Annotated in this window: 51 protein-coding genes and 2 tRNA genes (1 of these 53 only partly in view); 30 read left to right on the top strand and 23 right to left on the bottom strand. The window is 69.7% G+C overall.

The features are described from left to right. The 4 genes from ADL12_RS17045 to ADL12_RS17030 form a co-directional block, all read right to left on the bottom strand. Positions 1-1,295, bottom strand: partial view of a DEAD/DEAH box helicase gene (locus ADL12_RS17045; RefSeq protein WP_079052083.1) — the 5' end (the start) only. Its footprint begins 3,427 nt before the window's first position; 1,295 of the gene's 4,722 nt are visible here — the first part of the coding sequence; the start codon lies at positions 1,293-1,295; the stop codon falls past the left edge of the window. A gap of 905 nt (positions 1,296-2,200) precedes the next feature. After that, positions 2,201-3,361, bottom strand: a complete 1,161-nt coding sequence (locus tag ADL12_RS17040) for a DNA cytosine methyltransferase (protein WP_244187917.1) — start codon at positions 3,359-3,361, stop codon at positions 2,201-2,203. Positions 3,362-3,396: 35 nt separating this feature from the next. Further along, on the bottom strand, positions 3,397-4,368 hold the full coding sequence (locus ADL12_RS17035) for a DNA cytosine methyltransferase (RefSeq protein WP_062703284.1): 972 nt from the start codon (positions 4,366-4,368) through the stop codon (positions 3,397-3,399). 103 nt (positions 4,369-4,471) lie between these two features. Continuing rightward, positions 4,472-4,855, bottom strand: a complete 384-nt coding sequence (locus ADL12_RS17030; protein ID WP_062703282.1) for a very short patch repair endonuclease — start codon at positions 4,853-4,855, stop codon at positions 4,472-4,474. Between the two features lie 729 nt (positions 4,856-5,584). Here ADL12_RS17030 and ADL12_RS17025 point away from each other — a divergent pair. Further along, entirely contained in the window at positions 5,585-7,018 is a 1,434-nt protein-coding gene (locus ADL12_RS17025; protein ID WP_244187916.1) for an HNH endonuclease signature motif containing protein, read from the top strand. A 158-nt stretch (positions 7,019-7,176) separates the two neighbouring features. Here the strand turns inward: ADL12_RS17025 and ADL12_RS17020 are convergent, their stop codons facing one another. Together ADL12_RS17020 and ADL12_RS17015 are read right to left on the bottom strand one after the other, a co-directional pair. Then, complete coding sequence (locus ADL12_RS17020) at positions 7,177-8,199, bottom strand: SEC-C domain-containing protein (RefSeq protein ID WP_062703280.1); 1,023 nt, start codon at positions 8,197-8,199, stop codon at positions 7,177-7,179. Positions 8,200-8,308: 109 nt separating this feature from the next. Beyond that, positions 8,309-8,737, bottom strand: a complete 429-nt coding sequence (locus ADL12_RS17015; RefSeq protein ID WP_159053181.1) for a hypothetical protein — start codon at positions 8,735-8,737, stop codon at positions 8,309-8,311. Between the two features lie 282 nt (positions 8,738-9,019). Between ADL12_RS17015 and ADL12_RS17010 the strand changes: the two genes are divergently transcribed. Both ADL12_RS17010 and ADL12_RS17005 read left to right on the top strand, forming a co-directional pair. Further along, positions 9,020-10,090 (top strand): bestrophin-like domain, encoded by a 1,071-nt coding sequence (locus tag ADL12_RS17010; RefSeq protein ID WP_079052082.1) that lies wholly within the window; start codon positions 9,020-9,022, stop codon positions 10,088-10,090. Positions 10,091-10,109: 19 nt separating this feature from the next. Continuing rightward, positions 10,110-11,498 (top strand): ABC transporter substrate-binding protein, encoded by a 1,389-nt coding sequence (locus ADL12_RS17005; protein WP_062703274.1) that lies wholly within the window; start codon positions 10,110-10,112, stop codon positions 11,496-11,498. A 58-nt stretch (positions 11,499-11,556) separates the two neighbouring features. Here the strand turns inward: ADL12_RS17005 and ADL12_RS17000 are convergent, their stop codons facing one another. Continuing rightward, positions 11,557-13,029, bottom strand: coding sequence for a glycoside hydrolase (locus ADL12_RS17000; protein ID WP_062703272.1), 1,473 nt, complete (start codon positions 13,027-13,029; stop codon positions 11,557-11,559). Positions 13,030-13,372: 343 nt separating this feature from the next. Here ADL12_RS17000 and ADL12_RS16995 point away from each other — a divergent pair, with 343 nt between their 5' ends. From ADL12_RS16995 to ADL12_RS16980, 4 genes are all read left to right on the top strand, one after another. Continuing rightward, positions 13,373-14,155, top strand: a complete 783-nt coding sequence (locus ADL12_RS16995; RefSeq protein WP_062703270.1) for a class E sortase — start codon at positions 13,373-13,375, stop codon at positions 14,153-14,155. Between the two features lie 66 nt (positions 14,156-14,221). Beyond that, positions 14,222-14,533 carry a DUF6412 domain-containing protein gene (locus tag ADL12_RS16990; RefSeq protein ID WP_062703269.1) on the top strand — a complete coding sequence of 104 codons (312 nt, stop codon included), beginning with the start codon at positions 14,222-14,224 and terminating at the stop codon, positions 14,531-14,533. A 107-nt stretch (positions 14,534-14,640) separates the two neighbouring features. Beyond that, on the top strand, positions 14,641-15,354 hold the full coding sequence (locus ADL12_RS16985; protein ID WP_062703267.1) for a YidC/Oxa1 family membrane protein insertase: 714 nt from the start codon (positions 14,641-14,643) through the stop codon (positions 15,352-15,354). A gap of 177 nt (positions 15,355-15,531) precedes the next feature. Beyond that, positions 15,532-16,389 (top strand): fumarylacetoacetate hydrolase family protein, encoded by an 858-nt coding sequence (locus tag ADL12_RS16980; RefSeq protein WP_062703265.1) that lies wholly within the window; start codon positions 15,532-15,534, stop codon positions 16,387-16,389. Between the two features lie 116 nt (positions 16,390-16,505). Here ADL12_RS16980 and ADL12_RS16975 read toward each other — a convergent pair whose 3' ends face one another. Continuing rightward, positions 16,506-17,033 (bottom strand): heme-degrading domain-containing protein, encoded by a 528-nt coding sequence (locus ADL12_RS16975; protein WP_062703263.1) that lies wholly within the window; start codon positions 17,031-17,033, stop codon positions 16,506-16,508. Next, positions 17,030-18,103: a Gfo/Idh/MocA family protein gene (locus tag ADL12_RS16970; RefSeq protein ID WP_062703261.1), complete on the bottom strand. Its 1,074-nt coding sequence runs from the start codon at positions 18,101-18,103 to the stop codon at positions 17,030-17,032. The genes ADL12_RS16975 and ADL12_RS16970 overlap by 4 nt, the downstream gene beginning before the upstream one ends. A gap of 210 nt (positions 18,104-18,313) precedes the next feature. Here ADL12_RS16970 and ADL12_RS16965 point away from each other — a divergent pair, with 210 nt between their 5' ends. The 13 genes from ADL12_RS16965 to ADL12_RS16905 all read left to right on the top strand — a co-directional run bounded on the left by ADL12_RS16965 (position 18,314) and on the right by ADL12_RS16905 (position 30,953). Beyond that, the gene (locus ADL12_RS16965; RefSeq protein ID WP_062703466.1) at positions 18,314-19,396 is read left to right on the top strand and encodes an ROK family transcriptional regulator; all 1,083 of its coding nucleotides are present in this window, start codon (positions 18,314-18,316) and stop codon (positions 19,394-19,396) included. A 357-nt stretch (positions 19,397-19,753) separates the two neighbouring features. Then, positions 19,754-20,560 (top strand): hypothetical protein, encoded by an 807-nt coding sequence (locus ADL12_RS16960; protein ID WP_062703259.1) that lies wholly within the window; start codon positions 19,754-19,756, stop codon positions 20,558-20,560. A 31-nt stretch (positions 20,561-20,591) separates the two neighbouring features. Further along, a complete protein-coding gene (locus ADL12_RS16955) occupies positions 20,592-21,347 on the top strand; it encodes a GntR family transcriptional regulator (RefSeq protein WP_062703257.1) in 756 nt (251 codons plus the stop codon). 142 nt (positions 21,348-21,489) lie between these two features. Then, the gene (locus ADL12_RS16950) at positions 21,490-22,614 is read left to right on the top strand and encodes a TIGR03364 family FAD-dependent oxidoreductase (RefSeq protein ID WP_062703464.1); all 1,125 of its coding nucleotides are present in this window, start codon (positions 21,490-21,492) and stop codon (positions 22,612-22,614) included. A gap of 5 nt (positions 22,615-22,619) precedes the next feature. After that, positions 22,620-23,303: a phosphonatase-like hydrolase gene (locus tag ADL12_RS16945; RefSeq protein WP_062703255.1), complete on the top strand. Its 684-nt coding sequence runs from the start codon at positions 22,620-22,622 to the stop codon at positions 23,301-23,303. Continuing rightward, complete coding sequence (locus tag ADL12_RS16940) at positions 23,300-24,367, top strand: ABC transporter ATP-binding protein (protein ID WP_062703253.1); 1,068 nt, start codon at positions 23,300-23,302, stop codon at positions 24,365-24,367. The genes ADL12_RS16945 and ADL12_RS16940 overlap by 4 nt, the downstream gene beginning before the upstream one ends. Further along, a complete protein-coding gene (locus ADL12_RS16935; protein ID WP_062703251.1) occupies positions 24,360-25,256 on the top strand; it encodes a 2-aminoethylphosphonate ABC transporter permease subunit in 897 nt (298 codons plus the stop codon). Before ADL12_RS16940 ends, ADL12_RS16935 begins: the two co-directional genes overlap by 8 nt. Beyond that, entirely contained in the window at positions 25,243-26,040 is a 798-nt protein-coding gene (locus ADL12_RS16930; RefSeq protein WP_062703249.1) for an ABC transporter permease, read from the top strand. The genes ADL12_RS16935 and ADL12_RS16930 overlap by 14 nt, the downstream gene beginning before the upstream one ends. 64 nt (positions 26,041-26,104) lie before the next feature. Then, positions 26,105-27,160, top strand: coding sequence for a 2-aminoethylphosphonate ABC transporter substrate-binding protein (locus ADL12_RS16925; RefSeq protein WP_062703247.1), 1,056 nt, complete (start codon positions 26,105-26,107; stop codon positions 27,158-27,160). Between the two features lie 85 nt (positions 27,161-27,245). Further along, positions 27,246-28,784: an alkaline phosphatase family protein gene (locus ADL12_RS16920; RefSeq protein WP_062703244.1), complete on the top strand. Its 1,539-nt coding sequence runs from the start codon at positions 27,246-27,248 to the stop codon at positions 28,782-28,784. A 75-nt stretch (positions 28,785-28,859) separates the two neighbouring features. Beyond that, on the top strand, positions 28,860-29,639 hold the full coding sequence (locus ADL12_RS16915; protein ID WP_062703242.1) for an HAD-IIA family hydrolase: 780 nt from the start codon (positions 28,860-28,862) through the stop codon (positions 29,637-29,639). A 109-nt stretch (positions 29,640-29,748) separates the two neighbouring features. Continuing rightward, positions 29,749-30,285, top strand: coding sequence for a hypothetical protein (locus ADL12_RS16910; RefSeq protein ID WP_062703241.1), 537 nt, complete (start codon positions 29,749-29,751; stop codon positions 30,283-30,285). A 2-nt stretch (positions 30,286-30,287) separates the two neighbouring features. Beyond that, on the top strand, positions 30,288-30,953 hold the full coding sequence (locus tag ADL12_RS16905; protein WP_062703239.1) for a class F sortase: 666 nt from the start codon (positions 30,288-30,290) through the stop codon (positions 30,951-30,953). A 238-nt stretch (positions 30,954-31,191) separates the two neighbouring features. On the opposite strand, the gene ADL12_RS16900 is transcribed toward ADL12_RS16905, so the two are convergent. Next, positions 31,192-31,965, bottom strand: a complete 774-nt coding sequence (locus tag ADL12_RS16900) for a GAF and ANTAR domain-containing protein (RefSeq protein ID WP_062703237.1) — start codon at positions 31,963-31,965, stop codon at positions 31,192-31,194. A 201-nt stretch (positions 31,966-32,166) separates the two neighbouring features. Between ADL12_RS16900 and ADL12_RS16895 the strand changes: the two genes are divergently transcribed. After that, a complete protein-coding gene (locus ADL12_RS16895; RefSeq protein ID WP_062703235.1) occupies positions 32,167-33,198 on the top strand; it encodes a glycoside hydrolase family 6 protein in 1,032 nt (343 codons plus the stop codon). Positions 33,199-33,271: 73 nt separating this feature from the next. On the opposite strand, the gene glxA is transcribed toward ADL12_RS16895, so the two are convergent. The 4 genes from glxA to ADL12_RS16875 form a co-directional block, all read right to left on the bottom strand. Then, positions 33,272-35,209 carry a radical copper oxidase GlxA gene (glxA, locus tag ADL12_RS16890; RefSeq protein ID WP_062703233.1) on the bottom strand — a complete coding sequence of 646 codons (1,938 nt, stop codon included), beginning with the start codon at positions 35,207-35,209 and terminating at the stop codon, positions 33,272-33,274. Beyond that, positions 35,206-37,245, bottom strand: coding sequence for a glycosyltransferase family 2 protein (locus ADL12_RS16885; protein WP_062703231.1), 2,040 nt, complete (start codon positions 37,243-37,245; stop codon positions 35,206-35,208). The genes glxA and ADL12_RS16885 overlap by 4 nt, the downstream gene beginning before the upstream one ends. A gap of 324 nt (positions 37,246-37,569) precedes the next feature. Then, the gene (locus ADL12_RS16880) at positions 37,570-38,286 is read right to left on the bottom strand and encodes a FadR/GntR family transcriptional regulator (RefSeq protein WP_062703223.1); all 717 of its coding nucleotides are present in this window, start codon (positions 38,284-38,286) and stop codon (positions 37,570-37,572) included. 279 nt (positions 38,287-38,565) lie between these two features. Beyond that, positions 38,566-38,639: transfer RNA gene (locus ADL12_RS16875), tRNA-Lys, on the bottom strand. A 185-nt stretch (positions 38,640-38,824) separates the two neighbouring features. Between ADL12_RS16875 and ADL12_RS16870 the strand changes: the two genes are divergently transcribed. The 5 genes from ADL12_RS16870 (at position 38,825) to ADL12_RS16850 (ending at position 44,563) form a co-directional block, all read left to right on the top strand. Next, positions 38,825-40,216 (top strand): peptidoglycan-binding protein, encoded by a 1,392-nt coding sequence (locus tag ADL12_RS16870; RefSeq protein WP_062703221.1) that lies wholly within the window; start codon positions 38,825-38,827, stop codon positions 40,214-40,216. 57 nt (positions 40,217-40,273) lie between these two features. Next, positions 40,274-41,401 carry an SPFH domain-containing protein gene (locus tag ADL12_RS16865; RefSeq protein ID WP_062703219.1) on the top strand — a complete coding sequence of 376 codons (1,128 nt, stop codon included), beginning with the start codon at positions 40,274-40,276 and terminating at the stop codon, positions 41,399-41,401. A 166-nt stretch (positions 41,402-41,567) separates the two neighbouring features. Then, on the top strand, positions 41,568-42,173 hold the full coding sequence (locus ADL12_RS16860; protein WP_062703217.1) for a lytic polysaccharide monooxygenase auxiliary activity family 9 protein: 606 nt from the start codon (positions 41,568-41,570) through the stop codon (positions 42,171-42,173). A gap of 106 nt (positions 42,174-42,279) precedes the next feature. Then, positions 42,280-42,810 carry a DUF3592 domain-containing protein gene (locus ADL12_RS16855; RefSeq protein ID WP_063806675.1) on the top strand — a complete coding sequence of 177 codons (531 nt, stop codon included), beginning with the start codon at positions 42,280-42,282 and terminating at the stop codon, positions 42,808-42,810. Between the two features lie 55 nt (positions 42,811-42,865). After that, positions 42,866-44,563, top strand: coding sequence for an AMP-binding protein (locus tag ADL12_RS16850; RefSeq protein WP_079052081.1), 1,698 nt, complete (start codon positions 42,866-42,868; stop codon positions 44,561-44,563). Here ADL12_RS16850 and ADL12_RS16845 read toward each other — a convergent pair. The 6 genes from ADL12_RS16845 to ehuB form a co-directional block, all read right to left on the bottom strand. Next, positions 44,529-44,602 (bottom strand) — tRNA-Lys (locus ADL12_RS16845). The genes ADL12_RS16850 and ADL12_RS16845 overlap by 35 nt on opposite strands. 119 nt (positions 44,603-44,721) lie before the next feature. Further along, entirely contained in the window at positions 44,722-45,480 is a 759-nt protein-coding gene (locus ADL12_RS16840; protein ID WP_062703215.1) for an IclR family transcriptional regulator, read from the bottom strand. Positions 45,481-45,665: 185 nt separating this feature from the next. After that, positions 45,666-46,442 (bottom strand): ectoine/hydroxyectoine ABC transporter ATP-binding protein EhuA, encoded by a 777-nt coding sequence (gene ehuA / locus ADL12_RS16835; protein WP_062703213.1) that lies wholly within the window; start codon positions 46,440-46,442, stop codon positions 45,666-45,668. Positions 46,443-46,452: 10 nt separating this feature from the next. Further along, complete coding sequence (gene ehuD / locus ADL12_RS16830; RefSeq protein ID WP_062703211.1) at positions 46,453-47,103, bottom strand: ectoine/hydroxyectoine ABC transporter permease subunit EhuD; 651 nt, start codon at positions 47,101-47,103, stop codon at positions 46,453-46,455. After that, positions 47,100-47,819 (bottom strand): ectoine/hydroxyectoine ABC transporter permease subunit EhuC, encoded by a 720-nt coding sequence (gene ehuC / locus ADL12_RS16825; protein ID WP_062703209.1) that lies wholly within the window; start codon positions 47,817-47,819, stop codon positions 47,100-47,102. Before ehuC ends, ehuD begins: the two co-directional genes overlap by 4 nt. Continuing rightward, positions 47,819-48,748: an ectoine/hydroxyectoine ABC transporter substrate-binding protein EhuB gene (gene ehuB / locus ADL12_RS16820; protein ID WP_079052080.1), complete on the bottom strand. Its 930-nt coding sequence runs from the start codon at positions 48,746-48,748 to the stop codon at positions 47,819-47,821. Before ehuB ends, ehuC begins: the two co-directional genes overlap by 1 nt. Positions 48,749-48,794: 46 nt before the next feature. Between ehuB and ADL12_RS16815 the strand changes: the two genes are divergently transcribed. Beyond that, positions 48,795-49,289, top strand: a complete 495-nt coding sequence (locus ADL12_RS16815; RefSeq protein WP_062703205.1) for a DUF3830 family protein — start codon at positions 48,795-48,797, stop codon at positions 49,287-49,289. Here ADL12_RS16815 and ADL12_RS16810 read toward each other — a convergent pair. Together ADL12_RS16810 and ADL12_RS16805 are read right to left on the bottom strand one after the other, a co-directional pair. Further along, positions 49,270-50,670 carry an amidase gene (locus ADL12_RS16810; protein WP_062703203.1) on the bottom strand — a complete coding sequence of 467 codons (1,401 nt, stop codon included), beginning with the start codon at positions 50,668-50,670 and terminating at the stop codon, positions 49,270-49,272. The two genes, ADL12_RS16815 and ADL12_RS16810, sit on opposite strands and share 20 nt — an antisense overlap. Before the next feature lie 23 nt (positions 50,671-50,693). Then, complete coding sequence (locus tag ADL12_RS16805) at positions 50,694-51,674, bottom strand: D-2-hydroxyacid dehydrogenase (RefSeq protein WP_062703201.1); 981 nt, start codon at positions 51,672-51,674, stop codon at positions 50,694-50,696. 183 nt (positions 51,675-51,857) lie between these two features. Here ADL12_RS16805 and ADL12_RS16800 point away from each other — a divergent pair, with 183 nt between their 5' ends. The 3 genes from ADL12_RS16800 (at position 51,858) to ADL12_RS16790 (ending at position 54,816) form a co-directional block, all read left to right on the top strand. Beyond that, entirely contained in the window at positions 51,858-52,667 is an 810-nt protein-coding gene (locus tag ADL12_RS16800; protein ID WP_062703462.1) for a maleate cis-trans isomerase family protein, read from the top strand. Between the two features lie 18 nt (positions 52,668-52,685). Then, positions 52,686-53,417, top strand: coding sequence for a maleate cis-trans isomerase family protein (locus ADL12_RS16795; protein ID WP_062703199.1), 732 nt, complete (start codon positions 52,686-52,688; stop codon positions 53,415-53,417). A gap of 268 nt (positions 53,418-53,685) precedes the next feature. After that, entirely contained in the window at positions 53,686-54,816 is a 1,131-nt protein-coding gene (locus ADL12_RS16790; RefSeq protein WP_062703196.1) for an LLM class flavin-dependent oxidoreductase, read from the top strand. 18 nt (positions 54,817-54,834) lie between these two features. On the opposite strand, the gene ADL12_RS16785 is transcribed toward ADL12_RS16790, so the two are convergent. After that, on the bottom strand, positions 54,835-56,667 hold the full coding sequence (locus tag ADL12_RS16785; RefSeq protein WP_062703194.1) for a putative bifunctional diguanylate cyclase/phosphodiesterase: 1,833 nt from the start codon (positions 56,665-56,667) through the stop codon (positions 54,835-54,837). Positions 56,668-56,771 lie beyond the last annotated feature (104 nt).

Here is a 56,771-nt window from a genome sequence, read left to right as displayed (position 1 = left end):
GTGGCACCGTTGCTGAGAAAGTCGAGAGGGCGAAGCTGCGGTGGTGTGCGCAGGACGCCGGTCGCGTCGGGGATCAAAGCCATCTCGGATCCCAGCTGCGGGACATGGGCGCAGAGGATCTCGTCGCCGAACGAGTGAGCCTCGCGACCACGGGCCGGCATGTAGTCCAGGTGCGCGGCCGGATCATCGGCGGTCGAGACCTCCGGCAACATGTCGAGGAACATTCCGGAGAGTGTCACGAGGATCTCTCGGTTGTACCTGTTCTCGAGCAATGTGGTGCGGTCGTCGTTGACGCTCCAGGGGGCGTTGAAGAGAGCGGACGCAGATGTCCTGTCCTGGAGGGGGAAGTACGACCAGAACTCGCCCGTTCTCAGCTGAGCAATGCGTGCCGGCATGGCAACCGTCACCTTCACCTGGTCACGCGACACGGCTTCACCGACCTCGGACCGCGCCTCGGGGCTGGGTGCGTGCATCTGGTCCTTGACGTACCACTCGTCGTGGTCGCCCTCGGGGCGCTCGATCCGGAACCTGCTTCCGCCGAGGTCGCGTGACACGTGGCTCGTCACGAAGTCGGCGTCCGCCCCAATCACTCGGAGCCGAACCTCGCGCACAGCATTGACGAAGAGGAGGAACTCGGAACGGAACTCCTCGATCTCCCTCTTGAGGTTCTCCAGTTTCAGGGCACGAGGCAGCCTGACGATGGTCGCCGCCCACGGCGCGAGTTCCGCCAGAATCGGATCCTTGGCGAACTCGGCCTCGGCATCTATCCGCGTCGCGGTCCTCAGGGCCGGGAACCTCCTGGCCGTCGACCCGATCGACGCGATAGCAGCCTTTGCCTTGGCTGAGTTGAACTCAAAGGAGATCGATCGGCTGAAGACCTGCGGAGCGTCCGTGACGGCAAGCACGGACTTGAACCCGAGGCCGAAACGCCCGATCTCGTCGCCCCTCTTGCCACTGAGGTGTGCGTGCGCGATCGCCGTGAGGCCACTTCGCGAGAACGGACGGCCGGCGTTCGCGCAGTACAAGGTCTGGTGGTCGAGGTCGAGGACGATCTCGACCCGTCCGGCGCTCTCCTCGTGCTCGTTTGCCCCGGTCATCGCGTCGGCGGCGTTTTGCACCAGTTCGAGGAGTGTGCGGTTGGCGTAACCGCCGACGCGGATGGACTCCTCGTGATTGGCGTGCTCCGTGATCAGATTCGGGTTCGCCCGATACGACTCGATCGCTCGCCTGAAGAGATCGTCGACCTCATGGACCAGTCCCGCGTCCGGGACCCACTCGGCATGCTTCTTCGTCACGATTGCACCGCCTCGGCTGCCGACACCGCAACGCCCCACTGCCAGACCTGCACTTACGTGGCTCCCGAACGTCGATCGCCCATGTTCCTCGACAGTGCGTCACGTCACGCACCATCGACCTGCCACGGACTGTAGACGCAGTCACCGACAGATCGACTTCTTATCATCAGATTGGTACTTCGAGGCAGTAGATGGGAACCTACGGCGAACGTCGACATATTGTCGTGAAGTCAGCCGCGCGGTCGGCTGTGCTCCACTTCTCGTGGTCGATCCCGGAGCGTCAAGGAGTCGTCCCGGCACTCCCAGCCGACTGCGCGGTCTAGGACCCCAGCGATCCTGGCTTCCGCCGCAGTGCGATGTCCTGAACCTCGCAACCAAGTGGCTCAGGACGAACGGTCCGGCAGGCCGGGCTGGTCAAGGTGCGAGGCAGGCAGCGCACCAATTGCACGTATTCTCGGCGCAGCATGGGAGTCGACGCGACTGGAGTCGATGTCGGAGTCGGTGCACGGTTGCCCCGCAGGAGACCAAGCGCACCGCTCCCGAGTGCTCGACGAGCCGGTAACGCCCAAGTGGGCAGAGCGGTGCGCGCGATGCGTACGGCTGTGCAACTGGCCCAGGCACCCCTTCACTCGGCCCAAGCATGCCAGCGCTTATGGCTGCGCCTACCCCGGAGACTTCCAGAGTCGCTGTCCCGGCCGCAGCCGGGCGCTCTGTGCCCTCAGTTGCTGCTGCAGCAGCACTTCCTCATCGATTGCACGGGCAACCCGGCCGCGCCGAAGCGCGACAGCGATCCCCCGGCCGGGGCTGTTCAAGCCCCTACGGCCTCAAGGCCTGGACGACAGCGGCGACACCATCGTCGTCCTGCTTGACCCTGCACTCGCTATCACGAACCGACCTTGTCCCTGTCAGCGTGCTGCTGGCCTCCAGGAGGCCAGCCGGTCCAGGGCCTCCTTCGAGGGGCGCCCGAGACCGAGTGCCGCGCTGATGATGTGCATCCCGAGCCGGGGCGGAACGGCGTTGCCGATCTGCTGCGAGATGTCCTTGCCGCTCCATGGATAGGCCGCGGGAAACGTCTGGAGGCGGCCGGCCTCGGAGAAGGAGAATCGATCGATTCCGTCGGGTCCGACCACACGGTTCCTGGAGATCTTGCCCGTTACTGTCGCCGAAGGTTGGTCGGACCGTCGCTCACCACGCGCCTTGGGGTCGCCTCCGGTGCCGTAATTGGAGATCACTGTGAACGGGGCGGCACGCTCCGGCAGTGCTTGCGCCATGCTCACCCATCTGTCCGGCATAACTGCGGCGAAGGGGAAGCCCTCGTCCTCCACCTTCGTTCCTCCCCGATAGCGTTGGTGGGTTGGAGCGGGCAGCCTGAGCGGCTCAGGGCTGTGAAGAATGTTGTCCTCATTGCGACGGCGTGCGATCAGCACGGCGCGTCGACGTGTCTGAGGGACGCCGAATTCCTCGGTATGGAGGACGCCGAAGTCGGTGTCGTAGTCGTCGCTGAGCGCCTTCGCGTACGCCTCCCATACCGGGAGCACTGCAGGAACCTGTTCCAAAACAATGGCGTGGTACGGATCAAGCTCAGGATTGTCGATGGCTTCCAGAGCCCAGTGGAGAGGTTGCAACACCAATCCGGTGCGCTCGTCCTCCAGTTCAGCCAGATCCGCTTCGATATTGGACCATTTGTCGCGATCGACAAGGCGCTGGACGAACTTCAGCACGGTGTCCAGGGCGCGACGTCCTGCGCCGTGGCCGGCGACGGTGAACGTCTGGCACGGCGGTCCGCCCGCCAGGACGTTGGCACCCTGGAAGGCCGGGTCGGTGGGCTTGCACTTGCGGACATCCTCGTGAACGGTGAGCAGATCAGCCTGGGTTCGGGTGGCATACGCGCCTGCATCCCATTCGACACCGATGCTCGACACCCCCAGTGCCTCAGCCGCGATGTCGAGTCCGCCGGGACCGGCAAACAAGTCCACGATGCGGAAAAGCGCAGGTTGAGGCAACTGGGGCTGTACGGGGGTCATGGCATCGAAGTGTAGCCGGCGGTAGGTGGTGCTCTTGTCCATACCGCAGATGCGGGTAGAACTGGCCAGGCGGGCGATCAGTCCCGAAGGGCTTCGGCGATCGCCCTCCCCAGGGCCTCGCCGACCGGGGGCGGTGAGGCGTGTCCGATCTGGCGGTATCGGGCTGTCTTCTTGCCTGCGAAGATCCAATCGCTGGGGAAGGACTGAAGAACGGCCGTCTGTTCCACGGTCAGTTTCTTCAGGGGAGAGTCCGATGAGTCCGACTCTTGGATGCCGTCCAGTCCTGGTACCTCATCGCTCAACGCCGCGCCGTTGATGCCCATCTGGGCCCAGGCTCTCTTGGTTCCTGTCAAGCCGAGGTCGGCGCCCCCGCGGTTGTCGGATCCGCCCACTAGAGTCGGAGCCACGCGATTGGCCTGTGCCGCCCACTCGGCAGCACCGGTCCAGCCGCGTGCCGACATTGATGGGAGCAGGGCTTCGCCCACTGTCACGTGGCGGGTCACGGTGGGAGTTGGGGCCTGGAAGCGATCGAAGAAGCGATTCTTCAACGCCACCAGTACCCCCTGTTTGCGGTCTTGAGGGACACCGAAATCCGCGGCGTTGACAACGAACCAGTGAAACTTATATCCGAGGTGATCGAGTTCATTTTGTACGTGGCTGCGAACCTCCTCAAAATCCGGGGACGCTGCAAGTTCAGGTACGTTTTCGATCAGCAAGGTCTTCGGCTGGATGGCACGAGCCGCGACGATTGTGGCCTCCAGCAAACGTAGTTCGAGGTCCGTCTCCACGCGCTTTGTCGTCGCTGACGACTTCACGCGGGGCAGGCCTGCGGAGAGCAAGTCGACGTTGTGGGTCTCCCGGTGTGCGATCGGATTGAATTCCAGAAGATCCATCTTCAGGACATTCCACGACGGTCGGTTACGGCGCAGCGTTTCGCAGGCGACCGGTTTGTTGTCCAGGAGAAGAACCGGATCGAAGCCGGCGCGTTCCAGGCCCAGAGCGAGTCCCCCCGCGCCGGAACACACGTCGACCGATGTCAGTCTCCCCATGAAGTCTCCCTGCCCTAGTGGATCAGTGAATATGCCAAGAAGGTAGGCCTGATCCACGGCGATGTCGATGGTGAATGCCCGCCACCGCCTGTCGTGGCCTGATTCATTTCCCGGACCTCTGGCGCAGGATGGTGGACCGGACGTCTTCAGCCACGGCGGCCGGTACTTCGTGTTCCCAATAGCGAAGAACCATCCAGCCTGCTTCTCGCAGGTGCTCTGTGGTCTCCTGATCCCGGGCGATGTTCTTGTCCAGCTTGGCGCGCCACCACTCCGCGTTCGCTTTCGGTTGCGTGGCGTGTTCGGGGCAGCCGTGCCAGAAGCAACCGTCCAGGAATACGGCGATCTTGGCCTTGGGGAAGACGATATCGATCGTGCGACGGGGCATGCCGGGCACCGGCACGTTCACCCGGTAACGCAGGCCGGTGGCGTACAGGAGCCTTCGGACCGCGACCTCGGGGGCCGTGTCGCGAGAGTTCTGCCGACTCATGCGGGCGGAGACGGAGGGAGAGGACGGAACGGCACCTGTCACGAGAGCATTCTGCCGGCGGATGGCAGCTGTCGGCCAAGGAGTGGCTGCGGCTCGGAGGGGCACGGTCTCCCTGGCGGAGTTCGCCCTCACCGTCGGGGCCGCCCGCTTCTTTCGCAGTGTCGTGCTTCCGCGGGCCGCGTCAAGGGCGCTTCACTCCGCTTCACTCCGCTTCACTCCGCTTCACTCCGCTGCGCTGCGTTCCGCGTCGGCTGCGCCGATCGGCCTTCGGCCGACCCTGGACGCGGCCCGCTCCAGCACGGGGGAGAAGCGAGCGGGCGGCCCGGAAAGGTGGGTGGCCCAGGTTGGTTGCGGTGGGGTCGGCTGCGTGGCCGGCCGGGTTGGGGGCGCGTCCGCGTCTCGCCTGCACGCCGGGTTGGGTCAGCGGCATTCCGTCGGTGGGTGGGGCGCGGTCGGTCGCGGGGGTGTGGCGGGGCGGCTTGGCGGCTGGCGGCCGGTGGCCGGTGGTCGCGGGGTGGGTCCTGAGGGTGAGTCGCGCCGTCCGGGTGGTGGTGATCGAGAGGTGTGTCGCTGGTGGGTGGGGTGCTTGTTCTGGGGTGGTTCACCCTTTCGAGTGCCGGATTGACCTGGTGTTATTACTCTGTGTGAGCGATAATTGGCAGTATCGACTCGCTCGGGGCTCGTCGCGAGTTCGGTGTGCCGTTGGGGGCTGCAAGGGGGGTGAGTGTCGTGTCCGTGGCCGAGGTTGGGGCCGAGCCGGCGAGTGTTGGGCGTGGGGTGTCGTCTGGCCTGGTGTCGGATGGGCGAGAGGGCGATGTTGCGGGCGCGGGCGTGGTGCTGGCTGGGGCCCTGGATGAGTGGGTGGCGGGGCTGCGGGAGCAGGGGCCGTCGGCGCAGGTGGCCGGGCTGTTGGATGAGCTTGATCTGGCGCAGTTGTCGGCTCGGGGGCGGATTGATGCGCTGGTCGTGTTGGAGCAGCACCTGTCCTGGTTGCAGGCCAAGCAGGTTCAGGTGCTGGCGGCCATCGCCGCGCACGCCGATACCCCCGAGGAGATGATCCTCGCGGCGGGCGGGAGGTTGGGCGATGTCTTCGCCGCGGACTGGGATACGGCCGTGGAAGAGGTTGCTTGTGCGCTGCGGCTGGCCAACGTCACGGCTGCCCGGCGTCTGGAGGCGGCCACCCTGCTGGCCGACCGGCATGACACGACCACCGGGCTTCTTGCCGCCGGGCAGATCTCCTACGTCCAGGCGCAGACTCTTGCCGAGCAACTGCAAGTCGTCGACGACAGTGCCGCCGCTCAGGTCGAGCAGGTCATGGCGGTCAAGATGCCCACGCAGGCGGCCGGGCAGACGCGGGCGGCGTTGCGCCGGGAGATCCACCGGGCCGATCCCGAGGAGGCAGAACAGCGTCACCGGCAGCGGGTGCGGGAGCGCGGCATCAAGCACTATCCGCAGGAGGACGGGATGGCCCTGTTCGGGGCCGTGCTGCCCGCGCAGCAGGCCGCCCTCATGGAGCGGACCGTCGACAGTCGGGCCCAGGGCTACGCCGATGACGGGCGCAGTCTGGAGCAGAAGCGGGCCGACGCGCTCTTCGACCTGGTCGTCAATCAGCCCGGGGCGGTGGGGGGTTCAGGCGCGGGCGGGGTGAGTGGGGTGGGGCGCACGGGTGTTGTGGTGCAGGTGACTGTGCCCTTCGACATCCTGGTTGGGGAGGAGGACGGGCCTGCTGAGCTGAAGGGGTACGGGCCCGTTGCCGCCTCGCAGGCCAGGGAGCTTGCCTTTGCTCCGGGGAGTGTCTGGCGGCGGCTGCTTACCGCCCCTGAGACCGGGTTGCTCATCAAGACCGACCCCACTACCTACCGGCCCACCGCCGAGACCGAGCGGCACGTGATCGCTCGGGATCAGTACTGCGCCTTTCCTTCCTGCCGGATGCCTGCCCATCGCTGCGACCTCGATCACGTCCGGCCCTTTGACCATCGCCATCCTGAGCGGGGCGGGCCGACCGTTCCGGAGAATCTGCAGCCGCTGTGTCGTCGGCATCATCGGCTCAAGACCCACCACCCTGGGTGGCGGGTCAGCCGTGATCTCCACACCGGCATCAGTACTTGGACCGCCCCCACGGGGCACACCTACACCAACACCCCACCCGTCTATCGCGAGTGAGCACTGCGCAGCACGACGACACGCGACCGCGCTCAGCGCGTGGATCCGGGGGCGGCATCGAGCCGCCTCCGTTCAAAAGCATGAGCCAGGGGTGGTTCTGGGGGGGTGTGCGCGTCCAGGCCGTGGAACGTTGAGTTGTCCGGCGGGTCGTTGAGCCATCAGGCCTGCGACTCAATCCCGTGACAGTCCCCGTAAACCGCCCCTGACCCGCACCAGCACCCAGCCCCCCGCTGCGGCGGCCAAGCCACAGCCCGCCCGCGCGCCGCCAGTGTCGTCGCATACTGCGGCAGCAGGGTCGCGTCCTCCGGAGACGCCCCCTCCGATGCCGCGAAGGCCTCGTACGAAGGCACCGTCCCTGTCACGATCCCCAGGTTCGGGGTGCCGGAGGACGACAGCTCCCGTAGTGAGGCCTCTATCGTCGTCAGGTGCTCCTCATGAGAGGGGTACTCGGCGGACAGGGACGGATACGCGGTCGTCAGCTCCGCCAGCTCGTCCCCTGTCCAGTGCAGGACCGCCACCGGGAAGGGGCGGGACAGGGCCTCCCGGTACGCGCCCAGTTCTGCCCGCAGGCGGGAGATCTCCGCCTCCAGTTCTGCCGGGTTTTCCGAACCGAGGGACCAGACGCGCTTCGGGTCGTGGAGTTCGTCCAGGGAGATCGGCATCGAGTGGAGGGTGTCCGCCAGGATGTCCCACTCGTCGTGGGCCACGCCCAGCATTCGCCGTACGCGATGGCGACCGAAGAGGAGGGGATGCGTGGAGTACGGGGGCTCCGGTACGTCCGTCAGGAGGAGGCGGGCGCCCTCCGTGAAGGTCTCCTGCGCCTGCTCCAGTTCGTCGTGCGACTCCAGGGCCTCCGCGACGATCACCCACGGTGCCGGGTCCCGGGGGGAGGCCGCTCGGACGCCTTCGATGATCGCCCTGGCCTCCGCCTCGTGGCCGTACTCCCAGAGGTTCGATGCCTTGAGGGCGCGTACCAGGTAGGGGTTCTCCAGGTCGGCTGACGATGACAGCAGGCGGTCGTAGAGCGCGGTCGCGGCAGGGCGGTCGCCGGAGAGTTCCAGGTGGGCCGCGGCCTGGAGGAGCAGGGCCTCGGCGTCCTCGGGGTAGAGGCCGGCGGTTCGCTCCAGGCGTGCTGCTTCGGCGGTGTGGTCGACGTTTTCGGCAGGCGTGTCGGGGCGCATGGGGGACACCGTACTGCCCACGGCTGACGGGGGAGAGGGTGGAGGGGAGAACAGGGTGCAGATATTGCCTGGTCGAGGCCGTTGCCGGGGTGTGCCGCCGTGGTGGCTGTCACGCCTTCGCCAGGCACAGCAGCACCAAGAACGGGACCGGGATGAGCGTTGTCATCGCCAGCCATCTGCGCGGGTTGTCGTCTTCGCGGCTGCGTGGGGCCAGGACGTTCACCATCACCAGCACCATCAGCAGCAGCGCTCCGGTCACCGCCAGTAGGAACATCAGCAGGGGCGCGTCTTCGAGCGTGTGGTAGTCGCAGTTCGAGAGCGCCGGGTCGGCTGCGAAGGCGTCGCAGTTCGAGGGCAGGTAGTCGGTCAGCAGCCAGTACGTCAGGTAGAGCGGGATGATCGCGGGCAGCCCGATGGCCAGGTTCGCCAGGGCGGGTGCCAGCAGGCCGCGTCGGCGGCCGCCGGGTCGGTGCTCGGTCCGGCGGGCGCGCTCATCCTCTTTCTTCGCGTCCACCGCTTCTACGTCTGGTTCGGTCACGTGACACACGACGATCCGCCGGACGCCTTCGGTTTCGCTGCGCGCGCCCCAAGGACAGATTCCCCGGCCGTGGAACCTCTCCTCGGGGCGCTTTCGTGCCAGGTCGCGCTGGACGGCGTACGCATGCGAGATCTCTTCGTGCCGTGTGGTGGTGACTGCTTCTTGTTGCCTTCGTGCGCTCTTGTGATGAGAGCGGTCGTGTCCGGATCATCGTGCTGAGGTTGTGATGGCGGTAGGTCGCGGCTGCGGCGCCTCGTCGTGTCCTGGTCGGTGGGACACACCATGAGTTCTCAGTGTGTGCCGGCTTCGCCCCAAGGTCCGTTATGTCTTCATGTCTTCCGTGGCCATCTCGTCGAGCCGTCTCGTCGGGCCATCTTGTCGAGCAAGCGCCCCACCGGTCTTCACATAGATGCCGCCGTCGTCATGAACAGGGGGCGAGTTCAGCGTATGCCTGGTTGGTTCGCGCATTTGACGCTCTGGTCCCAGGCTGTGCTTCTGGTCGGGGGCTTCATCGTTTTCGGCCTGAGCGGCCTGCTCGCGCGTTCCCGGGTCCGCCGATGGTTCGGTGAGGATCCCGAGCACAACGAACGCGTCAAGTTCCTCGTCGAAGTCGTCGGCGCCTTTTACGCCTTGCTGGTCGGGCTCGTTGCCGTGGGGGCGTACGAGCACCATGTGGAGGTGAAGAAGCTGGTCAATGAGGAAGCTTCACAACTCACCACCGTCTATCGCGCCGGTCAGGCGTTTCCCAACAGTCGCAGATGCCGGCTGCAATCGCAGGTGCGGAACTACGCCGAGAATGTGATCAATGAGGTCTGGCCGCAGCAACAGCGGGGCGAAATCGTTGAGGACCAGGGGCGACTGGATGCCGTTTTTGAATCTCTGATGTTCTACGAGCCGCGGAATGAGCAGGAATCGAATGCCCAGTCCGTCACACTCCAGGCCTTCAACGAATACAACAACCTTCGCCGCGAACGGCAGGGGGAGGTGAGCATCGGGCTGCTGCCTGTGCTGTATCTCGTCCTCTTCGGCGGTGCGCTCGTGACCATTGGGGCGACCTGGGCGCTTGTCGGCGTCAGACTGATCGACCACGTGGCACTGACCGGCTTCCTGTCGCTCTTCATCGGCCTGTTCATCACCTTGATCATCGCCCTGGATCACCCCCTTCAGGACAGCAACGCGATCGGACTGACGCACTGGAAGGTCGCACTGACGCAGGGAATGGGAGTTCCCCCCGAGGGGGAACGGCAGATCACCACGTATTTCGGGGTGTCGAGTGCGGACCGGGTGCCGGGCTGCCTCCTGAACGTGCCTGACTACGTTTCGTTCGCGAGCTCGGAGCAGCTCCCGCAGTGAACAGCACAGAGAGGAACCGATGTCGTACAGGCGAATCGGGCAGCTCATACGTATCCCTGTCGTGGGAGCCTTGCTCGCCTCATGCGCGCTGGGCGCTGCCGCCTGCGACAGGAACGAGCAGGACACGACGATCACGGTGGCGTCCGTCGACTTCACGCGGGACATGGAGAGGCTCGTCGGCGACTTCCAGCGCACCCATCCCCATATTCGTGTGAAGTTCGATTTCCTCCCCGAGAGTGTGCTGCGGAACCGGCTGCCCAAGGACATCGCCGACGAGGACGGCCGCTACGACGTTGTTTCCATCGGCCCGTGGGAGGCGCCGATCTGGGCCTCGCGAGGTTGGCTCACTCGACTCGACGTCCTGGCAAGCCAGGGCGACTACGACGTGCAGGACTTCATTCCTGTGGTGCGCACGGCGCTGTCGTACCGGGGCGGCCTGTATGCGGTGCCGTACTACGGGGAGTCGTCCTTCCTGATGTACCGCAAGGACGTGTTCGCCGAGGCCGGGTTGACCATGCCGGAACGCCCGACCTGGCAGCAGGTCGCCGAGCTTGCGGCCAGGCTCGACGATCCCGGACACGGCATCGCGGGAATCTGCCTGCGTGGAGGCCCCGTCTGGCTGGACCTGTTGCCGCTCAACACAGTGATCCTGACCTTCGGAGGCCGTTGGTTCGACGAGAAGTGGAACCCTCAACTCACCTCCCCCGAAACCAGGCGGGCGGTGCAGTTCTACGTGGACCTGGTTCGCAGCTCCGGCGAGTCCCGGGCCTTTGAAGCCGGGCCCGCCCGGTGCCAGGCGGCGATGCAGCAGGGCAAGGCGGCCATGATGTACGACACCACCTCCTTTGCCGGCCGTCTTGAGGATCCCAAGACCAGCAAGGTCGCCGGCAAGCTCGGCTACGCTCCGGCGCCGGTGGTGCGTACGGACAGTTCGGGATGGCTGTGGACATGGGCCCTGGCGATCCCGGTCACGTCCAAGCACCCGCAGGCCGCCTGGGATTTCGCCTCCTGGGCCACATCGAAGCGGTACCTGAAGCTCTACGGCGAAAGGCTCGGCTGGGTCGGAGTGCCGCCCGGCAGCCGGCTGTCCACGTACCGGCTTCCTCCGTACAGGAACGCCGCCCGGGCGTTTCTCCAACCGACGCTGAACGCACTCAACGCCGTGAATCTCACCCGGCCCGGCCTGCACCGGCAGCCGTGGACGGGAACGTCGTACGTCGGTATCCCGGAGTACGCGGGCCTCGGGGGCCGGGTGGCCGCGGAGATCTCCGCGGCGATCGCCGGCCGGCAGTCGGTCGACGAGGCGCTGGCGAAGGCCCAGATCTTCGCGAACGACGTGGTTGACGGCGGGGGCTACAGGGACCGGGACAGAGAGCGGGACCGGGACCGGGACCGAACCGGGGTCTGACCGGTAGGGGACCGGCCGGACCCCGGTTCGCCTACCGGGTCACATCCGCCGCGTCGGATCAGATCACCACCCCGTCGATCTGCAACGTCTGCACCGACTTCGCCGAGAACGGCACCGCCACCGACTTCCCGCTCAGGAAGGTGTTCGAGTACGCCCGGTACTGGTCCCCGCCCGTCGTCACCGTGTTCCAGCGCGGGACCAGGCCGCCCGAGCCGCCGGAGACCGTCGTGAAGCGGGAAAGGTCGAAGGTGAGGGTCTGGGCCGACGTCGACGTGTTCACCGCGACGATCACCAGGCGGCGCGCCGACGCGTCGTAGGCCGCTGCCGCGTAGCTCACGCCCGTGTCGAGGATCCGCATCCCCGGGCGGATGTGGCGGCTGAACTGGGCCATCACGTAGTACTTCGGCTGGATCGTCGTCGGCTGCAAGGTGTTCGCGTCGTACGCGATCATCGCCCAGCCCGTCGACGGGTCCATGACCTGCCAGTAGCACCAGGCGGTGGGGTGCAGCCAGCGGAAGTCGTAGCAGAGGTTCGACGCCATGGTCAGGCCCGTGCCGTCGCTGTCGCCCGTTTCCGAGTTCCAGAGTTTCTTGCCGGATGTGGTGACCACGTCCGTGTAGAGGAGGTCTCTGCGGCCGCCGGAGCCCTGGTAGCCGTGCACGTTGACCTGGTTGACCAGGGCCTTGGTGGAGGAGCCGAAGGACGCCCAGGTGGAGCGGGCCGTGTCGTAGTTCGTCTCGTCCGATGCCGAGACCCGTACGCCGGTCAGGCCTCGCTTGTCCAACTCGCTGCGCATGTACGGGAGTACGGCCGCCTGGACCGCCGGGTCCATGTGGCAGCCCTCCTGGGTTCCGGTGGCGGTCCACCAGGTGGAGGCCGGTTCGTTGAAGGGGTCGACCGTCGCGAAGTTCACGCCCCAGTTGTTCCGGGCGTACAGGGCTGTGGCCGCCAGGTGGGACGCGTGCTGGCGGTAGTTCCAGGTCTGGAGGTTGTTGCCGCCGTCCGCGGCGCCCGACGGGTTGTGGTTCTTGCACATCCACCACATGGGGGAGTTCGCGAACAGCTCCGTCGTCGCGCCTCGCTGCGTCGCCTTCTGCAGCATCGCGCGCTGAGTGGCGTCCGCCGTCCAGTCCCAGGCCGAGGAGGCGGGGTCCTCGTTGTTCCAGTCCTGCCAGAAGCCCTCGATCTGCTTGAAGCCGGGGATGTTCGCCGACTTGACCATCGACTCGCCGTTCACGGTGTTCCAGCTGCACGCGCCGAGGTTGTAGCGGGCGATGTTGAGGCCGAGGCCGGGCAGTGTCGTGCCGTTGTAGGTCACCGAGTTGGTGGTGAAGAAGAGGTCGGCGAAGTCGTTCCGGTTGCCGAAGACGTTGGCCCACCAGGCCAGGGACGTGCCCCAGCCCTCCCAGGTGCCGTACGACGTGCCGGGGTTGACGGCGATGGTCGCGTCCGCGTGTGCGGTGCCTGTCGCCAGGGCGCTGCCGAGGAATGCGCCGCCTGTCGCCGCCAGCAGAGTTCTGCGCCGGATCATGACTTCTCCGCTTCGTTCAACGGCCGGTCGTCGTCGAACCGGCGTCGTGGCCTGTCCCGCTGATGCCGACAGGAAGCATCGGGTGTGGCGTATGAGGTTGTCGAGAGTTCCGACAGCCCTTTCTCAAACCTGTGGAGGAAGTTTGAGGGGAGTGTTCGGGGGGCCGGACGTGGCTGGGTGCGTAGGGGTATCGGGACTGGGTTGCGTACGGCTCTGGAGACCCCGGTCGCGTACGGCGATGGAGACCTCGGTCGCGTACGGCTCTGGAGACCTCGCGCCCCGCCCCTTATCGTGCGCCCCGCCCCTTTGTCGTGCGGGCGGCCCCGGTGGAGGAGGCTCTCGGATGGTGCGGGTTCGCGTCGTGCAGCACAGCGGTCTTCGGCGGCGTGCCCTGCGGCGGCGGGTGCTGTGGGGTGGTGGGGAGGTTCTCGTCACCGTCGGGGTGGTGCTCGTGCTGCTGGTCGTGCATCAGGTGTGGTGGACCAACCGGGAGGCCAGGGCGGGCGCCGAGCGGGAGGTCAGGGCGCTGGAGCGGGCCTGGGACGGGGGAGGCGGCGACCCCCGTACGGCCCCACCGGCGGCGACGACTCCGCCCGCGCCCGCGTCCACCGGCTCGCCCGAGCAGTCCGCCGGCGACCGGCGAAGGTCCGCCGCCACCGCCCCGGAACCCGACTGGTCCCAGGCCTACGCCATCCTCACCATCCCCCGCCTCCACCTCCGCGTCCCCGTCGCCGAGGGCATCAGCAAGAGCGGGGTCCTCGACAAGGGCTACGTCGGCCACTACCCCGGCACCCAACAGCCGGGCCAGGCCGGCAACTTCGCCCTCGCCGGGCACCGCAACACCCACGGCGAGCCCTTCCGGTACATCGACCGGCTCGCGCCCCAGGACACCGTGCGGGTCGAGACGAGGAGCGCGACGTATACGTACGCCGTCGACGCGACGTTGCCGCGGACCGCCGCCCGTGACGGGAGCGTGATCCGCCCGGTCCCGCGCTCCACCGTCAGGCCCGGCTACGGCTACGACGACCCCGGCTACTACCTCACCCTCACCACCTGCACGCCGGAGTACACGTCGAAATACCGGCTGGTGGTATGGGGCAAGCTCGTCTCCATGCGGCCCCGGTAACATCAGGACGAGCGCCCGGCGAAATGCCTGGTCGACGAAGCGAGCCGTACGAGGGGAGGGGCGCCGATGATGCGGAAGTCGGCGAATCTGCGTCCCGCTGCCGTGTTGCTGCTCCTCTTCCTCGAGATCGTCCTGCTCGACACCGGCAGCCTCTCCGCGACCGTCGCGCTCGCCGCGACCGCCGCCGCCGGTTCCGCGTTCGCGGTCTGCTCCCTCCTCGCCTCGCGCGCCGCGCCCGCCATGCCGCCCACCCGGGTGCGTACGGCCATCCGCGACCGTGCCCGCCGTACGGCCTTCCTGCCGCAACGCGACCCCGACGCCTCGGGCCGGCCGCGGCCCAGGGCACCCGGGCACGCCCTCCCGGCGACCGTCGCGTAGGGCACCCGCACCGCACCAGGGGTCTGCCCTCGCCCGGTTCGTCATGCCGCCATGTCTGTTCCGACATGTCCTGTTCCGGCACGACGAGACCCTCGGAGGGCTCACCCATGTCTGTTTTCGCCGATCTTGTTCAGCAACTCGCCGACCTGCTCAACCCCCTGTTCGGCGCGTCCGCGGCCGCCGCGGCGATCGTCCTGTTCACCGCGTTCGTACGACTCCTCGTCCACCCCTTGTCCCGGGCGGCGGCGCGCGGGCAGAAGGCCCGTACCGAACTGCAGCCGAAGATCGCCGAGCTGCGGAAGAAGCACGCGAAGGACCCCGAGAAACTGCAGAAGGCCGTACTCGCACTGCACGCCGAGGAAAAGGTGTCGCCGCTGTCCGGCTGCCTGCCGAGCCTGTTCCAGCTGCCCGCGTTCTTCCTGCTCTACCACCTGTTCTCGAACACGACGATCGGCGGGCAGACGAACGAACTGCTCACGCACCAGCTGTTCGCCGCGCCCCTCGGCGACCACTGGAAGGACGCGCTCGGCGACGGTGGGGTGTTCGGGGGTGCGGGGCTCGTGTATCTCGGGTTGTTCGTGGTCGTCGCCTGCGTCGCCGCGTTCAACTACGGCCGTACGAAGCGGATGATGGCCACGAATCCGGCGGTGCCGGTGGTCGACGGTGAGCCGGTGCCGGGGATGGGGGCCGTGAGCAAGGTGATGCCGTTCATGTCCTTCTTCACGCTCTTCACGGTGGCGGTGGTGCCGCTGGCGGCCGCGCTGTACGTGGTGACCAGCACGACGTGGAGCGCGGTGGAGCGGGCCGCGCTTTATCGCTGACCACATTGCTGACCACATCGCTGAGCACGTTGCTGATCACAAGGGTGGCGCCCGCGGGCCCTACGGTCCAGTACGTGAACCAGCTATTGCGGGATGGCCGTCGACCTTGGAGGATCGACCAGTCCTCCGATGGCTGCACCCATCGGCGGGCGCCCGCGATCGAGGGAGATTGTGATCATGAAGCTGCTGCGAGTCGGTACGGCTGGAGCGGAGCGTCCCGCGCTGCTGGACGCCGAGGGGGCCCTGCGGGACCTGTCGGGCGTCGTGCCGGACATCGACGGACCGCTGCTCGCCGACGACGCCGCGCTCGGCCGGATCCGCGCCGCCGCGGACGCCGGTGAGCTGCCCGCACTGGACGCGACCGGGCTGCGGGTCGGGCCGCCGCTGGCACGTATCGGCAAGATCGTGTGCATCGGGCTGAACTACCACGACCACGCCCGCGAGACCGGCGCCGAGCCGCCCGCCGAGCCGGTCATCTTCTTCAAGGCCGCGGACACCGTCGTGGGCCCCCATGACACGGTGCTCGTGCCGAGGCGGTCGACGAAGACGGACTGGGAGGTCGAGCTCGCGGTCGTCATCGGACGTACGGCCCGGTATCTGGAGTCGGCCGAGGAGGCGCTCGCGCATGTCGCGGGGTACGCGGTGGCGCACGACGTGTCCGAGCGGGAGTTCCAGATCGAGCGGGGCGGGACCTGGGACAAGGGGAAGAACTGCGAGACGTTCAACCCGCTGGGGCCGTGGCTGGTGACCTCGGACGAGGTGCCGGATCCGCAGAATCTGTCGCTGAAACTGTGGGTCAACGGTGAGCTGAAGCAGGACGGGACCACGGCGGAGCAGATCTTCCCGGTGGCGGAAGTCGTGCGGTACGTCAGTCAGTTCATGACGCTGTATCCCGGTGACGTCATCAACACGGGTACGCCGGCGGGGGTGGCTCTGGGGGAGCCTGAGCCGAAGCCGTTCTTGCGGGCCGGGGATGTTGTTGAGCTGGAGATCGAGGGGCTTGGTCGTCAGCGGCAGGAGTTCAAGGACGCCTAAGGGGTGGGGGACTGCGCTTGTTCGGCGACTGCGGGTGGTTTCGTGGTTGCTCGCGCCCACGCGGCGGAGCCGCATATCGATACAGCCCCGCGCCCCTGAAGACGTGGGCGTTGCCCTTACCGCTTGCTCAGGAACTCCTCCAGCGCCTCCACCACGAACCTGTGGTCCTCCAGCTGCGGCAACCCGCTCACCGTCACCGACCCGATCACGCCGACGCCCTCGACGTTGATCGGGAACGAGCCCCCATGGGCCGCGTACGTGTCCGGGTCCAGGCGGGACGAGTCCTCGAACGTCGTGCCCTTGGCCCGGAAGCGGGCGCCGACGACGTACGACGAGGCGCCGTAGCGCTCCACCACCCGGCGTTTGCGGGCGATCCAGGCGTCGTTGTCGGGGGTGGAGCCGGGGAGGGCCGCGTGGAAGAGCTGCTGGCCCGCGCGGTGGATGTCGATGGCGACCGGGGCCTGGCGCTCGCGGGCCATCTCGACCAGGAGGGAGCCGAGGGCCCAGGCGTCGTCGTAGGTGAACCGGCGGAAGACCAGACGGCGTTCCTGGGCCTCCAGCTCCTCCAGGGGCGGGGTGATCTCCGGGTGGAACCTCGGGGTGAGTTCCGGGTTGTGCGTCTGGTGCGACTGCTTGTGCGTCACAGCTTCACCGCCACTTGGTCACGGGCCGAACGACGCGCCGCCTCCAGTACGTCGAGGGCGGATGCCGCCTCCAGCGCCGTCACCGGGTTGGGGCCGCCGTCCAGCAGAGCCTTTGCCACGGCCGCATAGTAAGCGGGGTAGTCGCCGGGGACGGTGGGTTCGACGCGGCCGCCGCCCGTCTGGGGGGACTCTCCGGAACCCACCCGGCCCCACAACGACTCGGGTTCCGTGCCCCACGCGGCAGCGGTGTCCGGGCGCTGCCCCTCCCGCAGTGCCGCCTCCTGCGGGTCCAGGCCGTACTTCACATAGCCCGCCTTCGAGCCCAGCACCCGGAAACGAGGGCCGAGCTGGGCGGTCGTCGCGGAGGCGTACAGGTGGGAGCGGACGCCGCCGGCGTGCGTGAGGGCGATGAACGTGTCGTCGTCCGTCTCGGCGCCGGAGCGGCGGACGTCGGACTCGGCGTACACCTGCGTGACGGGGCCGAACAGGACCAGTGCCTGGTCGACGAGATGGCTGCCGAGGTCGTAGAGCAGACCTCCGATCTCTGCCGGGTCGCCGGACTCCCGCCAGCCGCCCTTGAGTTGGGGCCGCCAGCGCTCGAAGCGGGACTCGAAGCGCCATACGTCGCCCAGCTCGCCCTCGGCCAGGAGCCGGCGCAGGGTCAGGAAGTCATTGTCCCAGCGGCGGTTCTGGAAGACGGAGAGCAGCAGGCCGCGCTCCTCGGCCAGCGCCGCCAGTTCGCGTGCCTCGGCTGCCGTGCCGGCGATCGGCTTGTCCACGACGACCGGGAGGCCGGCCTTCAGGGCGGCGGTCGCGAGCGGGACGTGCGTCTTGTTCGGGGACGCGAGGACGACCAGGTCGAGGTCGGCGGCGCGGGCGAGCAGCTCGTCGGGGGTGGCGGCGAGCCGTACGTCCGGGTGCTCGGCGCGGGCCTGCTCCTGCCGCTCGGGGTTCGACGTGACCACCGTGTCCAGGGCGAGCCCCTCGGTGGTGGCGATCAGCGGGGCGTGGAAGACGGAGCCTGCGAGGCCGTAGCCGACCAGGCCGACGCGGAGGGGAGTAGCACTCATGAAGCCTACTTTCGCAACGCTGTTGCCAAAGTGCAAGCGCCAGGGACAATGGGCGGCGTGAACAGGACGAAGGGCGGTGCCGACGGCCGTGCCGACGGTGGAGTGGCGGGCACCATGATGGGCGGCGCGGTCGGCGGCACGGATGGTGGCGCGGAGGGTGGCACGGAGGCCGGCACGGTCGGTGGTGCCGCGCGGCGGAGCCGCAATTCGATGCAGCTGGGCGCCCTGCGCAGTCACAACGCCGCGCTCGTGCTCGACCTGCTGCGCACGGCTGGACCCGAGGGCATCAGCCGGCTCGAACTCGCCGAGCGCACCGGCCTCACCCCGCAGGCGGTCAGCAAGATCACCGCCCGGCTGCGGGAGGACGGGCTCGCGACGGAGGCGGGGCGCCGGGCATCGACAGGCGGCAAGCCGCGCACAGTGCTGCGGCTGGTGCCGGAGGCCGGGCATGCGGTGGGGGTGCATCTGGACCGGGACGAGCTGACGGCCGTGCTCTGTGACCTCACGGGAGCCGTGGTCGCGCGGCGCAGGACCCCGCTGGACCTGGGGGCCGGTGCGCAGACGGTTGTCGAGCGGGCTGTGCGCGAGGTGAGGGAGCTGGCGCCCGGGGGCGGCCGTGGGCCGGGTGCCGTGCTCGGTGTCGGGGTGGCGCTGCCCGGGCCGCTCGACCATCGGCGCGGTGTGCTGCACCGGGTCACCGGGTTCCCGGAGTGGAACGGCTTCCCGCTGCGGGACGTGCTCGCGCGGCGCCTCTCACTGCCGGTCGTCGTCGACAAGGACACCAACGCCGCTGCCCTCGGGCTCGCGGTCCAGGGAGCGGCCGGGGCCGTCACGTCCTTCGCCTATCTGCACTTCGGCGCGGGGCTCGGCGGCGGGCTCGTGATCGGGGGAGCGGTGCACCGGGGCACCCGTACGGGAGCCGGGGAGTTCGGGCACCAGGTCGTCCAGTTGGACGGCCCACCCTGCGGGTGCGGCAACCGCGGCTGCGTCGAGGCACTGTGCCTGGCCGCCGTGGCGCGGGGCGAGACCGCGGAGGCGGCCCGCGTGCTCGGCACCGCGGCCGGCAACCTGGTCGCCCTGCTCGACGTCGACCTGGTCCTGCTGGGCGGCCGCACGATCGCCGCCGCGCCCGACACCTTCGAACGCGGGGTCGCCGCCGTCCTCGACGAACGCGCCCGGCGCGCGGGCGGGGACGCGGTGCCGGTGCGGGTCGCCTCCGGCGGGGAGCGCGGGGTCGCCGAGGGGGCGGCTCAGCTGCTGCTGGCGCCGTTGTTCGGGCGGGGGGAGGGGTGAGGGCGGTGTGCCGGGGCTGATCGGCGTGCGCTGATGGCCGTGCGCTGGCTGATGGCCACGCACTGAGCGCCGTGCATCGATGGCCGTGCACCGGTCGTCGTGCATCGGCGGCCGTGCACCGGTGGTCGTGCACCGGTGGTCGTGCACCGGCGGCCCTGCACCGATGGTCGTGCACCGGCGGCCCTGCACCGGTGGTCGTGCATCGGCGGCCGTGCATTGGCGGCCGTGCATTGGCGGCCCTGCACCGGTGGTCGTGCATCGGCGGCCCTGCACCGGCGGCCATCCGCTGATCGAGGGGACTTGCGGGCCCGTACGGAATGGCGCCGCCCGGAAGCCGCCCCCGCCCGGCATGGTCATGTGTTTATGCGACTGCACTCACCCGCTCCCCTCTGCCTCGCAGCAGCCGCCCTCCTCGCCGCAGCGCCTCCGGTGCGCGCGGAACCTCCCGCCGCGCTCCCCAGCTGCGTCACCGACGACGGGACCTTCCCCCTCACCACGCGCCTCCACGGCGGCCCCGACTCCTACGCGGCCGGTGGCGGATTCGGCACCTGGCACCTGGACCTCACCAACACCACCGACCGGACCTGCACCCGCATCCACCCCGTCGTCGTCCTCGTCGACGGCAAGCGCGCCCTCAAGCCGTCCCAGCCCCGCCTGGAGTTCTACGGCGTCCCGGAAGGCGGCCGGAACGGCAGCCCGGACGGTGCCCGCCCGCACCCCGTCCGCTTCGAGACCACCGACGAGGACGAACTCGTCGGCGCCTTCGGCGGCTTCCCCGGCTTCACCGTCGGTCCCGGCAAGACCGTCACCGTGAAGGTCCGGCTCGCCGTCACCTCGGACGCCGTACCGAACGAGGTCACCGCCAACGCGGCCGTCGTGCAGCGCCACGACCGCGACGGCGACTGGGTCGGCCAGTCCAACGATTACCGCTTCACGATCGAATCCGACCCGGCCGACCCGGCTGCCTCGCCCGATGCGGCCGACCGTGACGGCTCCGCCGCCCCGAACGCCTCGGCGAGCCCCGGCACCGCCCGCAACCAGTTCACCCTCGCCGACGAACTCGCCCGCACCGGCCTCACCACACCCCACGGCGCCTCCCTCACCGCCACCGTGGCCATGCTCCTGGCCGGCGCCGCGCTGCTGGTCGCCCGCAGGCGCCGCTGAGCCGGTCCTCCCCGTCTGCGACGATCCCTGCGTGGACTACCCGAACGACCAGGCCCCCGGCGCCCCCGTCCGCGACGGCATCCCGGAGCACGGCCGGATCCCGAAGTACTACGCGGTGAAGGCCCGGCTCGACCACCTCATCGCAGAACTCGGCGAGGGCGACCCGCTCCCCACCGAGCGCGACCTCTCCGAGAGTTACGAGGTCGCTCGCGAGACCGTCCGGCAAGCGATCCGCGAGCTCGTACTGGAGGGGAAGCTGCGGCGGCAGGGGCGCGGCACGGTCGTCGCCGGACCCAAGCTCGAACAGCCCCTCTCCCTCGCCAGCTACACCGAGGGCGTACGGCGGCAGGGACGCACCCCGGGCCGTGCCCTCGTCACCCTCGACCGCTTCCCCTGCCCCGCCGCCCTCGCCGCCGAGACCGGCCTCGAACGCGGCGAACCCGTCTGGCACCTGGAGCGCGTCCTGCTCGCCGATGACGAGCGGGTCGGCCTGGAGAGCACCTACGTCGCCGTGGCCCGGGTGCCCCGTCTCGACGCCGACTTCGAGCCCGACTCCTCCTTCTACGCCTTCCTGCACCGGCAGGGCATCGCCTTCGGTGACGCCGACGAGCGCATCGAGACCGTGCTGGCCACCCCGCGCGAGGCGCTGCTCATCGGCACTCCGCCCGCGCTCCCGATGCTGCTGATCCACCGGGTGTCGAGGGACTCGGAGGGAAGGCCGCTGGAGCGGGTGCGGTCCCTTTACCGCGGCGACCGGTTCTCCTTCACCACGCACCTGCACGGCTGAAAAGTCCGAAAATACGCACACTTTGCCACCGTCATTAATGTCACGAACGCATAACGGGTCTAGCCCAAACGTGATGGCCAGTTCACGCTCTCGTTGTCAGCCGGATCCTTCCGGTTCCCCGATCCCGAGGAGCGTGGCCGTCGTGAGAGTGATAGTCGTCGGAGCCGGCGTGGTGGGCACCCTGCACGCCTGGCAGGCAGTGGAACGCGGCCACGAGGTCGTACAGATCGAGCGCGAGGCGGAGGCTCGCGGCGCCTCGCTGCGCAACTTCGGCCAGATCTGGGTGAGCGGCCGCGCGGGCGGCGAGGAACTTGCGACCGCCCTGCGGGCAAGGGAGCTGTGGGAGGAGATCGGGGCCCGCGTGCCGGGGCTCGGCTTCCGGCCGAACGGCTCCCTCACCCCCGTCCGCGGCGCCCTCGAACTCGCCGTCGCCGAGGTCGCCGTAGCGAGCGAGGACGCCGCCGCCCGCGGCCACAAGCTGCTGGCCCCCGACGAGGCGCGCACCCTGAACCCCGCCCTGCGCGGCGACTTCACCGCCGCCCTGTACTGCGAGCGGGACGCCGCCGTCGAGCCGCGCACCGCCCAACTCGCCCTGCGTGCCGAGCTGTTGAAGTCGCCGCACTACACCTTCCGGCCCGGCAGGGAGGTCCGCGAGGTCATCGGCCGGGGCGCCGTCCGCGACGACCACGGGGACGTGCACAGCGGCGACGTCGTCGTCCTGTGCACCGGTGCCTGGCTCGGCGGGCTGGTCCGCGAGCTGGTCGGCCCCGACCTCCCGGTGCGCCGCGTACGCCTGCAGATGATGCAGACCGACCCGCTGGGCGAGCCCCTCACCACGTCGGTCGCCGACGCGGACAGCTTCCGCTACTACCCGGCCTACGCCTGCGCCGAGCTGGACGCGCTCAACGCCGGTCAGCCGCAGGCCGAGACCGCCGCGGCCCACCGGATGCAGCTGCTCATGGTGCAGCGCGCCGACGGCGGGCTGACCATCGGCGACACCCACGAGTACGAGCACCCCTTCGCCTTCGACACCCTCGAGGACCCCTACGACCACCTCACCGAGGTCGTCGAGTCCCTCCTCGGCCGCCCGCTGCCGAAGGTCCGGCGCCGCTGGGCGGGGGTGTACGCGCAGTGCACCGACCCGGGCCGGGTCGTGCACCGGCAGCAGGTGCGCGACGGGGTGTGGCTGGTCACCGGGCCCGGCGGGCGCGGGATGACCTGCTCGCCGGCCATCGCCGAGACGACCGCGAACGAACTGGGTTGGTGACATACATGGCAGATCACACCCGAGAGATCCGAGACATCCGGCTCGTCGTCCTCGACATGGCCGGTACGACCGTCGCCGACGGCGGCCTCGTCGAGCAGGCCTTCGCGGCGGCCGCACGCCACCTCGGCGCGGATCCCGACTCGATGCTGGACCACGTCCGCGCCACCATGGGCGAGTCCAAGATCTCCGTCTTCCGGCACCTGTTCGGGGAGGAGCCGAAGGCCCAGGAGGCCAACAGGGCTTTCGAGGCGGCGTACGCCGAACTCGTCGACGGCGGCCGGGTCGCGGCCCTGCCCGGTGCGCGCGAGGCCATCGAGGCGCTCACGGCCCAGGGCCGCACGGTCGTGCTGACCACCGGCTTCGCCCGCCCCACGCAGGACGCGATCCTGACCGCGCTGGGCTGGCGCGACCTGGTCCCCCTCACCCTGTGCCCCGCCGACGCCGGGGGCCGGGGACGGCCGTATCCGGACATGGTCCTCACCGCGTTCCTGCGGACGGCGGCCGCCGAGGACGTCCGGCAGGTCGCGGTCGTCGGTGACACCTCGTACGACATGCTCAGCGGGGTCCGCGCGGGAGCGGGCGTCGTCGCCGGCGTCCTGACCGGCGCGCACGACACGGACGCGCTGCGGGCGGCCGGGGCGACCCATGTGCTGGGCGGCGTGGCGGAGTTGCCGGGAATGCTCACATGATCGGCGGCATCCGCTTCGACTCGGTGACGGTGGCCTACGACGGCAATGTCGTCCTCGACGCCCTCGACCTCACCGTCGAACCCGGTGAGGTGATGGCGCTGCTCGGGCCGTCCGGGTCCGGCAAGACCACCGCGCTGCGGGCGGTTGCCGGGTTCGTGCGACCGGCCTCCGGGCGGGTGTTCCTCGGCGGACAGGATGTGACGGACCTGCCGCCGTACCGGCGGGGCATCGGGATGGTCGTCCAGCAGTACGCCCTGTTCCCGCACATGAGGGTCGAGGAGAACGTCGCCTTCGGACTGAAGGCGCAGCGGGGGCGGACCAAGGTCCCCAAGGCCGAGATCCGCACCCGGGTCGCCGAGGCCCTGGAGATGACCGGCATGGCCGCCTACGCCCGCCGCTACCCGCGCGAGCTGTCCGGCGGCCAGCAGCAGCGTGTCGCCATCGCCCGCGCGCTCGCGATCCGCCCGGGCGTCCTCCTCCTCGACGAACCGCTCTCCGCCCTCGACGCCCGGCTCCGCTCGGACATGCTCGCCGAACTGGCCCGACTCCACCGCGAGTTGCCGGATGTGTCGATCCTGTATGTCACCCACGACCAGGTCGAGGCGCTGACCCTCGCCGACCGGATCGCGGTGATGGACCGGGCCCGGCTCCAGGCCTGCGGAACCCCGCGGGAGCTGTACCGGGCGCCGGCGAACGAGTTCACCGCCTCCTTCGTCGGCAACGCCAACCTGCTGCCGGTGACGGTCGGTTCGGGAGGCGGGGTGGTCTTCGGGGGCGGCGAGATCGAGGTCGGGACGGCGGGGGTGGCGCCGGGAGCGAAGGCCACGTTGTGCGTACGGCCCCACCTGGTCGGCCTCGGTGACGGGCCCAACCGGCTCTCCGGGACCGTGACGGAGATCCAGTGGCGCGGGTCCACCCATCGGCTGTACGTCGAGGTCGACGGCCGCCGGGTCATCGCCGACCTGCGGGAACTCAAGGCTCCGCCGGCCCACGGCGACGAGGTGACCCTGCACTTCTCCCCGGACGACGCGACGCTGCTGGCCGCAGGAGTGGGCCATGGCTGAGGTCGTTCGTCGGCTGCGGGTGCGTCGTGGCTGGTCGCGCCCGCGCGGCGGTAGCCGCACATCCAACACGGCCTCGCGCCCCTGGTTGGCTGCAGTCCCGCCTGTCGCCTTGCTCGCCGTCCTGTTCCTCTACCCCCTCGCCCTCGTCGTCCAGCAGTCCCTCCAGCCCGACACCGGCGGTACGTCCTTCCAGCCGTACGCCGACGTCTTCGCCTCCGACGCCTTCCGCGAGGCCCTGTGGACCACCGTCTGGCTGGCGGCCGGCTCGACCGTCGGATGCCTGGTCCTCGGGTTCGTGCTCGCGCTGGTCATCGCCTTCGTGCCCTTCCCCGGCGCGCGGGCGGTCGCCAGGTTCATCGACGTCTTCCTGTCCTTCCCCACCTTCCTGATCACGCTGGCCCTGCTCTTCGTCTACGGCACGGTCGGCATGGCCAACGGCCTGTGGACCGACCTCACCGGCGCCGCTGACGGCCCCTTCCAGTTCCTCACCACGCCCTGGGGCGTCCTCCTCGCCGAGATCACCTACTTCACGCCCTTCGTCGTACGACCGCTGCTCGCGGCCTTCTCCCAGCTCGACACCGCCCAGCTGGAGGCGGCCGGTTCGCTCGGCGCCCGCCCTGTGCGCATCGTCCGCCGCGTGATCCTCCCCGAGGCCCTGCCCGCCCTCGCCGCGGGCGGCAGCCTCGTGCTGGTCCTGTGCCTCAACGAGTTCGGGATCGTCCTGTTCACCGGCGCGAAAGGCGTCACCACCCTGCCGATGCTCGTCCACAGCAAGGCGATCCTGGAGTCCGACTACCCGGGCGCGTGCGTGGTCGCCGTCGTCAACGTCCTGATCTCCGTGGGCCTCTACGGCCTCTACCGGGTGGTGAGCCGCCGTGCTCGTGCATAGCCGCGGGGCGAAGTGGGCCGTATGGGCCCTGTTCCTCGTCCTCTTCCTGCCCCTGTTCGCCCTGCCGCTGCTCGTCGTCCTCGGCGCCTCCTTCGCCACCAACTGGTCGAGCGTGCTGCCGTCCGGTTTCACGACCGGCCACTACAGCGCCGCCACCCGAGGCGAGGCCCTCCAGGCCCTCACCACCAGCCTCCTCACGGCCGCCGCCGCGAGCCTGCTCGCCCTGACCGCCGGCACGTGGGCCGCGCTCGCCGCGGCCGGGCTGAAGGGGCGGTACCGCAGGGTCCTGGACGCGCTGTTCGTCCTCCCGGTCGCCGTCCCGTCGGTGGTCGTGGGCCTCGCGATCCTGGTCGCCTTCTCCAAGCCGCCGTTCCTGCTCAACGGCACCCGGGAGATCGTGATCCTCGCCCACACCGTCCTGGTCACCGCCTTCGCCCACCAGTCCGTGTCCGCCGCCCTCGCCCGCCTCGACCCGGCGTACGAGCAGGCCGCCGCCTCCCTCGGCGCCCGGCCCGCCCACGTCCTGTGGCGGGTCAGGCTCCCCCTCCTCCTGCCGTCGCTCACCGCCGCCGCGGGCTTGTGCTTCGCCCTGTCCATGGGCGAGTTGAGCGCCACGATGATGCTCTACCCGCCCGACTGGACCCCGCTGCCCGTCCTGATCTTCGCGGCCACCGACCGCGGCGCCCTCTTCGCCGGTTCCGCCCTCGCGGTCGTCCTGATGGCGGCGACCCTGCTCGCGCTGTTCGCCGTCTCCCGCGTGCGCACCAGAGCCTCGTACCGCTGACCCACCCCTCAAGCCCGACGCCCCCTCGCAAAAGTCCTCGATGACGCAAGGAGTTCACCCCGCCATGCCCAGAAACAGCCTCACGCTCGCGGTCGCCCTCTGCCTCCTCGCCACCCCGCTCCTGTCCGCCTGCGGCGGCAACTCCGCCGCATCCGACGAGAAGGTCGTCACCGTCTACAGCGCCGACGGCCTCAAGGGCGAGAACGGCGACGGCTGGTACGGCCGGGTCTTCAAGGACTTCGAGAACGAGACCGGCATCAAGGTCGAGTACGTCGAGGGCGGCTCGGGCGAGATGGTGCAGCGCGCCGCCCGCGAGAAGCCCAACCCGCAGGCCGACGTCCTCGTCACGCTCCCGCCGTTCATCCAGCAGGCCGACGGCAAGGGCCTGCTGCAGAAGTACGCCCCGAACGGATCCGACCAGGTCAGCGGTGCCGACAAGGGTGCCGACGGTACGTGGACGTCCGTCGTCAACAACTACTTCGGGTTCGTCTACAACAAGAAGGAGCTGAAGCAGCCGCCCACGACCTGGGAGGAGCTGCTGGACGGCACGTACAAGAACAAGCTCCAGTACTCCACGCCCGGTGTCGCCGGCGACGGAACCGCCGTCCTCATCAAGGCCATGCACGACTTTGACGGCGAGCGGTCCGCCATGGACTACCTCGGCAAGCTCCAGGCCAACAACGTCGGCCCCTCCGCCTCCACCGGCAAGCTCGCCCCCAAGGTCGACAAGGGCGAACTCCTCGTCGCCAACGGTGACGTCCAGATGAACTTCGCCCAGTCCAAGACCATGCCGAACCTCGGCATCTGGTTCCCGGCGAGGGAAGGCGGCAAGCCCACCACCTTCGCCCTGCCCTACGCCGCCGGCCTCGTCACCGGCGCCCCGCACACCGAGAACGGCAAGCAGCTCCTGGACTTCATGCTGAGCCGGCACGCCCAGCGGCAGGTCAGCGAGATCGGCGGCGGCTTCAGCGCCCGCCGGGACGTCAAGGCCACCGACGCCAACGCCGTCGCCCTCGCCGAACTCATGGACGGCGTCGAGGTCTTCGAGCCCGACTGGGGCGACATCGACGAGAACCTCACGACGTACGTCGACACCTGGAAGTCGGCCACCGGCAGCTGACCCGCCTCCTCGCAGCCACGCACCAAGGCCATATCACCAAGGGCCATATCACCAGGGCCCGCGCCCACCCGTCCAGGAGGATCACGTGACGTCACATCTGTCCCGCCGCACCGTCCTCACCACCACCGCGGCCACGGCCGCGACCCTCGCACTCGGCACCGCCGGCGCCTCCCAGACCCACGCCGTCCCCACGCTCCCGGCCGGCACCAGCAAGGACAAGGTGCTCGTCATCGGCATGGACGGGCTGCGCCACGACCGCATCGACGCGGCGAACGCCCCGCACCTGAAGGCGATGATGAGCGAGGGCACGTACGGCACCTCGCTGCTGTACGCGAACCCGATGGCCGCCACGTCCTCGGGCCCCGGCTGGTCGACCGTCTCCACCGGCGTGTGGCCCGACAAGCACGGCGTCAAGGACAACACCTTCGCGGGCAGGAAGTACGACCGGTACCCCGGGTTCCTCGCCCGCCTCGCCCAGGTCCGGCCCGAGCTGTCCACCTACGCGGCCGTCGACTGGAAGCCCCTGGACACCCAGGGCACCGTCACCCCCGGCGCGGACGCCAAGCTGGTCCTCGACGGCGACGCCGACGGCTACACCGGCCACGACGCCACCATCGCCGGCGAGGCCGAGGCCATCATCCGCGACCAGAACCCGGACGTCCTCTTCGTCTACTTCGGCCAGTCCGACATCGTCGGCCACAACCAGGGCGCGGGCAGCCAGGCCTATCTCGACCAGATCGCCGTCCAGGACGCCTACCTCGGCCGGCTGCGTGCCGCCATCAAGGCCCGGCCCACCTACGCCTCCGAGCGCTGGACCGTCCTCGTCGCCACCGACCACGGCCACCTCGACGCGGGCGGCCACGGCGGGTCCTCGATCGAGGAGCGGCGCACTTTCGTCCTCGCCACCGGGCCCGGTATCGCCGCGGGCGCCCGCCCCGTCGACACCCGGCTCGTGGACGTCGTACCCACCGTGTTCAAGCAGCTCGGCATCACCGTCGACCCCGCCTGGGGCCTGGACGGCAAGCCGGTCCAGGAGCGGTCCACCGACCCCTTCGACGCCCTCCAGCCCTCCCTGACCGGGCGGGTCGACGAGACCGGCGTCCCGGCCGGCGTGCTCGGCTTCACGCACACCCCGCCCAGCGGCTGGTCCGTCATCAACAACGCCATGGGCACCGGCGGGGTGACCGAGTGGCGCGGCTGGGCCTTCGCCACCGACGAGTTCTGGTCCCGCACCCAGCGCGACCAGTGGCGTGAGCTCAACGTCCGGGCGCGCGGGGTGTTCGCGGTCGCCGACTCCGACGAGTGGGCGGACAAGAACTTCTCCGGAACATACGACTCGACCCTGGTGACCCCTGCGTACGACGTCACCGGGAAGACCAGGGTGCGGCTGGACTTCACCACCTTCTACCGGCAGGAGGGCTCGCAGACGGCCCAGGTCCTCGTCTCCTTCAACGGATCCGCGCCCACCGTCGTCAAGAGCTACACCTCCGACGTCGTCTCGCAGCCCCAGTCGCTGACCCTCGACGTTCCCGCCGGGGCCGCCGGCGTTCACTTCCGGTTCCGCTACACCGGATCCAACAACTGGTACTGGGTGATCGACGGGGTCAGGATCAGCCACTCCTGATTACCCTGGGGGCGTCGGTACGCCGTGGTTCCGGCGCCCCCGCTCATCCCGCACGCAGGCCAGGAGCACAGCACCATGCCAGACCGCAAGCCCATCGAGTCATGGCTCACCGACATGGACGGTGTACTCATCCACGAGGGCGTACCGATCCCCGGCGCCGACGCCTTCATCAAGAAGCTGCGTGAGTCCGGCAAGCCCTTCCTCGTCCTCACCAACAACTCGATCTACACCCCGCGCGACCTGCACGCCCGGCTGAACCGCATGGGCCTGGAAGTGCCGATCGAGAACATCTGGACCTCGGCGCTGGCCACCGCCCAGTTCCTCGACGACCAGCGCCCCGGCGGCTCGGCGTACGTCCTCGGCGAGGCGGGCCTGACCACCGCGCTGCACGACATCGGCTACATCCTCACCGACCACGAGCCGGACTACGTCGTCCTCGGCGAGACCCGCACCTACTCCTTCGAGGCCATGACCAAGGCGGTCCGCCTCATCAACGACGGCGCCCGCTTCATCTGTACCAACCCCGACGAGACGGGGCCGTCGACCGAGGGGCCGCTGCCCGCGACCGGCGCGGTGGCCGCGCTGATCACCAAGGCGACCGGCAAGCAGCCCTACTTCGCGGGCAAGCCGAACCCGCTGATGATGCGGACCGGCCTGAACGCCATCGGCGCCCACTCCGAGACCAGCGCCATGATCGGCGACCGTATGGACACCGACGTGCTGGCCGGCATGGAGGCCGGGATGCAGACGTTCCTGGTGCTCACCGGCCTGACCCGGCCCGCACAGATCGAGAACTTCCCCTACCGGCCGTCCAAGGTCGTGGACTCGATCGCGGACCTCGTCGACCGGATCTGAGACTCAAACCCGGTCGGCCCGGAACACGACCCGTACGGAGCAGTCTTGCCCCGCTGAGGATGCGGGGCAGGTGCCCCGGGGGGAGTCTCCAGATATCTGGAGGTTCACGATGGGATCACTGCGGGTCACTCTCTGTACGATCGCCGCCCTGGGTGCGGTCGCCGCCACTCCGGCGGCATACGCGGCGGACGGGGACGGGGGTGTCTCGGTCAGTCCCGCGTCCCCCCGCCCCGGCGGCGACATCGCGCTGCGGATGAGCGGCTGCCCGGACAGGACCGCCATGGCCGTCTCCGCGGCGTTCGTCGCCGACGCGCGCCTCGCCGCCGGCGCCGACGGCACCCTCGTCGGCGAGAGCCGCATCCGTTCCACGCTCATGCCGGGCACGTACGACGTGAAGGTCACCTGCGGGGACGCGTCCCGCACCGGCGCCGTCACCGTCGTACGGCAGGGGGCGCAGCCGTCCGCCCCCGCCTCTCCCGTCGCCCCGGTCCCCGCCGGCGGCGGTGGCACCGCACACGCCGCCGTCGCGGACGCCCGCGCGGCCGGTCCCGGCACGGCGCACACCGTGATCGGGCTGGTTCTCGCGGGCGTCGCCGCCACCGCCGTGGCGCTGCGCAGCGCCCGCCGCAGACGCGAGCCCCGCTGACCATGGCCGAGCACGAACGCCCCGCGTACGGCGGCCGCCTCCTCATGGGCGTGGCCTGGGTCGTGCTGCTGCTCGGGCTGTGGCTGTGGGGGCGGGAGATCAGCGACGTACAGCAGGGCATATCCGCGCCCGTGTCGGGTGACGTCGCGGCGGTCGGACGGCCGCCGGAGGTGGAACTGCCGCCCGCGGCACGGCCGTTGGGGGACGCGCTGCCGCAGCGCCTCGACATCCCGGGCCTCGAGGTGCAGGCACCGGTGGTCGCCCGGGGACTCGATCCGCAGGGGGCGATCGATCCGCCGCCCTACGACCAGGCCGGCGCCGTGGGGTGGTACGCGGCCGGGGTGAAGCCGGGGGCCGCCGGGGCCGCGCTGATGGTGGGGCATGCCGACACCGAGACCCGGCCCGCCGTCTTCCACCGGATCAGCGCGCTCAAGCCGGGCGCGACGGTGCGGGTGCTCCGCGACGACGGCAGGCTCGCCGAGTTCACCGTGGACGACGTCCAGGTCGTCGCCCGCGACCGCTTCGACGCCCGGCAGGCCTACGGCGCCCACCGCTCCGGACGGGCCGAACTGCGCCTGATCACCTGCGGCGGCACCTTCGACCGGGCGACCCGCAGCTACACGGCGAACGTGATCGTCTCGGCGTACCTCACCGGCACGGGGCTGTGAGGGACCCGAGGCGTACCTGGCCCGGTCGACGACCCGCTCCCCCCGAAGCCGCCGACCGGGCCGGTCCTCGACCGCGCACGCACGGGCTGCGGGAGTAACCCGGCGACCGGCGCGGGAGGCCTTGTGTGACCAGAGGGGGCTCGTCCGACCGGGGGCTGGGGTCGTCCGGAGAAGACTGTAGAACTTTAGAACTGTAGAACGGATGACGGCCGGGGCCTAGAGGAAGGTCGAGGGGGGGCTACGCGCGTCCCTCGCCGCCGGCCCGCCCCGCCTCCCGGCGCAGCGCGGCGTCGTCCGCGACCCGGTCGATGACCGCCTGCGCGACCCGGTCCAGGGGCAGCCGGTGGCGGCGCGCGTACTGCCGCATCGCCACAAAGGCGTGGTCGGCCGCGGTGTTCCAGCGTTCGGCGAGCATGCCCTTGGCCTGCTCGATGCGCACCCTGCTGGACAGCGCCTGCTGCAACTGACCGGAGAGGGTGCGGCATTGGACGTACGTCGTGTTGTTCTGCAGTCCGAGGGCCGCGCAGTCGGCGATGACCTGGGCCAGGCGCAGCGCCGTACCGGTGTCGCGCTCGGCGGGGACGCCGGGGACGAAGACGTTGAGGGCGCCGAGCAGTTGCTGCCGGCGGCGCACGGGCACCGCGTAGGTGGCGGCGATGTCGTGGACGAGCGCTCGCTCGGTGAACTCCGGCCAGCGGGCGGCCGACCGGGCCGCCGTGATCGAGACCGGCGGCACCGGCCGGCCGGAGCTGTAGCTGTCCAGGCAGGGCCCGCCGTCGCGCTGGACCTCCAGCAGTTCCGTCGCGGCCTGCCGATGCGCGCCGCTCGCCGCCAGCGACACCGTCCGGCCCTCGTCGATCAGCATGAACCCGGCGGCCTGTGCGGACAGTAACCGCACACAGTGGTCGGCGACGCGTTGTAAGTAACGCACGGCCTCGAAGTCGTCGACGAGGGTGTCCGCCGACTCCACCAACGCCTGTGCCAGCCGGATCTCCCGGGTGTACTGGTGCATGACCGCACACTCCCCTTCCCCTGTTCCCGCGTTCCCCTGTTCCCTGGGGATGCCGCCCCCTGCGGGCGTGCCCCCCACCCCGCTCGTAGGAGCCGTCATAGTGGCTGTAACAGCTCTCCGACAAGGCTCGGCGACCTCGTATGCCCCACGACACGTATGTCAGGATTGACCCTTGGAACAGTGCACCCGAGGGGGAGCTGGATGTACCTGAAGAGGGGGGCCTGGAGGGGCGCTCGCGCGCGGACGTCCGCGGTGGTGTTGGGGGCGGCACTGCTGATCGCGGGCTGTTCATCCTCCGGGGACGGCGAAGAACCGGCGGACAACGCCGGCGCCGGGATCAGCCAACAGCCCAAGGCAACCGATCCGTTCTGGGTGAACCCGGACGGCAACGCGGCAGAGCAGCTGGCGGCCTTCGTGAAGGCCGGCAAGAAGGAGGACGCCGAGCAGATCCGCAAGATAGCGGAACAGCCGACGGGCGAGTGGATCAGCCCGGAGAGCCCGGAAGAGCAGGCACGCGGCTTCACCGAGGCCGCCGACAAGGCGGGCCGTACGGCGCTGCTCGTCCTCTACAACATCCCGCACCGCGACTGCGGCCAGTTCTCGGAGGGCGGCGCCGCCGACGGCAACGCCTACCGGGCGTTCGTCGACAGCGTCGCCAAGGGCATCGGCGACCGCGATGCGACGGTGATCCTGGAGCCGGACGCGGTGCTGCACATGGTGGACAACTGCACGGCGCAGGAGTACCACGAGGAGCGCTACGACCTCCTGAGCGGTGCCGTCGCCAAGCTCAAGTCCCTGAAGAACACCAAGGTCTACCTGGACGCGGGCAACGCCGGCTGGGGCCACCCCGACCAGATCTTCGAGCCCCTGAAGCGGGCGGGCATCGACCAGGCCGACGGCTTCTCGGTCAACGTGTCCAACTTCTACACGACCCAGGACTCGATCGCGTACGGCAAGGAGCTCTCCGCCAAGGTGGGCGACAAGCCCTTCGTCATCGACACCAGCCGCAACGGCAACGGCCCCTACACCGAGGGCAACCCGGACGAACGCTGGTGCAACCCGCCGGGCCGCGCGCTGGGCGAGACCCCGACGACCAAGACGGCGGACCCGCTGGTCGACGCCTACGTCTGGGTCAAGCGCCCGGGCGAGTCGGACGGCGAGTGCAAGGGCGGGCCGAAGGCGGGGGAGTGGTGGGCGCAGTACGCCCTGAACTTGGCGAAGGCCAGTAAGTAGGCCCTGCACAGCCCGTACACGCCTTGGGGGCGCCCTCCGTGACGGAGGGCGCCCCCAAGTGCTTGCCGGCTCGCTAGGGGACTCTCACCCACTGCGCCTTCGACGGCGTCCCCTGATCATCCGTCACGAACAGCATGTACCACCCCGACGGCACCAGATTCCGGTTCGTCGGCACACTCACCGTGAGCTTGTCGCCGGACTTCTTGAAGTCCAGCGCGACCGACCGCTGATCCACGTCCGTGACGTGCGTCGACGCGCTCGGCCGGATCAGCCGCACGTTCTCGATGGACGAGGCGTGCTGCGAGGTGAACGTGCCCGTCCCGCCGCGCTTGATGGTCTGCGGTCCGCCCGACAACGACGGCTGCGCGTCCCGGTACAGATACGGCGGCGTGTAGATCTCGATCCGCTGCTCGAACTTGCCCGGCTTGGTGTTGGCCGCGTCGGCGTACAGCGAGTCCGAGCCGAAGAACATCACGCGGCCGTCCGGCAGCAGGATCGACCCCGAGTGGTAGTTGCGGCCCACCAGAGGGTCGGCGACCTTCTCAAGGCTGCCCGTGTCCGGGTGGTAGATCCGCGCCTGGAGGATGTTGGAGTCGCCGCGGCCCCGGTAGTCCTCGGAACCGCCCGACACCAGCACGGTGTCGTCGGGCAGCACCGACGCCTGCGGATACCGCGTGCCCTTCTCCAGCGACGGCCCGTCCACGAACTTCGGGTCGTTCGCCTTGAGGTCGATGATCCGCGTCTTGTTGCTGGAGTCCTTGGACTCGCCGACGCCACCGCCGCCGATCACCATGTACTTCTCGTCCTGCGCCGGCGGCAGCAGCACCGTGCCCGAGGTCTCCATCAGCTTGGAGTCGCTCAGCCCGGGCAGCTTGCTGAACTTGTTGGTGTCGACGTCCCAGATGCCCGGGTCGCGGCCCACGTCGTCAGGACCGTAGCCCGCGTTGGAACCCGAGTAGAAGATCTTGCCGTTCTCCAGCGGGAACAGCGCCGGATACGTCGGGAACTGCCGGACCTTCTGCAGGTACGTCCACTTCTTGGTCTTCGGGTCGTACACCTCGTTCTTGCCCGGCACCAGCTGGCCGATGTCGTCGAGGCCGGAGACGCTGAGGATCTTGCCGTCGCTCAGGGTGGTGAGCGTCGGGTACCAGCGGGCCTCGTGCATCGGGTCGACCTTGATGTACTTCTCGGCGACCGGGTCGAACTCGTAGGCGTCCCGGATGCCCTGGAAGTCCTTCTTGTCGAGGGCGAGCTTCTGCGCGATGCCGTACGTGTTGCGCGCGTCGGTGCCGCTCAGGCCCTGGATGCGGTAGTTGTCCTGGGTGCCGGTCTCGTACTTGGCGCCCTTCTTCTGCGCCTCGACGTAGATCCGGCCGAGACCGGGGTCGTTGCGCAGGAACTTGCCGGTCGCCTTGTCGAAGACCTTCTTCGCGCGCGGCACCAGCACCGGGTCCTTGGAGACGAAGGTCTTGCCGTTCTCCTTGCCGGTGAACTTGGTGCCTGCGGGCAGCGTGATCGGCCGGTCCGGGTTCTCGTTATGGACGATCATCAGGCCGCCGGCCTTGGTGACGTCACCCTTGAGTTTCTCGTACCGCTTCGTGCCGCCCGCGATCAGCAGGTTGCCGTTGGACAGCTGGGTGTGGCCCGTGCAGAACAGGTCGTTCGGCGTCGGCACCTTCTTGATCGTGCCCTTGACCGGGTCCCAGATCCGGGTGTCGTACTTCTTCGCGTCGAAGTTGTCCTGGTTGTTGCCCGAGCCCGCGATCAGCAGCACCTTGCCGGTGTGCAGGAGCGCCGCATGGATGGTGTTCTGGCGGTACTCCTCAGGGAAGTCGACGATCTCCCACTTGCCGTTCTCGGCTTTGTACTCGGGCTTGTTGATTTGGTACTGGTGGTATTTCTCGGTGCCGACGCGGTACAGCCACGGCCCGTTCATTCCGGCCAGCGCGAGTACCACCGCCGTACCTATCGCGAGTCGACGGGCGCGGCGGCGGCCTGCACGGTCGTTCATTCCTTACGTCCCCCAAGTCCACCAAGGGCGATCTGCATGGTCTGGTCGGTGCCGCTGCCGGAAGAAGCGGCCCAACTCGGTTTGTGCTGCGGGGCATGCGGGGCGTGCGGCGCATGCGGGGTGTGCCCGGCGTGCGGCGTGTGCTGCCCGGACAGCGGTTGCGGATGTGGCTCCGGCTGGTACGACGCGGGCTGATACGCCGCGGGCTGAGCCGGCGCCGGCTGGGCCGGGACGGTCGCCGCGGGCCTCTTCTTCTCCTGCCGCAGCATGTAGCGCCAGGCGAAGATCGGCGTCGCGGTGATCAGCATGGCGAACGTCGCCCAGGTGATCATCGCGGGGTGCGAGTGCCCGTACACGAACCCGGCGGCGATGGACGCGCCGAAGATCACGATGAAGTACCAGTGGTACCGGAAGGTCGCGAACCACCTGTCGGGGCTGGCGGAATCGCCCTTGGGCGTGACGACGAACTTGCTCTTGCGACGCAGCACGGAGTCGAAGAACGCCTTCGCGTACAGCGGCGCCGACAGCGCGGACATCACCATGCCGGCCACACCGCCGGAGCCCTCCGGCTCGTGCGGCGAGACGTTGTGCCGGCGGTTCCAGACGTAGAGGCCGATCTGCAGCGCGGAGGCGTTGCCGTAGAGCATCAGCCAGATCGTCGGGTCGATGTTCACACCCGAGGCGCCCAGGCCCAGGAACAGCGCACAACTCAGCGCCGCCAGGATCCAGTTGAGGGCCGACATCGGGTAGAAGATGATCATCATCGTGTAGTTGAAGAGCTTGCTCGGCGGCAGCGAGTACCAGCCCTTCCAGTACTGCTTGAGGATCGTCTCGTACGTCCCTCGCGACCAGCGCATCTGCTGGGTGAAGAAGTCCGTCCAGGCGCTCGGGCCCTCACCGACGGCGAGCACGTCCGGCGTGTACACGGACCGCCACTTCTTGCCCGTGGCCGGGTTCTTGTGGCGGTGGATCTCGAAGCCGGTCGCCATGTCCTCGGTGATCGAGTCGTACAGGCCGCCGATCTGCTTGAGTGCCTTGATGCGTACGGCATTCGACGTACCCACGAACATCGGGGCGCCGTAGCGGTTGCCGGCGCGCTGGATGAGGGCGTGGAAGAGGAACTGCTGCGACTCGGCGGCCTTGGTGACGAAGTTGTCGTAGTTGCCGTAGACCTGGGGGCCGATGACGAAGCCGACGTTCGGGTCGCGGAAGAAGCCGAGCATCCGCTCCAGGTAGTTGGGCAGCGGCACGTGGTCGGTGTCGACCGAGGCGAAGAAGTCGTAGTCGTCGCCGTGCGCGTCGAGCCAGGCGTTGTAGTTGCCGTGCTTGGTCTTGGCGCGGTGCGGGCCCTTGGCCTGGTTCCACTTGGCGATGCCCTTGCGGGAGAAGTGGTGCACGCCGAGCCGGGCGCAGACCTCCTTGACCTCCGGGTCGTCGCCCTCGTCGAGCAGCCAGACGTGCATCAGACCCCGGTGGCGCAGCTTGACGGCCGCCTCCAGGGTCTTCGTCACCATCTCCAGCGGTTCCTTGCCGGGCACGAAGGAGGTGAGGAAGGCCACTCTCGTGCCGGTCTCCGGCACCACCGGGATCGGGTCGCGGGCGACCAGCGTGGCGTGCGCGTTCGACAGCACGTTCATGCAGCGGAAGAACTCGATCAGACCGATCGAGACCAGCATGACCATGTCGAGCGCCGGCAGGAAGTCGAAGGCGGGATAGTCCCGTTCGGTCCAGTGCTCGGGCTGCAGCAGCCAGAACAGCAGGACCAGCGACAGCAGCGGAGCGGCCGCCAGCATCAGGGCGACCCTGATCCGGTGCGGCTCCTGCGAGATCAAAGAGCGGTACTGGACCCGGTACGGCTTGTTCGGGTCGGGCTGCGTGAGGGGGCCGGCCAACCGGCTGTAGTGCTCGTAGTCGTACTTCGGCAGCGTCTTCTTGATCCGGCGGAACGCGCCGGTCCGAGTCTGCGAAGGCACCCTGAGCTGAGTTGTCTGAGACGGGTCGTAGTTCTGCCGGGCGCCCGTCGGCGTCGACGTCATGAGTCATCCCCCCACACGCAGGTCACCGCGTGTCTGTCGGTTCCTTTACGACTGCTCCGGTCCCCCTCGACCTTCCACAGGCGTATCAGTGGTGGGCCGCAGTCACCACATCTTCTCCACCATAGACATGGAACAGCGACCTTCCGGTTGCATCATGCCCCCCTCGGCATGCGGTCATGAACGGGGCCCCCTATGCCCCGGCGAAAACCGGCAACCGGCTCCTTGCCCCCCAACTACCGCGTATCGGCGGCATCTTGAAAAACCAACCACCAGGTTCTACGTCGTTCCACATGATCGCAAGATGCGAAACGAGGTGTTTACCGGTCATACGCGCTCATTGTGGCACCTGTGGGGGTGTTGTGTACCCGTTGTGGATACGCGGGCGCGGATGTTGCCGAAGTGCTCTCTTATGGCCTCCTCTGCCCGTATCGCATCGTCCGACCGCACCGCGTCCACGATCTCCCGGTGCTGCCGGCAGGTGACCAGCGGATCCTGCGGCGCGCCCCCGAGGTCGGTGTGGACGCGGTGGAAGGCGTCCCAGAACGCCTCCATGACCTCGCCCAGCAGCGCGTTGTCCAGCCCTCGGTAGAGAGTGGCGTGAAACGCCCGGTCGGTCTCGGCGATGCCGTCGCCGCCGTGCGCTGCCTGCTCTTCCATACGGTCGACGAGCGCGTCCAGTTCAACGAGGTCGGCGTCCGGGATCCGTCCCGCGAGCCGGGCCACCAGCCCCGTCTCCACGGCCTCCCGCAACTGCACCAGCTGGAGCAGGGTGTCCTCGCCCCGGTAGTGCCCGGCGACGGTGCGGAAGGTGAGGCCCTCGATCATCGGAGCCAGGGACATCGTGCCGACGTACGTCCCGAACCCGTGCCGGATCTCGACGATGCCTATCGCCTGCAGCCCCTTGAGCGCCTCGCGCACGGAGTTCCGGCTGGCACCGAGATGCGCCATCAGCTCCGGCTCCGTCGGCAGCGGGGCCCCGGAGGGCAGCCTGCGGTCGATGATGAGCTTCTTGATCCGCTCCTGGAGATCTCGCGCTGCCATGGCCAGAGGGTATCCGGCCAAACACACCGGAAGCCCCTCGCTTGCACGAGGGGCTTCCGGACTGGCGGGGGTGCGGGCGGCAGAGCCCGAAAAGCGAAGGCCCCCGCGGTCTGCGAGGGGCCTTGCTGTCTGTGCGCCGCCAGGGACTCGAACCCCGGACCCGCTGATGCTGCATTTCCCGGGGGTTAACCCCCGGACCCCCAGCCGTTCTGCGGTGCCGGGGAGGGCTCGCCCGAAAAGCGAGGGCCCCCCGCGGTCTGCGAGGGGCCTTGCTGTCTGTGCGCCGCCAGGGACTCGAACCCCGGACCCGCTGATTAAGAGTCAGCTGCTCTAACCAACTGAGCTAGCGGCGCGTGCTGACGTCGTTAACTCTACATGACCTCCAGGGGTGGTCCTGACCGCGGGCGCGGGGTGGCCGGGGGAGGCGGGGGCGGCCGTAAACCATTCGGACCGTCAACATGCGAGTCCGGAAGACAGTTGTGAAACTGACGGAGTGTGCAGCCGCGGACATGTGCAACTGGAGTGTGAGGGGAATCGCATGGAGGCTCGGGCTCCGGTATTCGAGGAATTCGATCCGGCGAGTGACTGCGACTGCCCCGGATGCGTTCACTGGCGACGCGTTCTGCCGCATTCCACGACCGGCCGCCACCCGGCGGCGCACCGGGCGCTGATCCTCGCCGCAGCCGCCTCCACCACCCTCGCCGTCGGTCACACGGCCCCGGCCCTCGCCGCCTCCCACGCCCCCGACCGGCCGGGCGTTCCCGCAGGTGACGAGCCCGAGACGCCCCAGGGCGGCAAGGCTCCGCTGCACGGCCCGGGCGGGAGGCCGGTCAAGCCGGGCGGCGTGGCCGAGGCGCCCGCGGTCACCCGCGCGGAGATCATCAGGCGGGCCAAGAAATGGGTCGCCGCGAGGGTGCCGTACAGCATGTCCAAGTACTGGTCGGACGGATACCGGCAGGACTGTTCCGGCTTCGTCTCGATGGCCTGGAAGCTGCCCGGGAACGAATGGACCGGCAGCCTCGATCAGTACGGCGTACGCATCTCCAAGGAGGACCTGCAGCCCGGTGACATTCTGCTGTTCCACAATCCTGCGGACCCCGAGAAAGGCTCGCACGTCGTCATTTTCGGCGGCTGGACGGACTACACGCACACCTACTACATCGCCTACGAGTCGACCCGCCCGCATGCCCGCCGGCAGGCCACCCCATACGCCTACTGGAGCCACTCCGGCCGCTATCTGGCCTACCGATACAAGGGCCTCGTGGGCGGCGCGACAGGTGGAAAACCGGACTCCGGACACTCGGACACCGGAGAGTCGGACACCGGGCAGCCGGACACCGCCAAGCCGGAGGATCCCAAGCGCGAGGCGCCCTACCCGGGACGGGCGCATTTCGGTCCCGGGGCCAACAACAAGTACGTCACCCAGTTGGGCCGCATGCTCGTCGCGCGCGGCGCCGGCCGGTACTACACGGTGGGGCCGGGCCCGCGTTGGTCGGAGACGGATCGCAGGGCCACGCGGGCCTTCCAGCTGGCGCAGGGCTGGCGGGGCCGGGACGCGGACGGGTTTCCGGGGCCGCAGACGTGGGCGCTGCTGGTGACGGGCAAGGGCAGGAGCATCCAGGCGACGTGGCTGGGCGGGCACGGTGCCCCCGCATCACCCGCGTCGCCCGTGTCTCCGGCGTCGCACGGGGTGCCGGGTTATCCGGGGCGGGCGAAGTTCCGGCCGGGCGTCAGCAACAAGTACGTCACCCAGCTCGGCAAGCAGCTGGTGAAGAAGGGGTTCGGCAAGCACTACAAGACCGGGCCGGGGCCGCGCTGGGGCGAGGCGGACCGGCGCGGCGTCGAGGCGTTCCAGCGCGCCCAGGGCTGGCGGGGCGGCGCGGCGGACGGCTATCCGGGGCCGGAGACCTGGCGGCGGCTCTTCTCGTGACCCGACATCGCGACCACCACTGTTGTGACGCATCTGGCGCGGAGGCTGGAGGCACGCATGACCACGACCACTTCACCCACGCCCGAGCCCGAGGGGCCCGCCGGGTCGGCCGAGGGGCCTGCCCGGTCCACCCGGCTGATCCAGAACGAGGGGACCACCGAGATCCCCGTCCATCTGCTGTTCCGTGACGACTCCGACCCGGTGTCCGTCCCGCTCAGGCCGACGGTCGTGGCGCGCCGGCAGGGCACGGGGGAGCAGCCGCGCCTGCGCCGCCCGGTGCAGCCGAAGCCGCCTCCCGAGCCGGAGGTCGACCCCGAGCTGGTGGAGCGGCCCGCGCGGGTGCTGCCCGGATCGGCGGGGGTGTTCGCCGGGGCGTGCGGGGCGGCCGGATGCCTGGCCACCTCGTGGTGGGCGGGGGTGCTGCCGCCGCTGGTGGTGGAGGCGCTGCGACTGCCGGCGTCCGCGGCGGGGCTGGGGCCTGCGCAGTGGGCGGCGTACACAGGAGCCGGGGCCCTCGGGCTCGTCGGCCTCGGCGGGCTGGCGCGGGGGCGGACCGGGCGGGCCTGGGTGCTCGGGCTGTTCGGCGGCTACCGGGGGACGGTCCGGCGCACCGGTCTGCTGTGGGTCAACCCGCTGCTGCTGCGCCGCCGGGTCGACGTACGGCTGCGGCACTGGCGGAGCGAGCCGATGCAGGCGGCCGACGGCAACGGGGTCGCGCTGCGCGTGGTCGTGCTGGTGGTGTGGCGGGTGCGGGACACCGCGCGGGCCACGCTCGGGGTGGAGGACCATGAGACGTATCTGCGCGAGTGCGTCGAGGCGGCGCTGGCCCGGGTGCCGGTGGAGATGCCGGGCGCCTCGCGGGTGTCCGTCGAGTTGGCCGGGGACGCGTTGACGCGGTTGGTGGTGCGGGACGCGGGGGCGGTCGGGCTCGAGGTGTTCTCGGTGCGGCCGGTGCGGGTGGAGTACGCCCCCGAGGTCGCCGCCGCCATGCACCGCCGCAGTATCGCCGCGCTGGACGCGCAGCACCGGGCGACCATGCTCACCTCGGTCGTCGACTCGGTGGAGGACACGGTGACCCGGCTGACCGTGCGGGGCCTGGTCGAGCTCGACGATTACGAACGCAAGGCGCTGGTCAAGGACTTGACGGTGGCGTTCTGCGCGGGGCGGGGGGAGGCGGCCACCTAGACATTCACCTGGCGGCGACATTTCACCTGATGGCGACATTCGCCTGACGGCCCGTCGAACATCTCCCCCGATTGGTATGGACATGTTCAAGGATCAGCAATAATCTGGGACTTGGTCTAGACCTGCAAGCTCACCGAACTTCCCCCACGTTCCCAGGAGCAGCAGCATGCGCAGAAGGACCAAGTGGTACGCCGCCGCACTCGGACTCACCACGGCCGGGGCCCTCGTGCTCTCCACCGGAGGCGCCAGCGGCCACGGCTACACCGACCTCCCCATCAGCCGGCAGAAGCTCTGCCAGAACGGCACCGTCACCAACTGTGGCTCGATCCAGTGGGAGCCGCAGAGCGTCGAGGGCCCGAAGGGCTTCCCCGGCTCAGGGCCGGCCGACGGTCAGATATGCAACGCCGGGCTGGGCCAGTTCAGCCAGCTCAGCGCGCCACGGACACCGTCCGGCGGCGCATGGCCGGCCACCAAGGTGACGGGCGGCCAGAGCTACACGTTCCGCTGGCAGTTCACCGCCATGCACGCCACGACCGACTTCAAGTACTACGTCACCAAGCCGGGCTGGAACCAGAACCACAACCTGGCCCGCTCCGACCTCAACCTCACCCCGTTCCTGACGGTGCCGTACAACGGTCAGCGGCCGCCGGCGACGCTCTCCCACAGCGGCACGCTGCCGTCCGGGCTGAGCGGCCGGCACGTGATCCTCGCGGTGTGGACGATCGCCGACACGGGCAACGCCTTCTACGCGTGCTCGGACGTCACGTTCTGAGCGCTCTGATCCGGCTGTGGATCTCTGAGCGTTACTTGAGACAAGTGTGCTTCCCCCGGGGGTAGGTTCCCCACGACCAGCAGTATCTGACCTCGGGGGAAGCGCCATGGACCTCTTTTTCTACGCCGTGCCCAGCCTCATGCTGGCCTTCGTCCTCTTCGGCGCGTACCGCGTGATGCGCCGCTCGCTGCAGATCCGCAGTGCCTGGAACAGCGGGCTGACGGCGGAGGGGCGCTGTCTGCGGATGTTCACGACGACGCACGGGGGCAGCAATGACTCGTCCGTGCACACCACGCTGCACCACGTCTACGAGTTCACCGCACGTGACGGCCGAGTCGTCCGCTTCGAGGAGGAGAACGGCCCGGCGACGACGGTGGAGGGCGACTTCGTCACCGTCTACTACGCCGAGGGTCACGAGGTGGTCGCCACGGCCAAGGCCCCGGGCCGCGCCAAGCTGGCGGCGTCCACCATCGCCATCCTGGCGTTCCTCGGGGTGTTCGCGGTGTTCTGCATCGGCTTCATGGTCACGTACAGCCAGGTGTTCGACGGCTTCGGCTTCGAATTCGGCGAAGGCGCCGACGACACCCCCGACACCCCCGACACCGTCGTCATCGACGGCGTCACGATGACCCCGTGACCCGTAACCCCATGACCCTCCACATCTGACGCTCCATCAACTACCGTGCGCCGCCATGGAGTCCAACAGGCGTACGGTCGCGGAACTCGTCGCCCGCGGATGGGGCGACCACCGTCCGGGGCTGTGGTGCGAAGGGCGGGCGCTTACCCATCACCAGGTGGCGGCGGGCGCCGCGGCCCGGGCAGCCCTGCTGGCCGACCTGGTGCCGCCCCGCTCGCACGTCGGGGTGCTGCTCGACAACACCCCTGAATACCCCCTGTGGTTGAGCGCGGCGGCCCTCGCCCGCGCCGCCGTCGCCGGCATCAACGCCACCCGCCGCGGCCCCGAACTCGCCCGCGACATCCTGCACACCGAGTGCCGGGTCCTGGTCACCGAACAGGCCCACCTGCCGCTGCTCGCCGGCCTCGACCTGCCATGGGGGTCCCCCCGCGCGAGCGAATTCGAGCGTGGGGGAGTGCGTCTGCTGCTGACCGGCGGGGAGGAGTACGACGCCCTGCTCGCGCCGTACGCCGACGCCCGGCCCGACGCCTCCCGCGCCACCCCGCACGACCGGCTCCTGCTGTACTTCACCTCCGGCTCGACCGGCGCCCCCAAGGCCGCGATCTGCACCCAGGGGCGGCTGGCGGCCGCCGGGCGCTCCCTGGCCGACCAGTTCCGGGTGCGCCCCGACGACGTGCACTACATCTGCATGCCGATGTTCCACGGCAACGCGGTGATCGCCGACTGGGCGCCCGCCCTCGCGGCCGGCGCGGGCGTGGCGCTGCGGCGGCGGTTCTCGGCGTCGGGGTTCCTGGACGACGTGCGGGCGTACGGGGCGACGTACTTCACCTACGTGGGCCGGGCGATCCAGTACCTCCTCGCCACCGAGCCGCGCCCCGACGACCGGGACCATGCGCTGCGGCTCGGCTTCGGCACGGAGGCGGGCGCCGTGGACGCCGCCGCCTTCGAGCGGCGGTTCGGGGCGCGGCTGGTGGAGGGGTACGGCTCGTCGGAGGGCGGGGCCGCCGTGCAGTGGTCGCCGGGGACGCCGCCGGGGGCCGTGGGGCGGGCGGCGCCGGGGCTCGTCGTACTCGATCCGGAGACCTGTGTGGAGTGCCCGCCCGCTGTCTTCGATGCGGGCGGGCGGCTGGTCAACGGGGACGAGGCCATCGGGGAGCTGGTCAACCGGGGGCCGAACCCCTTCGAGGGGTACTGGCGCAATGCCGAGGCGGAGGCGGAGCGGCGGCGGGAGGGCTGGTACTGGACGGGGGATCTGTTCTGCCGGGACGCCGACGGCTATCTGTACTTCGCGGGGCGCGGCGACGACCGGCTCCGGGTCGACGGGGAGAACCTGTCCGCCGCGATGATCGAGAACATCCTCGCCCGGTACGAGGGTGCGCTCGCCGTCGCCGTGTACGCGGTGCCGGATCCGGTGACCGGGGACCAGGTCATGGCGACGATCGCGGGGGAGTTCGAGCCGGAGGGCTTCGCCACGTTCCTGCTCGCCCAGCCCGATCTGGGGACGAAGATGGCGCCCCGGTTCGTGCGGGTGGTGGAGCGGATGCCGGTGACCGCCACGAACAAGATCCAGCGGGCGGGGCTGAGGCGCGAGGGGCTGCGGTGTGCCGATCCGGTGTGGTGGCGGCCGGCCGTGGAGCGGACGTACCGGCGGCTGACCGAGGCGGATGTCCTGGCACACGTCGAAGGGCCCCTCGCTCCCACGAGAGGCCCTTCGGAGGTGCGCCGCCAGGGACTCGAACCCCGGACCCGCTGATTAAGAGTCAGCTGCTCTAACCAACTGAGCTAGCGGCGCATGACCCTCGCCGACCGCGTTCCGAGTGGGTTCGCGGCTGGCGACGAAGAAAATACTACCTGGTCCGCGGGCGTGCTTCTGACCACCCCGGACCAGGTGTGGAAACACCGGGGACAGTCCTAGATCGCCAGCGACAGCAGCACCGGCGCCGCGTTCCGGTTCAGGGTGTCCGCCGCCTGGCGCAGCCGGTGTGCGTGCTCGACCGGGAGTGACAGGGCCAGGCAGCCCACCGAGGATCCGGCGGTGATCGGGACCGCCGCGCACACCGTGCCCACCGCGTACTCCTGGAGGTCGAGGTGGGGGACGGTCGGCGGCTGGGACTCCAGGCGGGAGAGCAGGACCTTGTCGCTGGTGATCGTGCGTGAGGTGAGGCGGGCCATCTTGTGGCGGGAGAGATGGTCGCGTCGGCCGTTGTGGTCGAGCTGCCCGAGCAGGCTCTTGCCGATCGCGGTGGCGTGGGCGGAGAAGCGGAAGTCGACCCACTCGTTGACCACGGGCGTGGCCGGGCCGGCGGCGTACTGGTCGATCTTGACCTCTCCGTCGACGTACCGGCTGATGTAGACGGCGGCACCGACCGAGTCGCGCAGCCGGTCGAGGGTGCGCTGGAGGGTCTCGCGCAGGGCCTGCTCGCGGCCCTGCGCGGAACCGAGGCGGGCCAGGGCCTCGCCCGTGACGTACGCCCCGTCGGCGATCTGCTCGACGTAGCCCTCGCGGCGCAGCATCAGCAGGAGGCTGGTCAGGCGCTCCGAGGTGATGCCGGTGTGCCGGGTGAGCTCGGCGTCGGTGACTCCGGTGCTGTGCCGCGCCACGGTCTCCAGGACGCGCAGGGCGTCCTGGGCCGAGTGGTACGGCGTCGTCGGCTCGTGCTGCAGCGCCACGGTTCCCCCTGCGGTCGCACGTCGCTTCTCGTTCCCTCGTCGACTGGGCCGGGTTCGAGTCAGCCAATCTCCTTCACGATAACGGGCAAGAGGCTTGTAGTGAGCGCTTGTTGACGAGATTGCGACGCCCTCAACTGCGGGGCTAGCACTCTGGCATATGCCGAGGTCATGAGCCCCGCGAAGAGTCACAGCACAGCGCTGAGAAACTCCCGTGTGCGGTCCTTCTCGGGGTCGTTGAAAATCTTCTCGGGCACGCCGGATTCGATGACCCGGCCGGAGTCGAACATCAGGACCTGGTCCGAGATGTCCCGGGCGAAATTCATCTCGTGGGTCACACAGAGCATGGTGATGTCGGTGGTGCGGGCGATGTCCCGCAGCACGTCGAGGACGCCCGCGACCAGCTCCGGGTCCAGCGCCGAGGTCACCTCGTCCAGCAGCAGCACCTGCGGCCGCATGGCCAGCGCGCGGGCGATCGCCACCCGCTGCTGCTGGCCGCCGGACAGCTGGGTCGGGCGGGCGTCGCACTTGTCGGCGAGGCCCACCATGTCCAGCAGCTCACGGGCGCGCGCCTCCGCCTCGTCCTTGGACATGCCGAGGACGGTGACCGGGGCCTCGGTGATGTTGCGCAGCACCGACATGTTCGGGAACAGGTTGAACTGCTGGAAGACCATGCCGATCTTCTTGCGGACCTCGCGGACCTGCTTCTCCGGGGCCGGGAAGAGTTTGTCCCCGGCGACCGTGATCGTGCCCTCGTCCGGCTTGGCCAGGGTCATCAGCAGCCGCAGGATCGTCGTCTTGCCGGAGCCGGACGGGCCGATCAGGGTGACGTGCTTGCCGGACTCGACGGAGAAGTCGAGCTCGTCGAGCACCGTGTTGGACCCGAAGCGCTTGGTGACGTGGTCGAAGCGGATCAGTTCGCTGCCGTCCACCGGCGGGTTGGCGCTCGCGTCGGGATCTTTCATCAAAGGCGTGTCAGCGGACAAGGCGTCGCTCCAGGGCTCGTACGAGAAGGGAGGCCGGGTAGGCGATGAGGATGAAGGCCACACCGATGACCGTCAGGGGCTCGGTGAACTGGAAGTTCTGCTGTGAGAACAGGCGTGCCTCGCCGAGCAGCTCCAGGACGGTGATGCTCATCAGGATCGGGGTGTCCTTGAGCATCGCGATGACGTAGTTGCCGAGGGCCGGCACGACACGGCGGATCGCCTGCGGCAGGATCACCGCGGTCCAGGTGTGCCTGACCGGCAGGTTCAGCGCGGTCGCCGCCTCCCACTGGCCGGCGGGGACCGCCTCGATACCGGCGCGGTAGACCTGCATCGTGTACGTCGAGTAGTGCAGGCCGATCGCGCAGACGCCCGTGGTCAGCGCCGACCACGTGAGCCCCCACTCGGGCAGCACGTAGAAGAAGAAGAAAAGCTGCACCAGCAGCGGGGTGTTGCGGATGAACTCCGTGACCACCCCGACCGGCCAGCGCACCCAGCGCGTCGGCGTGCGCATCAGCAGCGCCCACACCAGACCCAACGCGAACGAGATCAGCGAACCGAGGACGAGGATCTGCAGGGTGACCAGCAGACCGTCCCAGAAGCGCGGCATGAAGTCGGCGACAGCGCCCCAGTCCCAGGTCATGAGGCACCTCCCGCGCCCACGGCGGTCGTCTCAGGTCGGCGCAGCTCCTGCTCGGGCGTGCGCCCGACGGGCTTGCCGAGACCGGCCTTGAGCTTGCGTTCCAGTCCGCGCATCCCCCGCGTGAGCAGGAAGGCGATGACGAAGTAGATCAGCAGGATGTACGTGTAGATCTCCGCGCTCTCCTGCAGCGCGAGCCGCACCAGGTTGGCGCTGAAGGCCAGGTCGCCCATGCCCATGACGGACACCAGCGCGGTGCCCTTCAGCAGCTCGATCAGCAGGTTGGAGAACGGCGGGATCATCTCCGGCACCGCCTGCGGCAGCAGGACCAGCCGCATCCGCTGCCAGGGCGTGAAGCTGAGCGCGATCCCGCCCTCGCGCTGCGCCGGGTCGACGGAGTTCAGCGCGCCGCGCACGATCTCGGCGCCGTACGCCCCGTAGGTCAGCCCGAGCGCGAGGGTGCCGGCCCACAACGGGACCAGTTGCCAGCCGAACGCGACCGGCAGCACGAAGAACACCCAGAAGATCATGATCAGGGCGGAGGTCCCGCGGAACACCTCGGTGTAGAAGCCCGCGAGGAAGCGGACGATCCACAGCCGGTGCGTGCGGGCCATGCCGACGACGAAGGCGACCGCCGCCGCCAGCAGTCCGCTGAGGACGAGCAGCTGGACGGTGACCCAGATGCCCTTGAGGACGAGTTCCCACAGTCCCGTGGTCATCAGCCCGCACCTCCGCCGCACAGTTCCTTCGCGGTGAGGTCGGTCATCTCGGCCTCGGTGAAGCCGAAACTCCTGAGGATCCGGGCCAGTTCCCCGCTCTTCTTCAGCTTGTGCAGCTCGACGTTGAAGGCGTCCCGCAGCTTCGTCTCGGTGGGCCGGAACGCGAACGCGCCCCCGTCCACGTGCGGTTCGCCGCCGACGAGCGGCGCGAAGGGCTTGGTGACCTCGACCTTGCGCGAGTTCTCCGCCACCAGGCGACAGGCGATCGCCGTACCGGCGAACACGTCGGCGCGTCCGGCCTCGACGGCGTTCAGCCCGGCCACCTGGTCCGGCACGATGAGGATGTCGCTCCGCTTGTACCCGGCCTCGACCGCGTACTGGATGTCGGCGTATCCCGTGCCGGTCGAGAACCTCGCCTTCTTCGCGACGACGTCCTGGTAGTTGTGCAGCCCCTTGGGGTTGCCCTTGGCCACGATGAACGCGTCGAGCATCTGGTAGTCGGGGTCGGAGAAGATGACCTGCTCGCAGCGCTCGGGATTGACGTACATCCCGGCCGCCACGACGTCGAACTGCTGCGAGTTCAGCCCCGGGATCAGGGAGCCGAACTCGGTGGGTACGGGCTGGACGCGGTCCACTCCGAGCCGCTTGAAGATCACCTCGGCGAGCTTGGGCTCCTCGCCCGTCAACTTCCCGTTCTTGTCGATGTATCCGAAGGGTGGTTCGCCGGCGATCCCCAGCCGCGCGACCCCCTGTGCCCTCAGTCGGTCCAGCAGTTCGCCGCCCTCGACGTCCGACGCCGTGGCCACGCGAGTGCAACCGGAGGCTCCCAGCACTCCGACCGCTGCCAACCCCGCGAGCAGCGACCGGCGAGTCGTGCCGGGTATGCCTTTGTCGTATTCCTGTACGCCGTTCCCATGTGGTCGAGCCATGGCCGCGCGGCTACCCGAGTCCACGCGAGTTATGCACCATGGACGCATGGCAGACCGGTTCATCGACGTCTCGCTGGTCAAGCGGGACATCCACTGCAAGGCAAGGCTCCTCGACGACCGCGCGCCGCTCACCTGCGCCGCCGTGTGGGACGCGCTCCCTCTGGGAAGCGACGTCTACCACGCGAAATACGCACGAAACGAGATCTACGCCCTCTTCCCGCCCTTCGCGACAACCGAACCGCCGTTGGAGAATCCAACCGTCACCCCGATCCCCGGCGACCTCTGCTATTTCGCGTTCGCAGGTGCAGAGCTGGGCACGCGCGCGTACGGCTACGACCGCGAGGTCCAGGCCGGGACGACGCTCGTGGACCTCGCGCTGTTCTACGAACGGAACAACATCCTCCTCAACGGTGACGTCGGCTGGGTCCCCGGCACCGTCTGGGGCCAGATCGTCGAAGGCCTCGACGAGATGGCCGCGGCCTGCAACGACCTGTGGCGGTCGGGGGCGCTGGGCGAGTCGCTCAGCTTCCGGAGGGTGTGAGCCCGGCGATTCTGGCCTCGTAGAGCGCGTGTGCTGCCCGCAGCACCAGATCGTCCCGGTGCCGAGCGGCCACGAGTTGGAGGCCGATCGGCAGGCCGTCCCCGTCGACACCGACGGGGACGGTGGCCGCCGGCTGCTGAGTCAGGTTGAAGGGGTACGTGAACGGCGTCCAGCCCGTCCAGCGGCGGTGGCCCGAACCCTCGGGGACCTCCACCCCCGCCTCGAAGGCGGTGAGCGGGAGGGTCGGGGTGACGAGGAGGTCGTAGGTGTCGTGGAAACGGCCCATGCGGCGGCCGAGTTCCATGCGGACGTCGACCGCGGCCAGGTAGTCGAGCGCGGTGAGGCGGGCACCGGCGTCGCAGATCTCCCGGAGGCCCGGGTCGAGCAACTCCCGCTGGTGCGGACCGAGATGCTGGGTCACCCGGGCCGCGCCGGTGAACCACAGAGTGTGGAAGGCGTCCACCGGCTCGGTGAAGTCGGGGTCGGTCTCCTCCACGTACGCGCCCAGCCCGGCCAGCCGCTCCACCGCCTGCCGTACCGCCGCCGCGACCGCCGGACGCACCGCCACCTGGCCGCCGAGGGAGGGGGAGTAGGCCACGCGCAGGCCGTGCACGCCGCCGGTCAGGCCCGTCGCGTAGGAACCGGGTGCCGGTGGGAGCGCCGACCAGTCGCGGGAGTCGGGGGTGCCGATGACGTCCAGGAGCAGGGCCGCGTCGGCCGCGTCGCGGGTCATCGGGCCGACGTGCGCCAGGGTGCCGAAGGCGCTCGCGGGGTACAGGGGGACGCGGCCGTACGTCGGTTTCAGGCCGAAGATGCCGCAGAACGCCGCCGGGATACGGACACTGCCGCCGCCGTCCGTGCCGAGGGCGAGCGGTCCCGCGCCGAGCGCCACGGCCGCCGCGGCGCCGCCGCTGGAGCCGCCCGCGGTGCGGGTCGGGTCGTACGGGTTGCGGGTCACGCCGGACAGGGGCGAGTCGGTGACGCCCTTCCAGCCGAATTCGGGGGTGGTCGTCTTGCCGAGGAAGACCGCGCCGTGTGCGCGCAGCCGGGCCACCGAGGGGGCGTCCTCGTCCCAACTGCCCTTCTCCGAAATGGTTTTCGAGCCCTTGAGCGTCGGGGCGCCGCGCATCAGCAGGATGTCCTTCACCGTGACCGGGACGCCGTCGAGCAGGCCCGCCGGTTCGCCGCGCCGCCAGCGCTCGGCCGACTCACCGGCCCGCGCGAGGGCCTCGTCGGCGGTGAGGCGGACGAAGGCGTTGACCTCCGGCTGGATCCGCTCGGCCCGCTCCAGGGTCGCGCGGGTGGCGTCGACGGGGCTGAACTCTCCTTTGCGGTAGCCGTCGAGGAGTTGTACGGCGGTCAGTTCGGTGAGATCCGTCATGCGTCGCCCTCCAGCCGTAGACGTCAGCGTCCCGGTACGTACCCACGTTGCTTGTCGACCACGTTCAGCAGCGGCCTGCCCGCCTCCCATCGCTCGTACAACTCCACGAACTGCGTGCCGAGCTCATCCCTCCAGCCGATCGTGTCCCCGCTCATGTGCGGCGAGACGATCAGACCCGGCAGCCCCCACAACGGGCTGTCGGCAGTGAGGGGTTCGTGCTCGAAGACATCGAGCGCCGCCCCCGCGATCCAACGCTTGGTAAGGGCCTCGGCCAGGGCGTCCTCGACGACAAGCTGCCCGCGCCCGACGTTGATGAACCGGGCGGACGGCTGCATGACGCCGAAGCGGCGGGTGTCGAACATGCCGTACGTCTGCTCGGTGAGCGGCGCGGCCGCGATCACCCAGTCGGCGCGGGCGATCAGCCGGTCGAGGTCGTCGGGGCCGTGGATACCGGTGCGCGGGGTGCGGCCGACCAGCGCGGTGGTGATGTCGAGGGCCTTGAGCGTGCGGACGATCGTACGGCCGATGGGCCCGGACCCGACCACGCACGCGCGCGTACCGGCCACCCGCTGTCCCTCGCGGTGCCGCCACTCCCGGGAGCGCTGCAACTCAAGCGTCCTCGGCAGGTCCTTCGCCATGGCCAGCACCAGCGCGGCGACGTACTCGGCGATCGGCTGGTCGAAGACTCCGCGCGCGTTGGTGACCACCGTGTCGGACGCGGTCAGCTCCGGGCACATCAGATGGTCCACGCCCGCGCTCGCCGTGTGCACCCAGCGCGGCCGCGGGCCCTCGCCGGGCCAGGCGTGGCGTACGGCGTGCGAGGTGAAGTCCCAGACCAGGAGGACGTCGGCGTGCGGCAGGCGCTCGGCGAGGGTCGCCTCGTCCGCGTGCTCGACACGGGCGCGGCCGGTGAGGCGGCCGAGGCGGGGGAGGGGGTCGGCGTCCAGGACCAGGAGCGTGGGCGGGTCGGAGGCGGGCGGCGGACCGGTGGTGGGAGCGGTCATGCGGGGTCGTCTCTCCGGGGGGTGCGGGGGGTGGTCTGTCGGGGTTTTACTGGAAGTGTTGGCCGTCTGACATGCGAGGTTTGACCACGCTCGCACCCGAACCTACCTTCGTCAACACGGGCGAACATACGGTCCGTTGCTCACCTGTTTCTCGTAGTGAGGACGGTGCCTGCCATGAGCGCCATGGACATCTCCTTCCTCGGCGGACCCGGCCCGCAGCGCGGCGTCGGAGTCATCGCCCCCTTCGACTTCGCGCTGGACCGGGAACTGTGGCGCTGGGTGCCGGACGAGGTCTCGCTGCACCTGACCCGGACGCCGTTCGTCCCGGTCGAGGTCAGCCTGGACCTCGCCCGCCTGGTCAGCGAACACGAGACGCTCGGCGACGGCGTCCGCACCCTGACCGCGATCGCGCCCGAGGTCGTCGCCTACGCCTGCACCTCCGGCAGCTTCGTCGGCGGCATCGCGGGCGAGCGGGCGATGTGCGAGGCGATGACCCGGGCGGGTGCGGTACCCGCGGTCACCACGTCCGGGGCGCTGCTGGAGGCGCTGGCCGAGCTCGGCGTACGGCGGGTGGCGCTGGTGACGCCGTACACCGTGTCGGTGACGCGAGCCCTCGAGCACTACGTGGCGGAGGCGGGGGTCGCGGTCACGGGGTGCGCGTTCATGGGGCTGACACGGCACATCTGGAAGGTGCCGTACCGCGATGTGGCGGACATGGCACGCAGGGCCGTACGCCGCCGGGCCGACGCCCTGTTCATCAGCTGCACCAACCTCCCCACCTACGACGTGATCCCCCAACTGGAGGCGGAACTGCGCATCCCGGTTCTCTCGGCCAACCAGGTGACGATGTGGGCTGCGCTGCGCAAGCTGGGTACCCGCGCGGTGGGGCCTTATCAGGCGCTGATCGATCCGGCGGCGCGGATCGACCCGGCGACGCCGAGCGGGCCCGTGCTTCCGGACGTGCCGGATGTTCCCGAGCAGGAACAGCAGTAGAAAGGCTGAAGGGCTGACATGACCGCACTCGGATTCCTCTACCCGGGCCACTCCGCCGAGGACGACTATCCACGCATCGAGCAGCTGCTCGCCAGCGACATCCGCCTCGACCTGGTGCACACCGACATCGGCGAGGACGCGCACCGGGTGGACGCACTGCGGCGGATGGGCGCGGCCGAGCGCCTCGCCGAGGGCGTGGAGGCGCTGCGGCTGACGGGCGCCGAGGCGGTGGTGTGGGCGTGCACGTCCGGCAGTTTCGTCTACGGCTGGGAGGGCGCCCACGAACAGGTGCGCTCCCTCGCCCGCACGGCCGGGATGCCGGCGTCGTCGACGTCCTTCGCCTTCGTGCACGCGGTGCGGGAGCTCGGGGTGCGGCGGGTGGCCGTCGGGGCGACGTACCCGGACGACGTGGCCGGCCTCTTCGCCGAGTTCCTGAGGGCCGGGGGCGCCGAGGTGGCCGCGGTGCGCGACTCGGGCATCATCACCGCGGCGGAGGTCGGGACCTGGGGCGAGGCCGAGGTGTTCGCGCTGGCCAAGGAGGCGGACACCGGGGACGCGGAGGCCGTGCTCCTCCCGGACACGGCCCTGCACACGGCGGCCCACATCCCGGCCCTGGAGGCCGAACTCGGCAAGCCCGTCCTCACGGCGAACCAGGTCACGGTGTGGGAGGCCCTGCGCCTGACGGACCGCCGGGTGAACGCACCGGCGCTGGGGGCGCTGTTCACGCGGGAGCCGATCGTGCAGGTGTAGGGCGTGGGGTCACTTTTCGGGGAGCTTGAGGACGAGCACCGCCAGTCTCAGCCCGTCTGGGGGTGCCCCCTCTGGGGGAGTTTGAGGACGAGGCCCGTTCAGGGCCGAAGCGGGGGTCTGGGGGGCGGCAGCCCCCAGGGAGCGGGGTCGAAGGGGCAGCGCCCCTGGGGATGGGACGGGTAGGGGCGGCGGGGGCGAGGGAATAAACCGGAGCCCCCCTCCTGTTAACGCCGAACGCACACCGCACGGCAAACCGCAGGAGGCACACGTGGCGGCAGACGAGACCAGGGGCGACTCGGCACGAAGCGAGGAAACGCAGCCCGACGAGATCCGGGGCACCACCCACGGCACCGCCCCCGTCCCCCTCTCCGTACTGGACCTGGTCACGGTCAGCTCCGGCCGCACCGCCACCGACGCCCTGCGCACCAGCGTCGCCCTCTCCCGCCTCGCAGAGTCCCGCGGCTTCCACCGCTACTGGGTCGCCGAGCACCACTCCATGCCGGGCGTGGCGTCCTCGTCCCCGGCCGTGATCCTCGCCCACATCGCCGCCCACACCGACCGCATCCGCCTCGGCTCGGGCGGCGTGATGCTGCCGAACCACGCCCCGCTCGTCATCGCGGAGCAGTTCGGCACCTTGGAGGCCCTGGCCCCCGGCCGCATCGACCTCGGCCTCGGCCGCGCCCCCGGCACCGACGGCGCCACCGCAGCCGCCCTGCGCCGCACCGACCTCAACGAGGGCGCCGACGACTTCCCCGAGCAGCTCGCCGAACTCACCCGCTTCCTCGACAACGACTTCCCGGACGGCCACCCCTACCGCCGTATCCACGCCGTCCCCGGCCCCGTCCAGGCGACGTCACCCGGCGGCGTCCAGTCCCCGCACCGCCCCCCGATCTGGCTGCTCGGCTCCTCCGGCTTCAGCGCGCGCCTCGCCGCCGTCCTCGGTCTGCCCTTCGCCTTCGCGCACCACTTCTCGGCGCAGAACACCATCCCGGCCCTGGACCTGTACCGGGAGTCCTTCCAGCCCTCCGCCGTCCTCGACGAGCCCTACGCCCTCATCGGCGTCTCCGCCCTCGCCACCGACGACGAGAAGGAGGCCCGCCGCCAGGTCGGGGCCGCCGCCCTCAGCATGATCCGCCTGCGCACCGGCCGCCCCGGCCTCATCCCCACCCCCGAGGAGGCCGAGGCCTACGAATTCACCCCGCTGGAGCGCGAGTTCGCCGACTCCTGGAACGCCAACGTCATCCACGGCACCCCCGACGAGGTCCGCGCCGGCCTCGACGACCTCCAGAAGCGCACGGGCGCCGACGAGTTGATGATCACGAGCAACGCCCCCGGCATGGACGTACGCCTGCGCTCGTACGAACTCCTCGCGGACGCCTATGGGTTGCCCACGGCCTGACCAGGGCCTGAAAGGCCCTCACACCCGCACACTCAGCAACTCGGAGATACGATCCGGCGGCACCGGCCGTGAGTACAGCCACCCCTGGCCGGTGTCGCAGCCGATCCGGCGCAGCCGCGAGGCCTGCGACAGCGTCTCCACGCACTCCGCGGTGACCGTCAGGCCCAGCCGGTGGGCGAGCTGGATCATCGCCTCGACCACGACCTCGTCGGCGGGGTTGGGTGGGACGGCGGTGCTGTTGTCGCTCTCGTACTGGAAGCCCCGTACGAAGGAGCCGTCCAGTTTCAGGACCGAGACCGGCAGGCGGCTGAGGTAGGCCAGGTTCGAGTAGCCCGTGCCGAAGTCGTCGATCGCGATGCGTACGCCCATGTCGCTGAGCGCCTGGAGGGCCTGGAGCGGCCGTCCCGCCGAACCCATCACGGCCGATTCGGTGAGCTCCAACTGGAGCAGGTGCGGGGCGAGTTCGGTCTCCTTCAGGATCCGCGCCACGTCCGCGACCAGGTCGGAGTCCCAGACCTGGCGTACGGCCACGTTCACGCTGACGAAGATCGGCGGCTCGTCGGGGTGCGTCACCTGCCAGGCACGCGCCTGGCGGCAGGCGGTCGCCAGGATCCAGCGGCCGAGCGGCACGATCGAACCGTCCTCCTCCGCCAATCCGATGAACCGATTCGGCGCCAGTACGCCGAACTGAGGATGTTTCCAGCGGATGAGCGCCTCGACGCCGCGCAGCCTGCCGTCCTCCATGCTCACCAACGGCTGGTACTCCAGGGCGAATTCACCGCGGTCGATGGCCGGGCGCAGGGTGGAGGCGAGGGCCTGGCGGGTCATGCGGTGGGCATTGCGCTCGGGGTCGAAGAGCGTCCAGCGATCCTTGCCGTCGGCCTTCGCCCAGTACAGCGTCGTGTCGGCGGCCTGCATCAGGGCGGTCGGGCTGGTGCCGGCCGCCTGGCGCTCCACGACGCCGATCGAGGCCGACACCGACAGGCGCCGGCCGGAGAGGTCGAAGGGTGCCCGCAGGGACTCCAGCACCGACTCGGCGAGGTCGGCCAGTTGCTCGGTGCCTGTCGAGTCCTCGACGAGCAGGGCGAACTCGTCACCGCCGAGCCGGGCCACCAGGGGCGGGATCGACCTGGCGTACCCCGCCTCCTCGGCGCAGCGCGTGAGGCGTTCGGCCACGGCGGCCAGTAGGCTGTCGCCGACCCGGTGGCCGAGGGTGTCGTTGATCGCCTTGAAGCCGTCAAGGTCCAGGTAGCACAGGCCGATTCGGCCGGTCGTGCCGTTCTCCTCGTACGACTCCGCCTCCAGCGCCGCCGACAGCCGCTCGAAGAACAGCGTGCGGTTGGGCAGCCGGGTCACCCCGTCGTGCATCTGCAAGTGCCGCAACTTTGCCTGGAGTTCGCGGTGGGCGCTGATGTCGACGACGGAGAGCAGGGCGCCGCCCGGCTCCTCGGCGGGCAGGGGCGCGACCGTGACCTGGACCCACAGGGAGTGTCCGTCCGGGTGCTTGAGGCGGCGTGTGCAGCGCAGTTGGGCCTGGCGGCCGCGCAGCACCTCGCGGTACGCGTGCCAGGCGCGGGCGTCGGAGGTGAGGTCCACCAGATCGGCGGCGACACAACCGGGCAGCTCCGCGGGCGCGGTGCCGAGCAGGTCGGCGAAGGCGGGGTTGGAGCCGGTCACCAGGCCCTCGCGGTCGACCACGGCCATCGCCAGTGGGGCGGCGGAGAAGGCGGAGGAGTAGGGGGGTGTCAGAGGCGGCGCCCCGGTACGGGGGGATGGCTGTAGGTTACTGTCTGTGACGGCCGGCCGGATGAGGTCTGCCGTAGGCGTCGGCCCTTCGGACGTTCCGCTCACCGCTCGCTCCCGCAGTGCACTCGATCTCGGATGGGTCTCATCGGAATGGCCGGCCGGGGGGCGGTCGGCCGCCAGGCCGTGTCCGTGCAGGAAAGTGTGCCGAT

This window comes from Streptomyces regalis (assembly GCF_001509475.1).
GTDB lineage: Bacteria > Actinomycetota > Actinomycetes > Streptomycetales > Streptomycetaceae > Streptomyces > Streptomyces regalis.
This window is presented reverse-complemented; position numbering and strand designations above follow the sequence as displayed.

Bases quoted from the DNA above. Each gene is read 5' to 3' on its own strand.
- ADL12_RS16850 (WP_079052081.1), top strand. From the start codon at position 42,866: ATGGAGTCCAACAGGCGTACGGTCGCGGAACTCGTCGCCCGCGGATGG.
- ADL12_RS16905 (WP_062703239.1), top strand. From the start codon at position 30,288: ATGGCCGAGCACGAACGCCCCGCGTACGGCGGCCGCCTCCTCATGGGC.
- ADL12_RS16855 (WP_063806675.1), top strand. From the start codon at position 42,280: ATGGACCTCTTTTTCTACGCCGTGCCCAGCCTCATGCTGGCCTTCGTC.
- ADL12_RS16985 (WP_062703267.1), top strand. From the start codon at position 14,641: ATGTCTGTTTTCGCCGATCTTGTTCAGCAACTCGCCGACCTGCTCAAC.
- ADL12_RS16970 (WP_062703261.1), bottom strand. From the start codon at position 18,103: ATGAGTGCTACTCCCCTCCGCGTCGGCCTGGTCGGCTACGGCCTCGCA.
- ehuA (WP_062703213.1), bottom strand. From the start codon at position 46,442: ATGAAAGATCCCGACGCGAGCGCCAACCCGCCGGTGGACGGCAGCGAA.
- ADL12_RS16795 (WP_062703199.1), top strand. From the start codon at position 52,686: ATGACCGCACTCGGATTCCTCTACCCGGGCCACTCCGCCGAGGACGAC.
- ehuD (WP_062703211.1), bottom strand. From the start codon at position 47,103: ATGACCTGGGACTGGGGCGCTGTCGCCGACTTCATGCCGCGCTTCTGG.
- ADL12_RS16915 (WP_062703242.1), top strand. From the start codon at position 28,860: ATGCCAGACCGCAAGCCCATCGAGTCATGGCTCACCGACATGGACGGT.
- ADL12_RS17010 (WP_079052082.1), top strand. From the start codon at position 9,020: ATGAGTTCTCAGTGTGTGCCGGCTTCGCCCCAAGGTCCGTTATGTCTT.
- ADL12_RS16880 (WP_062703223.1), bottom strand. From the start codon at position 38,286: ATGGCAGCGCGAGATCTCCAGGAGCGGATCAAGAAGCTCATCATCGAC.
- glxA (WP_062703233.1), bottom strand. From the start codon at position 35,209: ATGAACGACCGTGCAGGCCGCCGCCGCGCCCGTCGACTCGCGATAGGT.
- ADL12_RS16980 (WP_062703265.1), top strand. From the start codon at position 15,532: ATGAAGCTGCTGCGAGTCGGTACGGCTGGAGCGGAGCGTCCCGCGCTG.
- ADL12_RS16800 (WP_062703462.1), top strand. From the start codon at position 51,858: ATGGACATCTCCTTCCTCGGCGGACCCGGCCCGCAGCGCGGCGTCGGA.
- ADL12_RS16815 (WP_062703205.1), top strand. From the start codon at position 48,795: ATGGCAGACCGGTTCATCGACGTCTCGCTGGTCAAGCGGGACATCCAC.
- ADL12_RS16885 (WP_062703231.1), bottom strand. From the start codon at position 37,245: ATGACGTCGACGCCGACGGGCGCCCGGCAGAACTACGACCCGTCTCAG.
- ADL12_RS16910 (WP_062703241.1), top strand. From the start codon at position 29,749: ATGGGATCACTGCGGGTCACTCTCTGTACGATCGCCGCCCTGGGTGCG.
- ADL12_RS17040 (WP_244187917.1), bottom strand. From the start codon at position 3,361: ATGGACAAGAGCACCACCTACCGCCGGCTACACTTCGATGCCATGACC.
- ADL12_RS16860 (WP_062703217.1), top strand. From the start codon at position 41,568: ATGCGCAGAAGGACCAAGTGGTACGCCGCCGCACTCGGACTCACCACG.
- ADL12_RS16990 (WP_062703269.1), top strand. From the start codon at position 14,222: ATGATGCGGAAGTCGGCGAATCTGCGTCCCGCTGCCGTGTTGCTGCTC.
- ADL12_RS16940 (WP_062703253.1), top strand. From the start codon at position 23,300: ATGATCGGCGGCATCCGCTTCGACTCGGTGACGGTGGCCTACGACGGC.
- ADL12_RS16865 (WP_062703219.1), top strand. From the start codon at position 40,274: ATGACCACGACCACTTCACCCACGCCCGAGCCCGAGGGGCCCGCCGGG.
- ADL12_RS16945 (WP_062703255.1), top strand. From the start codon at position 22,620: ATGGCAGATCACACCCGAGAGATCCGAGACATCCGGCTCGTCGTCCTC.
- ADL12_RS16935 (WP_062703251.1), top strand. From the start codon at position 24,360: ATGGCTGAGGTCGTTCGTCGGCTGCGGGTGCGTCGTGGCTGGTCGCGC.
- ADL12_RS16995 (WP_062703270.1), top strand. From the start codon at position 13,373: ATGGTGCGGGTTCGCGTCGTGCAGCACAGCGGTCTTCGGCGGCGTGCC.
- ADL12_RS16895 (WP_062703235.1), top strand. From the start codon at position 32,167: ATGTACCTGAAGAGGGGGGCCTGGAGGGGCGCTCGCGCGCGGACGTCC.
- ADL12_RS17020 (WP_062703280.1), bottom strand. From the start codon at position 8,199: ATGCGCCCCGACACGCCTGCCGAAAACGTCGACCACACCGCCGAAGCA.
- ADL12_RS16965 (WP_062703466.1), top strand. From the start codon at position 18,314: ATGCAGCTGGGCGCCCTGCGCAGTCACAACGCCGCGCTCGTGCTCGAC.
- ADL12_RS17005 (WP_062703274.1), top strand. From the start codon at position 10,110: ATGTCGTACAGGCGAATCGGGCAGCTCATACGTATCCCTGTCGTGGGA.
- ADL12_RS16870 (WP_062703221.1), top strand. From the start codon at position 38,825: ATGGAGGCTCGGGCTCCGGTATTCGAGGAATTCGATCCGGCGAGTGAC.
- ADL12_RS16805 (WP_062703201.1), bottom strand. From the start codon at position 51,674: ATGACCGCTCCCACCACCGGTCCGCCGCCCGCCTCCGACCCGCCCACG.
- ADL12_RS17030 (WP_062703282.1), bottom strand. From the start codon at position 4,855: ATGAGTCGGCAGAACTCTCGCGACACGGCCCCCGAGGTCGCGGTCCGA.
- ehuB (WP_079052080.1), bottom strand. From the start codon at position 48,748: ATGGCTCGACCACATGGGAACGGCGTACAGGAATACGACAAAGGCATA.
- ehuC (WP_062703209.1), bottom strand. From the start codon at position 47,819: ATGACCACGGGACTGTGGGAACTCGTCCTCAAGGGCATCTGGGTCACC.
- ADL12_RS17000 (WP_062703272.1), bottom strand. From the start codon at position 13,029: ATGATCCGGCGCAGAACTCTGCTGGCGGCGACAGGCGGCGCATTCCTC.
- ADL12_RS16810 (WP_062703203.1), bottom strand. From the start codon at position 50,670: ATGACGGATCTCACCGAACTGACCGCCGTACAACTCCTCGACGGCTAC.
- ADL12_RS16900 (WP_062703237.1), bottom strand. From the start codon at position 31,965: ATGCACCAGTACACCCGGGAGATCCGGCTGGCACAGGCGTTGGTGGAG.
- ADL12_RS16925 (WP_062703247.1), top strand. From the start codon at position 26,105: ATGCCCAGAAACAGCCTCACGCTCGCGGTCGCCCTCTGCCTCCTCGCC.
- ADL12_RS17035 (WP_062703284.1), bottom strand. From the start codon at position 4,368: ATGGGGAGACTGACATCGGTCGACGTGTGTTCCGGCGCGGGGGGACTC.